The sequence below is a fragment of the Paenibacillus sp. J5 genome (genome assembly GCF_054955055.1).
Window position 1 is genome coordinate 1 of record NZ_JBUEDD010000015.1, and the last position, 57,390, is coordinate 57,390.

Below are 57,390 nucleotides of genomic sequence, written 5' to 3' on the forward strand. Positions count from 1 at the left end.
CACAGGGCTTTTCGCTCGTTGTTCAGTTTTCAAAGAACAAATTGTCTTGCTTTCTTCATCTCCGCATCTCTCAGCGGCGACTTTTATAATATATCACAGTTCGCTATGCTTTGGCAAGCTTTTTTTTAAAATCTTTTTCTTACTCTCTCTTTCAAGCCAGAGCTATAAAAAAGAACTGTGTTTCATTCCACCGCCTCAGAAGCGGCAAGAAATAATATATCACAGTTCTCAATATGAAGTCAACATCTTTTTGAAATTAATAGAGCGTTTATCTTAAGAGCAGTTATAGCTTTATAATTTCCTGAATGTAATACTGTCTTTCTAGCGTTAGATTAATGATGGTTCCATTCACCGATACCCATGGCCGCGTCAGATGATTGCGGTCGGAGAAGACAATCTCGCCTACTCTGCCATCATTCAGCCTCACCACGACACCATTATGGAACTGTGTCACCTTCTCTATGAACACTCGTACCAGAGCAGGATCAAGCCTGCCGAATGATTCCTTCTCGATTTCTTCCAGCACGAGGTAAGGAGATGTAGGCTCTCTGTAGAAGCGTTTCAATGTCATGGCATGGAAAATATCAGCGACGGCAACAATCTTGGCATAGGGATGAATCTTGTCGCCCCCCATCCCTAGTGGGTAGCCACTCCCGTCAACCCGCTCATGATGCTGCAGAGAAGCCAGCTTGACGCCCTCATTAATCGCGGGCACGCCCTTGAGGAGTTGGTAGCCATATACCGTGTGCTGCCTGATCTCCTCCCACTCCTCAGCCGTGAGAGAGGAAGGCTTGTAGAGCAGCTCCCGGTCTACCTTTACATTGCCGATGTCATGGAATAGCCCTGACATGGCCGCTGGAATCCAGTCCCGCTGGGGGAATCCTCCCCATTGAGCCAGAAGATAGCAGCTCAAGGCGGACAGGACACTATTATGAAACAAATAATCTTCTATCTTCATATTAGGCGGACTAAAGGTCAGCACATTATACTCGTCAATGTAGCCAATCAGGGCCTCTAGCTGCTTCCTGATCTCAAGGATCGGAAAAGCTTGCCCAGGGGAGTATTGATGATGCACTTTTTTTAATAATTCGACGCAGCTTGTATACTCGTGATGAAAGCTTGTTGGAGGTGAGGTTGGAGGCGAGAACGACTTTTTCACTGCCGCCTCCTCCTTGACTGCAACTGTTGGCGCGCCTGGTGCCTGATCTGCAGCCCCCTCCCGTTCTTCGATTGTTACCGAAGTGATCATAAAGGCTTGCAAAATCTCCAGCTCTCTAGGCATGATGATTTTCCCTTTATGAAACAATGTCCCCCCCAGCTTGGTTTGAACATCCTCAATCAGCTTATCTCCTACTTTAACTTGATGAAGCAATACTGTCGGCATTTCCTGTTCCCCCTGAACAGCAAGATGATATTGCCTGTCTACGCCTTGCACGGCCGCCAGCTTCAACTCGCCGCCTCTTCTCCTTACTTAACCGGGAATGGGGAAACACCGCCCTCAGGACGGCTGCCGCGAAGCTGGTGCCCGGCGTCAGGGCTGTCAAAGCCCCCCTCAATTACAGGAGAGCTTCGACGCCTGACAACGGTACTGCAGCTTGGCAACCATCCTATTCCTCGGACGGTGTTTCGTTGCTTTCTTCACTAATAGCTTGCTCATCGGCATCGCTGTTTTCTGTATCCTCATTGCGATCTACGCGGGATACGGTAGCCACCATATCATCCTCACGGATATTGATCAGCTTCACGCCCTGCGTATTGCGGCCCATGGTTGAGATGCCGGCGATGCTTGTGCGAATCAGTGTGCCCGATGAGGTCATAATCATCAGATCCTCTTCATTGTTTACCACCTTCAGCCCGACGATCGGGCCATTGCGATCCGTCACATTCATCGTCTTGATCCCCTTGCCGCCGCGAGTCTGGCTGCGGTACTCCTCAACAGGGGTACGCTTGCCATAGCCCTTAGAGGTGACGATCAGCACATCATTGCCTGGGGTAATGACATCCATATCGATTACATAATCGTTCTCATCAAGCTGGATGCCCTTCACACCGGTGGCCGAACGACCCATCGGCCGGACATCCGACTCCGAATATCGGATCGACATGCCCTGTGCGGTTCCCATAATGATCTCCTGCTTGCCATCGGTCAGCTTGACGCTTATCAGGTCATCATCCTCGCGCAGCGAGATAGCGATCAGACCGACCTTGCGGATATTGATATAATCATCAAGCGATGTCTTCTTCACTACCCCTTGACGCGTCCCGAAGAATAGATATTGATCGGAATCGAAAGACTGAACAGGGATAACCGCATTAACCGTCTCCCCCTGTTCAATCTGGATCAGGTTAATGATCGGCGTTCCTCTTGCCGTCCGGCTCAGCTCCGGAATCTCATAAGCCTTCAACCGGTAAACCTTGCCCTTGTCGGTGAAGAACAGCAGGAACTGATGCGTGTTGGATACAAACAGATGCTCTACGAAGTCATCTTCCTTCGTATCCATACCCATTACGCCGCGGCCGCCGCGCTTCTGGCTGCGGTAGGTTGTAACGGGCAGACGCTTCACATATCCCGTATGCGTGATCGAGATGATCACATCCTCCTGCGGGATCAGATCCTCGTCAAGAATCTCATTCTCGCCAACTGCAATCTCGGTGCGTCGCTCATCGCCAAAGCGCTCCTTCACCTCGATCAGCTCTTCGCTAATAATCGCCAGCACAAGCTTCTCATCGGCCAGGATCGCTTCATATTCGGCAATCTTGCGCAGCAGCTCCGCATACTCTGCCTCGATCTTGTCGCGCTCCAGTCCAGTCAGACGCTGCAGACGCATATCCAGAATCGCCTGAGCCTGTTCATAGCTGAGCTCGAATCGATTAATCAGACCCTCACGCGCCTCGTCAGCAGTCTGCGAGGAGCGAATGAGCGCGATCACCTCATCCAGATGATCAAGCGCAATCCGCAAGCCCTCCAGAATGTGTGCGCGGGCACGCGCCTTCTTCAGATCAAACTCTGTCCGTCTACGGATAACCTCAATCTGGTGCTGCAGATAGTGATACAGCACATCCTTCAGATTCAGCAGCTTCGGCTCGCCGTTCACCAGTGCCAGCATATTGAAGCCGAAATTGGACTGCATCTGTGTATGCTTGTAGAGATTGTTCAGCACGATATTAGGATTAACATCCCGCCTAAGCTCGATGACAATCCGCATCCCGTTGCGATCGGATTCATCGCGCAGATCGGTAATGCCGTCAATCTTCTTCTCCCGAACCAGCTCAGCGATCTTCTCCACCAATCTGGCCTTGTTCACTTGGTATGGAATTTCGTGCACGATGATTCGCGCTTTGCCGCCGTTATCCTCAATGCTTGCTCTGGAGCGCATCGTTACCGAGCCACGACCAGTTGTGTACGCCTGACGGATGCCCTCCCGTCCCATAACAATCCCCGCTGTCGGGAAGTCCGGTCCCTTCACAAACTCCATCAGCTCAATCGGCGTAATATCCGGATTGTCTATCAGAGCCTGCACGCCATCGATGATCTCCACCAGGTTATGCGGCGGGATATTGGTCGCCATGCCGACCGCAATACCAGACACGCCGTTGACGAGCAGATTCGGGAACCGGGCAGGCAGCACCGTCGGCTCCTGCTCCTCGCCGTCATAGTTCGGAGCGAAATCGATCGTCTCCTTGTTGATGTCGCGCAGCATCTCCATCGCAATCTTCGATAGCCGCGCCTCTGTATACCGCATCGCAGCCGCCATATCGCCGTCAATGGAACCAAAGTTCCCGTGTCCATCAATCAGCATATAGCGCAGCGAGAAATCCTGCGCCATCCTGACCATAGATTCATAGACGGCTGAATCGCCGTGCGGGTGGTATTTGCCGATGACTTCGCCCACGATTCTGGCGGATTTCTTGTATGGCTTATCCGGTGACATGCCCAGCTCCGACATCGCATACAGGATACGGCGGTGAACCGGCTTCAGCCCGTCTCTGACATCGGGCAGTGCACGGCTGACGATAATGCTCATGGCATAATCCATGAACGATTCTCGCATCTCGACGCCAATATCACGATCTCGTATTTGGGAACGTTGCTCTTCCGCCATGCTTTACCTCCTGACGTATCTAAAAACTACACTATTGTTATTATATTACTTTCACAAACCCAGCACAATTAAACGTTGCAACCTAGCTAGGCACTTGCCGTGGCTTCTGACAGCCACGCTCATACTATAGCAGAAAGTGCGCAGGCTAACGGCCCGAACGTGCGGACACGATGTCAAACATACAACCTCCATTATACCATTCATTCGATGTGATGTGTGCACAAATGATTGAACTTATTTTCATATCTCCTCTTCGAAGGGTGGAAGAATAACATTGGCGATTCAGCGTGTGACAAGCAAATGGGAAAAAACGAATGTTCTCCTACGCAACACAGCCACACAAAGTCTCATTCCGCATACGGCAAAGCTGAATAAGGAACGTCTGGAGGAAATGCTGGGACGCTACGGCATGGTTTACTTGAAGCCCAATCGCGGCACCTTTGGCCAAGGGGTCATTCGGATCGAGAAGCAGGAGGGTCGCTACACCTCCCAGACCGGGACGACGGCACGCACCTATTCCAGTGTGGATGCACTGTATGCTGCACTCAAGCAGTCAACAGGCCGCCGCCTCTATCTCATTCAGCGTGGCATTCACCTGTTGAAACATCGCAATCGGCGCTTCGATTTTCGCGTCATGGTACAGATGAGTCCCAGCGGCAAATGGGAGACGACCGGCATCATTGGACGGCTGGCTCATCCCAAGAAGATCGTCACCAACTATCATAGCGGCGGCACTCCACTGCCATTCGAGCGTCTCATGTCGACACATCTGTCTTCGTCCGGCCAGGCGAGCTATCTAACCAGACTGCGCAAGATGGGCGTGCAGGTTGCACAGCAGCTTCAAAGCGCTTATCCACAGTTGAAGGAGATCGGGATCGATGTTGCAGTAGATACCAAGCTGGAGCCATGGATCTTGGAAGTCAATACGATGCCAGACCCCTACCTGTTCCGCAGGTTGAAGGACCGGAGCGTCTTCCGCAAAGTCTATCGCTATGCTGCTGCCTATGGTCGATTCAAGTCCAAGCGAGCGTCGCGTTAGAGCTGCATCATACTGTTTATAAATTATAAAGCGGCAGCCTCCACGATGATCGTGGAGGCTGCTCGTCTTGCTAGATATCCAGATTCTTAACGGTCTTCGCGTAGGTTTGGATGAAATCACGCCGCGGCTCGACATTGTCGCCCATTAGCGTATCAAACACAACATCCGCCTCAATCGCTTCTTCTATCGTCACCTGCAGCATCGTCCGGCTCTCAGGGTCCATCGTCGTCTCCCACAACTGGGTCGCGTTCATCTCGCCCAAGCCCTTGTACCGCTGAACATTGACCTTGGCGCCTTCGCCAAACTCAGCGATGATCTGGTCGCGCTCGCGCTCGCTCTGCGCATAGCGAACCGTCTTATTGCGCTCAATCTTGAACAGCGGCGGCTGAGCGATGTAGATAAAGCCCGCCTCGATAATTTTGCGCATGTAGCGATAAAAGAAAGTGAGGAGCAGCGTGCGGATATGCGCGCCGTCAACGTCTGCGTCCGTCATAATAATAATCTTGTGATACCGCGCCTTCGCAATATCGAAGTCGTCGCCGATGCCCGTCCCCAGCGCCGTAATAATCGCGCGAATCTCGGCATTGCCTAGAATCCGGTCAAGACGCGCCTTCTCCACATTGAGGATTTTGCCGCGCAGCGGCAAAATCGCCTGAAAATGCCGGTCACGCCCCTGCTTCGCCGACCCGCCCGCCGAATCGCCTTCGACGATATACAGCTCGCTGATCGATGCATCCTTGGATGAGCAGTCCGCTAATTTCCCAGGCAATGAACTGACCTCCAGCGCGCTCTTACGGCGTGTCAGCTCGCGTGCCTTGCGCGCAGCCTCGCGCGCTCTGGCCGCCTGCAGCCCCTTCTCCAGAATCCGCTTGGAGACGGACGGGTTCTCATCGAGGAACTCCTGCAGCTTCTCTGCAAAGAACGATTCAACGATACCGCGCACCTCGCTGTTGCCCAGCTTCGTCTTCGTCTGCCCCTCAAACTGCGGCTCAGGTATCTTGACAGAGATAATCGCTGTCAGGCCTTCACGGACATCATCCCCAGACAGATTGGACGTGTTGTCCTTAATGATACCTGTCTTGCGCGCATAATCGTTAATGATGCGTGTCAGCGCGCTCTTGAAGCCCGACTCATGCGTGCCGCCTTCGTGGGTATTGATATTATTGGCGAAGGAGTGAATATTCTCCGTGTAGCTGTCATTGTACTGCAGCGAGATCTCTACATGGATGTGATCCTTGGAGCCCTCAACATAGATCGGCTGCTCGTGAAGCGCTTCACGAGTACGGTTGAGATACTTAACAAACTCAATAAGCCCGCCGTCATACTTGTAGGATTTGCTTGAGCCTGTCCGTTCATCAAGCAGTGTAATTTCAATGCCTTTGTTCAGAAATGCAAGCTCACGTATGCGGGATTGCAGAATCTCGTATTCGTATACCGTCGTCTCTGTGAAAATCTCCGGGTCCGGCTTGAAGCGGATCTCGGTACCGGTGTCACTCGCTTCTCCGACCACTTTCAGATCATACTGCGCTGCGCCGCGGCGGTATTCCTGCTGGTGGATCAGCCCATCCCGCTTCACCTGGACAATCAGATGCTCCGACAATGCATTCACGACCGATACGCCGACACCGTGCAAGCCCCCGGATACCTTGTAGCCCTCGCCGCCGAACTTGCCGCCGGCATGCAGCACCGTCATAACGACCTCCAGGGTCGACTTTTTCAGCTTGGCATTCTCGCCCACCGGGATACCGCGGCCATTATCGATAACGGTGATGCTGTTGTCTTCATGGATGATGACATCGATCTTCGTACAAAAGCCGGCAAGCGCCTCGTCGATGCTATTGTCTACAACTTCCCATACCAAATGGTGCAGCCCTTTGCCGCTGGTGGAGCCAATATACATCCCCGGCCGTTTGCGAACGGCTTCCAGCCCCTCAAGAACCTGAATCTGGTTCTCATCATACGTATGCTGCTGATTCAAAGACATGCCTGTTTCACTGCTCCTCTCAACTGCTTGCTACTGAATGCTGCGAAGTTCTCCCGGCGCTAATTGGCCACAAAGCTGTGCGCCCGTTTCTTCAACGTCGAGGACGAGATGGGAGAGTAATACACCTTTTGCTTGGTGATGACAATGGATTTGGATTCTTCCTCGCCGATGACCTCCACATCCTTGCGCTTGAGCGCGCCAGCGACGAACTGCTTGGACAGCTTGGAGGACTGCTCAATCGAAATATCAAAGATAGCCACCAGTTCCCTGGCGCGAATGATCTTCTCTCCACCCAAATGAATATACATTGCCACCCGTCCTTTCTCCGCAAGCGTAAACGGACGATCACCCGTGAAGCAGGCGCCGCCGCGTATCGCGTAGACGTTGTTTAAAATTCAAGTCGCCCGTTACCTATCATTCGTAACTATTTATGATCTGCTGCTCACACGATCCACCTGGCCCTTACTCACCTGATAGACGCGCGCATCATGAAGTTTGCTTAGATTGACACTCTCCAGCCCTGTCGTGGTGATGAAGGTCTGCACCTTGGACTGGAAGGTCTCGATGAGCTGCGTCTGGCGGTTCTGATCCAGCTCCGACAGCACATCATCCAGCAGCAGCAATGGGTATTCCCCAATCTCCTCATGAATCAGCTCAATCTCCGCCAATTTGAGCGACAGGGCTGTTGTACGCTGCTGTCCCTGAGAACCGTACACTTGCGCTTCCTTGCCATTAATATAAAAGGCGAGATCGTCCCGGTGCGGGCCGACCAAGGTTACGCCTCTGCGAAGTTCCTGCTCTTTCACCTGAGTTAACTTTATCATAAATTGTTCAAATAAAATAGTTTCATCTTGCTCTGGGTCCACATCCAGCGAGGGACGGTACACAATTCTAAGCTCCTCCGCCCCGGCTGTAATGCCGGCGTGAATCTCTTTTGCCCAGCGTTGCAGTTTATGAATAAAGCTTTGCCTCTTTTTCATCATTTTAACACCAAAATCTGCCAATTGCATATTCCACACATCGAGCAGCTCCTGCTTGATGGAGCTGGGGCTTGCGCTTTTCAGATAATTGTTGCGCTGCACCAGCACCTTGCCATATTGCTGGAGAGAATGCAAATAACCGGGCTGCACCTGGCCGATTTCCATATCCAGAAACCGCCTGCGTATGCCCGGCGTGCCTTTCACAATTTCGAGATCCTCCGGAGCGAACATGACCACATTCAGCGCGCCGATAAAGCCGCTGAGCTTGCGCTGCTCCAGACCATTGACCTTGGCCTTCTTGCCTTGGGCGGAAAATTGGAGATCAAGCTTGACCGTTCCATACCGCTTCTCCACTTCCCCATGAATATGCGCTTGCGGCGCCTCCCAGCCGATCAGTTCCTTGTCTTTGCTTGTCCGATGCGACTTGGTTAGCGCCAGCACGAAGATGGCCTCCAGCAGATTCGTCTTGCCCTGGGCATTTTCCCCTACGAACAGATTAACCTGGCTGTCTGTATTCAGTTCAATTCGGTCATAATTCCGGTAATTCTGCAATGCAATTTGTTTTAACAGCACCTGGAAGCCTCCCACAAGCGTAAACGGCTGACACCGTCCTGAACTGGCAAAGCAACGTTTCGCGTAGAAATAGAAGACCGGTATACCCAAGAAGAGGGTATGGGGGCATATTCGCTTCGCTTATTTACGCCCAACAAGGAAGGCTCCCTTGCCCTCCACCTCAACACGGTCGTCCTTGTAGAGCTTGCGCCCACGGCGGTTGTCAGGCTCTCCGTTGATCAGCACCTTCGCTTCTGCAAGAAACAGCTTGGCCTGTCCGCCTGAATCAATGCAATCCGCGAGCTTGAGGAACTGCCCGAGTGTAATGTATTCCGTCGAAATCTGGATCTCCTTCATCGATACACCTTCCTTCTAACCGGTCGTCCGGTAAGGCAATATGATATGCAGGCTGTGTGCATGATCCGTCGGCTTGATGATGATCGGGCTCATCGCGCCGTTAAAGCCAATAAAGATATTCTCGCTGTCGATAACCTTGAGCGAATCGAGCATATATTTGGAGTTGAACGCCACACGCAGCGGATCGCCGTTGAAGTCCTGCGCATCCAGATGCTCTGTTACCCGCCCAAGCTCTGCTGAGCTGGAGGAAATCTCGATCACCCCGTTATCGAGTGTTTGCAGGCGAACAATATTGGTACGCTCCTCCCTGGACATCAGATAGGCGCGGTCGATGGCATCCGTCAATTTTTTTGTATTCAGGACGAGTTCTGTTTTGAATACCTGCGGAATAATCTTGGAAGTATCCGGGTAGGTTCCCTCCAGCAGCCTGGAATAGAATAGCACATGATCCAGTCTGAACAGCACTTGGTTCTCCGTGACGACGATGTCAACGGGAGTCTGGTTGTCCGGCACCACCTTGGAAAGCTCATTCAGCGTTTTGCTGGAGATGACAATATTCGCAAAACGATAGCCAGGTCTCGTCTCTACATGTGAGCTGCGGCTCGCTAGCCGATGGCGGTCAGTAGCGACAAATTTCAACTGATTGTCCGCCAGGTTCAAGAGCACGCCTGTCAAGGTTGGCGTCTGCTCGCTGGTTGAGGCGGCAAACGAGGTTTGTCGGATCATCGCCTTCAGCAGATCGCCTGGCATCTGGAAGCTCTCGTTCTCTTCGATTGATGGCAGTACCGGGAATTCTTCTGGATCAAGCCCGACCATCTGGATGTCGGAGGAGCCGCTGCGGATTTTGGTCAAGAAGTTATCCCCAACCTCAATTTCGACTTCATCAGACGGCAGCTTCTTCACAATCTCGACAATGAATTTGGCAGGAAGAACGACGCTGCCCGGCTTGTCGATTCTTGCATTCACCTTGTCGCCGTTCTCTGCCTCGATGAAGCTTTGAATCGAAATGTCGGTGTCGCTTGCTGTCAATGTAATGCCCTGATGTGTCACATCCATCTTGATTCCGCCAAGAATCGGGATCGCCGGTCTTGTGGAAGCCGCCTTGGCTACTTGTTGTATGGCATCGTTAAGCTGATCCTTAACAATCATCAGTTTCATGGTTTCACTCCTATAGGAAAAAATCGATTTGGGCAATGCGCGAAAGTTGCTGCAGGTCGTCTCTTGCAAGCCGTAGGCGCAAATTGCGCTTAGCGCGAATATATGAAGTTATTTTAACATATTTTATTAGTAGTCGTAGTAGGGGCGCTGGATATGTGGATAAGTGGTCTAAAAGGTGATCAAGCAAGCTTATCCACATGTGCATACAATGTGTACAGGCTTGCTTGTTGTTCACGTATGATTTTTTACTTTATCCGTCAAATTCTGAACGATCTTATATAATTCCGAGTCCGTCTTCAATTGCTGGGTGATTTTCTCATGCGCATGGATAACCGTTGTGTGATCCCGCCCGCCGAACGCCTCGCCAATCTTAGGCAGCGAATAATCGGTCAGCTCGCGCGCGATATACATGGCGATTTGCCGCGGGAAGGCAACAGCCTTCGTCCGTTTGCGTGCCTTGAAGTCTTCGAGCTTCAAGCCGTAGAATTCGCCTACCTTTTGCTGAATATCGTGAATCGTAATCATCTTCGGCCGGCTGGTCGGGATAATATCCTTGAGCGCTTCGGCGGCCAGATGCGACGATATATCCTCATTGATGAGCGAGGAATAGGCGACGACCCGGATCAGTGCCCCTTCCAGCTCGCGGATGTTGGTATCGATCTGGTTAGCGATGTAGACCATCGCTTCGTTCGGGATGTCTAGATTCTCCGCCTTGGCCTTCTTCCGCAAGATCGCGATCCGCGTCTCCAGATCAGGAGGCTGAATATCTGTAATCAAGCCCCACTCAAAGCGCGAGCGCAGCCGCTCCTCCAGCGTTGGAATCTCCTTGGGAGGTCGGTCACTGGAGATAATGATCTGCTTGCGTTCCTCATGCAGCGCATTGAACGTATGGAAGAACTCCTCCTGTGTCTGTTCCTTGCCCGCCAGAAATTGAATGTCATCAATGAGCAGAATGTCTATGTTGCGGTACTTCATGCGGAAGCTCTCGCCGCGGTTGTCGCGGATCGCATTGATGAATTCATTCGTGAATTTCTCTGATGAAATATAGAGCACGCGGGTGCCGGGGTTATGCTCCAATATATAATGGCCGATGGCATGCATGAGATGCGTTTTTCCCAGACCTACCCCCCCGTAGAGAAACAGCGGGTTATAGGCTTTGGCCGGTGCTTCGGCGACTGCGAGCGAGGCGGCATGGGCAAAGCGGTTGTTCGCACCGATGACGAACGTATCAAAGGTGTACTTCGGATTCAACATATGAGAGAAGGTTTCCTCTTGGACGACCGTTGCCGCTGGAGCAATCGGTGGGTAAGGCGCTGCCGGTTCAGGGGGCTTATTCTCTTCAATTGCAAATTTAATGTCGATCTGTCTACCCAAATATTCAAAAAGAGTCGTTCGCACCAGCTTGGTGTACCTGCTCTCCAGCCATTCCGCCGCAAAAGTTGTCGGAGCCGTAATAATTAGCAGGTCTTCATTGAGAAAAGATGCCTTGGTTGCTTTAAACCAGGTGTCAAAGCTGGGCTTGCTCAATTTGGTTTGGATAATCGACAACACTTGTTGCCATATTTCTTGGGTATGGCTATCCACAGACTGTCACTCCTTATCCAAGTGTTTCCGACTCCAGATTGGCGGCGCCAAGATGAGGAAATGTCGAAAAAACAAAAAAACGTGCAGAATATATCCACAGTATCAAGATCAATGTATGATGAAGTTATCACAAGGGGATGAAAATTGTTCACAATCTTATCCACAGCCTGTTAATAACTATTTGATGTGCATAAGTTCATCCACACAGAAAACAAATCTATCATAGCAAAATAAGCCTTTGATTTCAACGAATTCCTCGATTTTATCCACATATTCAACTGCTTGTGTATAATTGTTATCTACAACACTAGATATTGTTTATATCCTGTGTGGATTCGACAGTTTGGCAGAGATTCGCGAAAAAATTATGCACATGTTACTAATTTTCTTGCGGATTAGCCCGATGTGGACAAAATTTCGTGACAAGTTACAATTATCCACAGCAGACTTGGACATAGATTTGGGCAAGGCTCCAAATGAGAAAGTCGCAGGGCTGTCGAGGTTGACTTTTGAGCGTCGTCGTGGTTTAATCTAAAAAGGTGTTTTTGCGTTTATGGGTGAGGTGTGCTTGTTGACATACAGTACTTCAATCTCATGTGATGCATTGTTGGATGTAGCTTGAATGTTCAAGGAATTGTAATGCATAGATGAAGATGCCGATTCCTTGTGTAAGGAGGTGCGAAAGATGAGACCGACTTTTAGACCGAACGTAAGCAAACGCAAGAAAGTTCACGGCTTCCGCAAGCGGATGAGCACGAAGAACGGACGCAAGGTACTGAGTGCACGCCGCCAAAAAGGCAGAAAAGCGCTGAGCGCTTAGCATGAAGATAAAGACCACATCGGGTGGTCTTTTTTTCAAATCTGGGGGAAGTCAGCCGAAGCTGCCATGAGGACAGGCAATAAGGAAAGGCCGGTGTATACAAGCTCGTGCATAGAAAGCTTCGTCTGCGTAAAAGACAGGATTTTAACCGAATCTATAGAGGCGGAAGATCGTTTGCGAATAGCCAGCTCGTGATCTACTGGTCGCGCAAGCCCGAGGTGGAGCAGTTTCGCATGGGCGTGTCGGTCAGCAAGAAGCTGGGCAATGCCGTCGTGCGCAACCGGATGAGGCGTGTGCTGAAGGAGATCGTGAGGCATAATAAGGATAAGATTGTGCCGCATATCGATTTCATCCTTATTGCGCGCATGCCCTCCGTCTCGATGACCAGCAAGGAGCTGGAGAAGAGTGTGCTCCACCTGCTCCGCAAAGCTAAGCTATTGAAACAGAACACGCCTGCTGCAAGAAGCTAAAGGATGAAGGCTAACGGCTGCTAAAGGAGCGGTTCGGCAAATGGTAGCTGTGCGACATCATATAGGAAGACAAGCCGTAGAGGATGCCGAAGCCGGCCTGGATGCGCTGTTTCCTTGTGTATAAGAATATGGTATAGTTTAACTTGAAATATTTGAGCCGGGGCAGCCTGCGCCTGTATTTTGATACGCAGCGGCATCGGTTGTCCATATGTGGGACAAGCGTTCTAGTTGTAGCGCTGTAGCTGGTCTGCCCGCATGAGCGGGATGACGGTGTGGGCGCGAGCGACAGAAGTTGTGCACGCTTGCGAGAGATGTGTTGCTCTTTAGAGAGGAGTTTTGATGTTGTCCCGATTGTTCAAGAGAAAATGGTTCCTTGTGATTGCGATGGTCATGATGATGGCCTTGCTGGCGGGATGCGCACCGGTGGATCATACCACCTCGACGGAAGATCTGCTGAAGGGCAACTTCTGGGAGCGCAATGTCGTGTATTATTTTGCGACGATGCTCGATAGCTTCGCTGACTGGTTCGGCGGCTCATACGGCCTGTCCATTCTGCTGTTGACCATTATCGTCAGAACGGCAATTCTGCCGCTGACCTTGAAGCAGTACCGCAGCACCAAGGCGATGCAAGCGCTGCAGCCAGAGATGAAGAAGATTAAGGACAAGTACAAGGATAATCCGCAAAAGCAGCAGGAGGAGACGATGAAGCTGTTCCAGCAGCATCAGGTCAATCCGCTGGCGGGCTGTCTGCCGCTCATCGTGCAGATGCCGATTTTTATCGCGCTGTACAACGCCATCTACATGAATCCCGACATCAGGTCGCATACATTCCTGTGGCTGGAGCTGGGGGCGAAGGACCCGTATTATGTTCTGCCGATTATTGCCGCGATAACGACATTTGTTCAATCCAAGATGATGCCGCAGCAGCCTAACAATCCAATGCAGTCGATCCTGTTGATCTTCCCTGTATTGATCTTTGTTATGGCGATCAATTTCCCTGCTGCGCTGCCGCTGTATTGGATTTACAGCAACATCTATACGATTGTACAAAACTACTTCTTGTATGTTCGCTCCTCTGACAAGGGCAAGGAGGTTCCTGCAAAATGAAGAAAATGACTGCATCGGGAAAGACGGTGAACGAGGCTGTACAAAAAGGCTTGACACAATGGCAAGTATCAGAGGATCGTGTTCGCATTACTGTATTGGAGCATCCCACGAAGGGCCTGTTCGGTTGGATCGGAGCCAAGGAAGCGAAGGTGGAACTGGAGCTTATTCCCGATGCGGCGGAGGAGACGGAGCAATTTTTCCTCGACGTTGCCCAGGCGATGGGATTGTCAGTTACAATTGAGCGGCGCCAGACCCGGGAAGGCTGGGTCTACGAGCTATCTGGTGGAGAAGATCTGGGTATGCTGATTGGTCGCCGCGGGCAGACGCTGGATGCATTGCAATACCTGGCTAACATTGTGGCTAACCGTTATTCAGACAGCCATACGCGCATCGTGCTTGATGCAGAGAATTTTCGTGAACGCAGGCGCAAGACACTGGAAGAGCTGGCAGAACGCCTGGCAGCCCGGGTCATCCGGTCGCGCAAGGAGGTTGTGCTGGAGCCGATGTCGCCATCGGAACGCAAGGTGATTCATTCGAAGCTTCAGAATCACGCCAAAGTGAGAACCTTCAGTAAAGGAGATGAGCCATACCGTCGTGTGGTCATCTCCGTGAAATCATAGACGGTAATTTCTCTCAAGCAATGCTTATACAAGGCATTGCTCTTTTTCCTTTCTAGGGACAAGTTTGTTCCATTATGATTATGAATAATGCAGAGGTGCAAAGGATGATACAGGATACCATAGCCGCTATATCGACGGCAGTCGGGGAGGGCGGTATAGCAGTCATACGAGTGAGCGGTCCTCAGGCCGTTCAGGCGGCGCATGCCATATTCCGCAGCCGTACTGACATCCGCAGCGCCGCTTCACATACCGTACATTACGGCCATATAGCCGATCCGCGCAGCGGGGAGACAGTGGAGGAGGTACTGTTGACCGTTATGCGCGGGCCACGCTCCTTCACGGCCGAGGATGTGGTGGAGATCAGTACGCATGGCGGCTACATCTCCGTGAAGAAGGTGCTGGATGTCGTGCTGCAGCAGCCAGATGTGCGTGCGGCGGAGCCGGGTGAATTCACCAAGCGGGCCTTCCTGAACGGACGGATCGATCTGGCACAGGCCGAAGCGGTTATTGATCTGATCCGCTCGAAGTCGGATCGTGCCTTCGCGATCGCGTTGAAGCAGGTGGATGGCAAGCTGTCGCGGCAGATTCGCGGGCTGCGCCAGGAAGTAATTGAACTGCTGGCGCATATAGAGGTGAATATAGATTACCCCGAGCATGATGTGGAGGAGATGACGAGCAGTTATATTCGTGAGCAATGTCATCTCGTGATTGGGCAGCTCGACCAGTTGTTAAAAACAGCAAATGAAGGCAAAATATTAAGAGAAGGCATAACGACAGCGATCGTCGGACGGCCAAATGTGGGTAAATCGTCGCTGCTCAATGCATTGGCTCAAGATAATAAGGCGATTGTGACCGATATTCCTGGCACGACACGCGATGTGATCGAGGAATTTGTCACAGTCGGCGGCATTCCGCTCAAGCTGCTGGATACGGCAGGGATTCGAGAAACGTCGGATATTGTCGAGCAGATGGGTGTTGAACGGTCGCGAAATGCGTTGAAGGATGCCGATCTTATATTGCTGGTGCTCAATCATCATGAGTCGCTTCATGAGGATGAGCGGGAGCTGATGGAGCTGCTGGCTGGACGGCAAGTCATCGTCATTGTGAATAAGACCGATCTGGAAGGGCATCTGGAGATGGAGGAGCTTCAGCAGCGATACCCGCAAGAGGCTATCGTACCGATGTCTGTACTGCAGGAGGAAGGGCTGGAGCAGCTAGAGCAGGCAATCTCGTCGCTATTTTTCAGCGGCAAGCTGGAGTCGGCTGATCTGACGTATGTCAGCAATGCTCGTCATATTGCGCTGCTGAAGCAGTCGAAGCAATCCTTGGAGGATGCGATTGAAGCAACATATCAGGGAATTCCGATCGATATTATACAGATAGATGTAAGAACAGCCTGGGAGCAGCTCGGGGAGATTATCGGCGACTCGGCAGGCGATTCGCTCATTGATCAGATCTTCTCGCAGTTCTGTCTAGGCAAGTAAGAGGTAGGTTACCGAGGTAATGGGTAGTGGGGCTAGATAAGTGTATGAAGTAGCAAGACAAAATGAAGACGTGAAATGAGGGAGAGTACACAATGAGCTATGAAGCGGGCCAATATGACGTTATTGTCATCGGAGCAGGCCATGCAGGCTGTGAAGCGGCACTCGCTGCGGCCCGGATGGGCTGTGAGACGTTGCTGCTGACGATCAATCTGGATATGGTGGCCTTCATGCCATGCAATCCATCAATCGGTGGGCCTGCCAAAGGGCATGTGGTGCGGGAGATTGACGCCTTGGGCGGAGAGATGGGACGCAATATCGATAAGACATTTATTCAGATGAGGATGCTCAATACAGGGAAGGGACCAGCCGTCCACGCGCTGAGGGCGCAGGCGGATAAATTCTTGTATCAGCATACGATGAAGAAAACGATCGAAGAGACGGAGCGGCTGACGCTGCGGCAGGGCATGGTGGAAGAACTGATTGTCGAGGATGGTGTCTGCGTAGGAGCTATCACCAAGACCGGTGCTACCTATCGCTCCAAAACCGTTGTGCTGACAACGGGTACGTATCTGCGTGGCAAGATCATTATGGGCGAGCTGATCTATGAGAGCGGCCCGAACAATCAACAGCCGTCTGTGAAGCTGTCTGAGAGCTTGCGTCAGCTAGGGTTCCAGCTTGCGCGCTTCAAGACAGGGACACCGCCGCGTGTGCACAAGGATTCGATTGACTTCGACAAGACAGAGATTCAGCCGGGAGATGAGAATCCTAAGTTTTTCTCGTATGAGACGGAATACTCCGACAATGAGCAGATCCCATGCTGGCTGACATACACTTCGGAGGATACACATCGGATTATTAATGAAAATCTCCATCGTGCCCCGATGTTTTCTGGAGCGATCGAAGGGACAGGGCCGCGATATTGCCCATCTATAGAAGACAAAATTGTTCGTTTTGCCGATAAGCCGAAGCATCAGATCTTCCTGGAGCCGGAGGGCAGGCACACCTCAGAGTATTATGTGCAGGGTCTGTCAACGAGTATGCCAGAGGATGTGCAACTGCAGATATTGCGCTCTGTCCCAGGGCTGGAGCGAGTGGAGATGATGCGTACCGGCTATGCGATCGAATATGATGCTGTAGTGCCTACACAGCTATGGCCAACGCTGGAGACGAAGGTGGTTCCGGGGCTGTTCACAGCGGGACAAATTAATGGTACCTCAGGGTATGAGGAAGCTGCGGGGCAGGGGATTATTGCCGGTATTAATGCAGCCTGCAAGGTGTTGGGCAAGGAAGCAGTGATTATTGGACGTTCACAAGGCTATATCGGTGTCATGATTGACGACCTCGTGACGAAGGGGACGAATGACCCGTATCGGCTGCTTACTTCTCGTGCGGAATATCGGCTGCTGCTGCGGCATGATAATGCGGATCTGCGCCTGACACCGATTGGTCATGAGATTGGCTTGATTAGCGAAGCCCGATATGAGAAGTTTCTGGCGAAGAAGCACTATGTAGAACGGGAGATCGAACGTCTGAAGGAGACGAAGGTCAAGACGGACAGCGGTATTCAAGAAGTGCTGACTGGGCTGGGCTCGGCGCTGCTACAGCATTCGACCGACGCACTCTCGCTGCTGCGCCGTCCAGAGGTTACTTATGCGCATCTGGAGCCGTTCATTGATGCACCCTCTGAGCTGACAGAGGAGATGAAGGAGCAGGTTGAGATTCAGGTGAAATATGCGGGGTACATCGAGAAGCAGTTGCTCCAGGTGGAGCGTCTGGCGAAGATGGAGAAGAAGCGTATTCCAGCCGATATTGACTATGCAGATGTGAATGGGATTGCTTCCGAAGCGAAGCAGAAGCTATCCGATATTCGTCCAATCTCGATCGGGCAGGCATCGCGCATCTCTGGCGTCACCCCGGCAGACATTTCCATATTGCTGGTCTATCTGGAACACTACAATCGCGTTGTCGCAGCTCGGGGGTAAACATGGGACCAACTTGGTTTGCCGAGCAACTGGCTGCACGCAAGCTGGTGTTAACGGAGAAGCAACTGGAGCAGTTCCAGTTATATTTCAAGCTGCTCGTTGAATGGAATGAGAAGATGAATCTGACGGGGATCACAGAGGAGGAGGCGGTGTATGAGAAGCATTTCTTCGATTCGCTGTCGCTCTCGTTCTTCCTCGATTTCAGTTCGATTCAGTCTATTGCTGATATTGGATCAGGTGCGGGATTTCCTAGCCTGCCTCTCAAGATCGCTTATCCGCATCTGAAGGTAACGATCATCGATTCGCTGAACAAGCGCATACTGTTTCTACAGCATGTCGTGGAGCAGCTAGGGTTAGAGGGGGTTAGTTGTATTCATGGCCGAGCAGAGGATATAGCCAGAATGCCGGAGCATCGCGATCATTATGATCTGGTGACCGCGCGGGCGGTAGCACGACTCGCTGCCTTGAATGAGCTATGCTTGCCATTTGCCAGGAAAAACGGCCAATTTGCTTCGATGAAGGGAGCTTCTCCCGCGGAGGAGATCGCAGAGGCGGGCCGCAGCCTGAAGGAGCTGCGTGCCAAGGTGAAGGAGACCTATGAGATGAAGCTGCCGTTTGAACAATCGGAGCGTCATATTATTTGTATTCGCAAGTTGGATGCAACACCTAAGAAGTACCCTCGTAAGGCAGGGACTCCGATCAAGCTGCCATTAGTTTAAGTGGGCTGATGACAGCCAGCGTAACAACTAGATAGGTTACAAAGGATAAGCTAATGTTTCACGTGAAACATTAGCTTATTTTTATTTTATAGGAAGAACAAGCAGGAAAAATCGATCAGCTTGGCGAAATAATAAAGTTAGTTCATAATAGATACAGACTGTTACAGACTATGCTCGCGCAAAATAATTACTTCCTGCTAGTCGTCCAGATGTAAGATGCTGCCATCGACAATAGAGTGGCTTGTATTGCTAGCTGGCAGTTTGTTTGTGCTTGCGCCCAGGATGCAAGCGAACGAAGGCTGTCGTCGTCATGCCGTTGTGTGAATGAAACTGCAGTAGTAGCAGGCCGTCCTTGCGGATAGCGATCGCTGTTAACGGCGGGGAGTAGCGCAATTTGATAATTGGGTGGTTAGCATTAGTATGAAAGAACAATTCTCGCGTTTGTTCGGCCTGGGGGAAAAAATCGTTCAAGATGAAGTAAAGCAACTGCCGGTCGGCAATATTGACCCCAGTCCTTACCAGCCACGGACTATTTTTGATGATGACAAGATTGATGAGCTATGCCAGACAATCAAAACCCATGGCATTATTCAACCGATTGTTGTTCGCTTGCGTAATCAGAGGTATGAGATTATCGCAGGAGAACGGCGGTTTCGGGCGGTCAAGAAGCTCGGTATGGAGACCATACCGGCGATTATTCGTGATTTCAACGATTCCCAGGCAGCGTCGATTGCTCTAATCGAGAATCTACAGCGTGAGGGACTGACGGCAATTGAGGAAGCGATTGCGTATCAGAAGCTGATTGACCTTCATCAGTTGACACAGGAAAGCCTGGCGCAGCGGCTCGGCAAGAGCCAGTCCACCATTGCTAACAAGATTCGGCTGCTGAATCTAAGCGATGTCGTGAAGACAGCATTGATCGAGCGGAAGATTACCGAACGTCACGCCCGAGCATTGCTTGCTCTGGACACGGAGGAGCTTCAACAGAAGGTGCTTGATGACATTATTACTAAGGAATTGAACGTCAAGCAGACGGAAGCGCGGGTAGCATTCTATAAAGAAACATCGAAAATCAAAAAATCCAAACGTGTATCCTTTACCAAGGATGTTCGCCTGGCAGTTAATACAATTCGCCATTCGATCGAGATGGTGTCCGGCTCCGGTCTGAAAATTAAAACCGATGAAAAGGACAATGATGACCACTATGAAATTGTTATTCGTATCCCGAAGCGTTAAAATAAAACGGTGACCAAAATTCTAGACGGATTCGAGAGGTGAAGCTGTAACGCTCAGTAAAGTGTGTGTCGCTTCTCCTTAGTAGATGAATGGATCGTCTTATGTGTAGTAGACGCCGTCCTGATGATAGGACGGCGATCATCATTTGTAAGTGTGAACGCTAGTTTTATAATATTGAGGTGAACTGGTTTGTCCAAAATAATCGCGATTACGAACCAGAAGGGCGGAGTCGGCAAGACGACAACTTCTGTGAATTTAGGTGCTTCGCTGGCTTCGTTAGGAAGAAAAGTGCTTCTGATCGATATTGATCCGCAGGGCAATACGACGAGCGGGATTGGCATCAACAAGGCTGATGTAGAAAACTGCATTTATGATGTGTTGATTAATGAAATTCATCCACAGGAAGCAATGGTTGAGACCAAGATCCCTGGACTGACCGTTATACCCGCTACAATTCAGCTTGCAGGAGCTGAGATAGAGTTGGTGCCTACAATTTCTCGTGAAGTACGCTTGAAAAAAGCGATCCACCAAGTGAAGGATAAGTTTGATTATGTTCTCATCGATTGTCCTCCATCACTTGGTATCTTAACGATCAATTCTCTAACAGCGGCTGATTCCGTCATCATCCCCATTCAATGTGAATACTATGCGCTGGAAGGGTTGAGCCAGTTATTGAATACGGTTCGCCTTGTGCAGAAGCATCTGAATACTACCTTGCAGATAGAAGGGGTATTGCTTACGATGTTTGACGCGCGGACGAATCTGGGTATTCAGGTGATTGAAGAAGTGAAAAAGTACTTTCAGCAAAAGGTATATCAGACCATTATCCCACGTAATGTCCGTTTGAGTGAGGCTCCATCGCATGGTCAGTCCATCATCACGTATGATCCGAGATCAAAGGGTGCTGAGGTTTATCTTGAATTGGCAAAGGAAGTGATCACATATGAGCAAGCGGCTAGGTAGAGGGCTGGATGCGCTTATTCCGTCGTTATCTGTTAGTGAGGATGATAAGGTAATAGAGGTATCGTTATCTCAACTGCGACCGAACCCGTATCAGCCGCGCAAAACATTTGATGATGACTCGATCAAAGAACTGGCAGAATCGATCAAGCAGCATGGTGTCATTCAGCCAATCATTGTACGTAGTGTGCTCAAAGGCTATGAGATTATTGCAGGGGAGAGACGTTTTCGAGCCTCCAGTCTAATTGGCTCCCAAACGATCCCGGCTGTAGTTCGTTCATTCTCCGACCAGCAAGTGATGGAGATCGCTCTGATCGAAAACTTGCAGCGGGAGGATCTAAATGCTATCGAAATCGCCATTGCGTATCAGGCAATTATGGAGAAATTTGGGTTAACACAAGAAGAGCTATCGCTCAAGGTGGGCAAATCCCGTTCTCACATTGCAAACTTCCTCCGTTTGCTCACATTGCCTGATGAAATCAAAGATGATGTTTCACGTGGAACAATCTCGATGGGACATGCCCGTGCATTGGTAGGGGTGAAGCAAGAAGCTGTTCGTAAGGATCTGGCAAGCAAGATCGTCGAGTTTGAATGGAGTGTCCGGGAGCTGGAGGAAGAGATTCAGAAGCTGGATCAGCCTGGTAAGGAAGAACAGAAGTCGAAGCCGAAGACGAAGAAAAAGGATCCTTATATAGAGCATATCGAGGAATCGTTAAGAGAACGGTTCAAGACGACTGTGAAGGTGAAGCAGCAAAAGGATCGTGGGCGAATCGAGCTCATGTACTATAACAAGCAAGACCTGGAGCGTCTGCTCGAATTGCTTGAACGCATGGCCTAAGAGGTCTGAGTTGCAAGGGATATGGATAGATTTATAGATGGGCAATAGCATGCCGGAAGCCGCTCCTGATGACGTAGGAGAAGGTTCAAGGTGTGCTATTGTTATGAGTGGTTGGTATTCGGAAAATATAAGCAGGGAAGAGCGGCGGTTTACGGGGAACACTAATGATCCCGGATATAGGCGGAGCAAGGGAGCAGTGCTTTGCTTATCGAGAGAGGGGGAGGCAAATGCAAAAAGAGCATGGACGTCAGGATGTTATTTATCTCGATCATGCAGCGACATCATGGCCTAAGCCGCAGCAGGTGCTGGATGCGATGTATGAATGCATGCAGCATGATGCGGCTAATCCCGGACGGGGCAGCCATGCCATGGCTGTAAGAGCTAGTCGAATACTGTTCGATACGCGCAAGGCTCTGGCCAAGTTGTTTCGAATAAACAATCCGAATGATATATCGTTCGCACTCAACACAACAGGGGCCTTGAATCAGGCGATTAAGGGCTTCGTTAAGCCAGGAGATCATGTCATTGCAACAGCGGTCGAGCATAACTCGGTTCGACGGCCGCTGGAATATCTGAGACGGACAATCGGTATTCATATCACATATGTGGAATCAGACGAAATGGGGCATCTGGAGCCGAAAAAGGTGGAGGAGGCAATAAACAGTTCCACGACGTTGATTGTCGCCACACATAGCTCGAATCTGCTGGGCAGCATAATACCCATCGCAGATCTGGGGGAGCTTGCGCGTAAACATGGAGTCAAGCTGTTGGTGGATGCTGCTCAGACCGCTGGAGCGCTTGATATAGACGTTGGAGCGATGGGGGTGGATATGTTAGCCTTTCCTGGGCATAAGGGTCTTCTGGGGCCTCAGGGGACGGGAGGGCTGTATATCCATCCTGAGCTAGAGCTGGAGCCGTTGATCCATGGGGGGACAGGCAGTCAGTCAGAGGCGGTCGAGCAGCCAGTGGTGCGACCTGATCGCTACGAATCGGGTACGCAGAATACGCCGGGGCTTGCAGGGCTGAAGGCCGGGGTGAACTATATACTGCAGGAAGGCGCTGCTCGCATTCACGACCGGGAGTGGCAGTTGACCCAATACATTATGGAACAGCTCCTGCCTGTCGACGGCTTGCGCTTGCTGGGGCCGGCGTTAGGGAAGCCGAGGACGGGTATTGTGTCGTTCGTTGTGGATGGGATCGATCCTTCGGAGATGGGGTTCATCCTGGATCGTCATTATAAGATCGCAGTGCGCACAGGGTTTCATTGCACGCCGTTATCGCATATGCAGGCTGGGACAGAAGGGACAGGCGCGGTCAGGGCCAGTGTAGGCTGCTTCACAACGGAGGATGAAGCGAGGTCGCTGGTTGAGGCTGTAAAGGAAGTCATTCAGCAATACCGCTAACAGATGAGAGCTCGGACGGCTCGGACGGCATGAGGGTGAATTCATATATATAGAGGAGAAATAGGGGTATGGCAGACGGTAGCACAACAATAACAGTGGAAGCATGGGTCATCGCGGCGATGCTTGGCAGCATCGTGCTGCTGTATGTATGGGTGCTGACATTAAGCATTCGATTCGGGAAGCTGCGCAAGCGGTACAGTAAGATGATGGCGGATACGGGGATCGACAATCTGGAGCAATTAATCATGCAATTGCAGCACAATGACCAGCAGCAGCACAGCAAGCTGCAGTTGCAGGAGGAGCAAATGCAGCTTGTCCAGCGTGCTCTGTCGGAGCAGAAGGGCAAGATTGGAATACACAGGTATAATGCATTCACCGGCCAAGGAAGTGATCTAAGCTTCTCGCTGGCCATAGTGAATGACAGTCAGGACGGTGTTGTGCTCAGCGGCATCCACGGTCGTGAGGAGACCTATGTATATGCCAAGCCACTCAAGCAAGGGGAGTCGTCTTATGCACTGTCGCCAGAGGAGAAGAAGGCAATTCAGATCGCAATGGAGCAAGGGCGATAGACGAAGAGCAAGCTACACATCGAGTGCAGGCAGATGCGCTGAAGTAGAGGCTGCAATAGCCTGATATAGGCTGAAGGCAATGATGTCCGACATGCTCATGACTAGATGAAGACGGGTGTTCTGCAGGACGAAATATTCCATAAATCCGCCTACGTTTACGATCCCTGTAATGTGAATATCGCCTACGGGCGGAAGCTGCTTGTTCACTCCGGCGCCAGGACGGACAGGACCCTCGCCAACCTGGATGCAGCCGACGCTTGACACTTGACCAAGACAGGCGTCGATTCCAATGACAAAGGGGGGATGGCTCACTTGGTTAATTCGATGGAGCGTCTCCTCCAGATTCATCGCGTGTACAGGGGATTCCAGTGTGCCATAGACATCAAATTGCTCATGCTGGTGTCTGCTCAGTGAGGTGCCGACAAGCGGTCCAAGAGCATCGCCTGTGGAACGATCGGTGCCGATGCAGACAACAGCAATCCGGCGGTCGGCTGGCTTGAGCAGCAATTTGAGTCGTTGAATAAGCTGGCCGTTGACGTTTGGCTCAGATGACGCTATTTTAAAAGATGAGGAGTTTGAGGCTGCTAGCTTCATAGAATCCCTCCGACAATTTAGTTGATTATAGCTTTGGTAGTATTCAGTATATGGAAATTGCTGAAGTTTTATACGCCTAGCCACTAATTCGGGTGGAGACAGAGGGAGGATGACATGCTGATTGCATTCGATTCTACGCAGCAGGCGTTGCGGGCAGAGATGCTGCTTGAGTACGCAGAGATAGAGATTGATATTTGTCCGACACCCAAAGAAATAACAGCCGGCTGCGCGCTTTCTATCCATTTCCCGGATGATGAGCTCGATCAGGTAACACGGATTATTTCGAGTGAGAACGTTGAGATTCGGGGTATTTTCGTCCAGGCGGAGGAAGGCTACCAAGAAGTGCTGTTAAGTAGCTAGAGCGAAGGAGGGTGGCTGAGGTGGGATGGTTGACAACAGTCTATGATACGATTGCAGCCGAGTTGAGTGATGAGGCGCTCTGGCGGAATGTCACCTGGTCGGCAATCCGTATACTCTTTATTTTACTAGCAGGCAGAATCTTGATTCTCGTGCTTAATCGCTTCATCGACCATCTGGTGTCCAACAAGGAGCTGCGGCGGCTGTCGCATCAGACACGCCGAATTCGAACCATCGCGAAGCTGCTTAAAAATGTCGGCTCGTATACGATTCATTTTGTCAGCGTACTGCTCATCCTCTCCGAATTCAACATTAATCTGGGGCCGTTGCTGGCTGGTGCTGGTGTAATCGGTCTGGCGATCGGCTTCGGAGCACAGAGCCTGGTCAAGGATGTTATTGCCGGTTTTTTTATTGTGGTCGAGGATCAATTTGCGGTGGGCGACGTGATTCAGACCGGGACGATGAAGGGGACGGTAGAGCTGGTCGGGATGCGGTCTACCCGCATTCAGAGCTGGACGGGCGAGGTACATATTATTCCCAATGGCATGATTAATCAGGTGACAAATTACTCCATTCATAACACATTGGCTGTTGTCGATATTTCGGTTCCACTTCAGGCAAATACGGAAGAGACATTGGCGATGATGAACGATATTGTCATGAAGATTGAAGACTCTAACATCATCAAGCCTCCGCAGGTATTAGGTATTCAGTCGATGACAGCATCGGAGATGTCGATACGAGTGATTGCGGAATGCAAGCCCAACACACATGGAAGCGTGTCGCGTGTACTGAACCGTGAGATCAAGCTGGGAATTGATCAGAGGCGCAGCGATAGCCAGATGCTGTAGAATCCAATAGGTGAGTGAAGCAGGGGAGGGAATCAAATGGAGCGCAAGCAATTTCAGCTTGGAGATATTGTACAGATGAAGAAACCGCATCCTTGCGGAACAAATGAGATGGAGATTATCCGCATGGGGATGGATATTCGCATTAAATGTGTAGGCTGCAAGCATAGTGTGTTGATTCCCCGCTTGAAGTTTGAGAAGAATATGAAAAAGGTGCTCCGCAGCAAGGAAGAATCAGATCAAGGCGGCGTTTTGGAGTAAGAGGACTCCGTGCAAAGACCCCGAAAGCTGAAAGCGAATGGAGGCAATCGGTGCTTGCCCCATCCTGTGCGAACGATGCCGGGAGCGCTCTATGGTGCACCAAGACTTGCTATGGTGACATGTAGATGTGAAAAACAGAATGTGCCGAAACGGAACGTCCAGTAGGTGATTGCCTTCACTTCAGTACGGAAGCTGCACTGAAATTTTTCAGATTGATGCTTGTCAAGCGTTACAAGCCGTGGTATAATAATCTTCGTTGCGGAAATGGAAAGGTACCCAAGTGGTCCAAGGGGGCTGACTCGAAATCAGCTAGGCGTCTCACGGCGTGCGTGGGTTCGAATCCCACCCTTTCCGCCACTTTATTGTCTAATATAGCTAAGTCTTCTACTGGTCAAGTAGGGGGCTTTTTTTGTTTTGTGCTGTTTCGTGCATAGTGCTTTCAAATCTGGCCGTTAAGGTCGCGAATGCTCCAATAGCCTGTACGCTAGGGCAAGGGTGCTGCTTCTGCTCGATTGCAATATACAACTTGCCATCGCTAGCCTGATCTGGTATAGTATTGTGGTATGCGAGTCTACTCGCTCCTTGTTCTCTGTGTCAGTTATTACAGAGGGCCGCTAGTCCAAGAGGAGGTGAAACAATATGCGCAAATATGAAGTGATGTACATCATTCGTCCAGACGCTGAGCAGGAAGCTGTACAAGCTCTCGTTGAGAAGTTCGAAGGCATCATCAATAATGGCGGAGAGGTTACAAAGTCCGATCTGATGGGAAAACGCCGCCTTGCGTATGAGATCAACAAGATTCGTGACGGGATCTACGTACTAGTTCATTTCAATGCAACTTCTGAAGTTGTTAATGAGCTTGACCGCGTCATGAAGATTACGGATGAAATCATCCGTTACTTGATCGTCAGAGATGTAGCTTAATCTACGCAAGGATGTTTCTTCGATTGGAGGCATGTACCGATGTTGAACCGTGTTATTCTGATAGGCAGACTCACAAGAGACCCGGAGATGCGTTATACCCCTGCGGGTGTAGCCGTTACCCAATTCACTCTTGCTGTGGATCGGCCGTTCACGTCCAGTCAGGGCGAGCGTGAGGCAGACTTTATCCCGGTGGTGACTTGGCGTCAGTTGGCAGAAACCTGCGCGAATTATCTTCGCAAGGGGCGTCTGACAGCGGTCGAGGGCCGTATCCAGGTTCGTAGCTATGACAACAATGAAGGCAAGCGTGTCTACGTCACTGAGGTGATTGCAGACAATGTGCGCTTCTTGGAGTCTAACCGTGACAACAATGGCTCCCGTGAGGAGTTCAGCGGCGGTGGCGGTAGTGGCGGCGGATATAGCGGTGGAGGTCAAGGCGGAAGCAACTATGGTGGAGGCAATTACAGCGGCGGTGGCCAAGGTGGAGGCAACTCCTCATATGGCGGAGGCCGTCCTGGAAATAATTCCCCATCACGGAATAACAACAACGATCCGTTCTCGGATGACGGTCGCCCGATCGATATATCAGAGGATGATTTGCCATTTTAGATGAAAGGATGACGACGAATGAGCTTTAAGCAAAGAGAAGGCGGCGACGAGCGTCCAGAACGCAAGTTCGGTGGCCGTAAAGGCGGACGTAACAAACGCCGTAAGGTTTGTTTCTTCACCGTAAACAAAATCACTCACATTGACTATAAAGACATCGACTTGCTTCGCAAGTTTATTAGCGAGCGCGGCAAAATCTTGCCTCGTCGCGTAACGGGCACAAGCGCGAAGTACCAGCGCCTGCTGACCGTTGCAATCAAGCGCTCCCGTCAGGTAGCTCTGCTGCCTTACACTACGGAGTAGTCTATTCATCAGCCAAGCGGGGCTATGCCAGCGCTGCGGATGAACCTGAAGAGCAGTCCATTACGGGCTGCTCTTTTTGCTGTTGGTGCGCCCCAGTCCGGTCTATCGGGCACTGCCGCATTGTGTTCAGGCAACGGAACACGTTAAAATAGAAGGGAGAACAAGAATAGGTGATGAACCTACCATAATAGAATGGAGTGTTATGGCGTTATGAATATTGCTTTTTTCTTGCTGCCCAAACAAGAGGTTGTCTGTGTAACAGAGGATGCAACGTTGCGCCAGACGTTGGAGCGTATGGAGTACCATCGCTACACAGCCGTACCGATTCTGACAGAGGAGGGCGGCTATGCAGGCACCGTGACGGAGGGCGATCTCCTCTGGTACATGAAGAACCATCCTGAAATCAGCTTCGAGCAATGTCATAAAGTGAGATTGCTTGATATTCCCAGACGACTTCAGAACAAAGCGGTACAGATCGACGCCAAGATGGAGGATCTGATCTCGCTGGCCAAGGTGCAGAATTTTGTACCTGTTGTGGATGATATGAACCGATTTATCGGAATTGTGCGTAGAAGCGATATTATTGACTACTGCTCGGAGGCGATGATGAAAATTTCGCTCAGGCAGGAGGCATAATAATAGATAGCGACTCCCGTGGTTTATTTATGTGGAGGATAGGTTTATGGTATAATGGGGAGTAAAGCGTGTGTGCAATCAGATGAGAAACAAGAGGTGAACGGTTTGAATACCGGTGTGAAATCGGTGCTGTGGAGCGCTGCAGCCTCTATGCTGCTCGTTCTAATGTCAGTTCCCATGATGAATGTTCTGGTTGTCGCTTTTATGACGGTGCCGTTTGCCATACTGTATACGATGTTGCCTAAGGGGCAGTTCCTCCTGCATGCAGCGGCTTCTATCGCGCTTGGCTATGTGCTCGCCGGGCCGGCTGCGCTGGTGTTCGGCTTGTTCTTCCTGGTGCCAGCCGTGGCAGCCGGACATATGTACCGGCGGCAGGCCAATGCCAGAACAGTGATTACAGTGGTAACGATCGTCATATTAGGCCAGCTACTGCTGGAGCTGTTGCTCTTCTCCTGGGTCATGCAGATCTCTCTAATTGGAGAGCTGGGTAATATCGTGCGTCTGCTGGTGAGTGAGTTTTCCGCTCAGAACCTGCTGCCTCCACAATGGACGGATGAGACAACAACGAGCTTGATTCGTCTGATGACCCAATCCATTCCGCTCGTATTTATCGTCTTTTCGTTTGTTGCTGCTGCCGGAGGCCACTGGATGGCCAGATTGCTACTGCGGCGATCGTATGGGCGCGAGGTGCCAGGTCTGCCCCCTGCGAAAGATTGGATGATGCCGAAATCGCTGGTCATGTACTACTTGGTAGCGCTTATTTTGCAACTTGTAGCGACTGGGGATCATAATTCCTATCTGGATGTTGTACTCTTAAATATGGTTCCTCTTTTGCGGCTGGTATTTGCAATACAGGCGATTGGATTTTTCTTTTTCTTAGCTGACCAGAAGGGGTGGCATAAAGCTATTCCACTACTGCTGGCGGTGCCCGTGATCTTGTTCCCGCCGCTTAGCCTGATCGGGGTGCTCGATGTAGCGTTCCCGATCCGAAAATCGTTCAAAAGAACATAATACAGGGGCGGATTAAGAATGCCGAAGTTTTTGGTAAAGCGTTGGCACGGAATGCACCAGCTAGGAGCATTCGTGATCATGATTGCAATGGCAGCGGCGTTGGCATGGTTTCATTGGGTAGCTGGCGCAGTCGGTCTGCTGCTGGTGTTGGGGGCGGGGATTTTCACGCTCTATGCCGAGCGCGCGTTCCGCAAGGAGCTCAGATCCTATCTGAATACGCTGTCCTACCGAGTGAAAAAAGCGGGCAATGAAGTCATCAGCGAGCTGCCATTCGGAATTATCCTGTATAATGAGGACAAGGTGATCGAATGGCATAATCCATTCGTGGCGGAGATGCTGCAGGGCGATTCCTTCATCGGCGAGCCGCTCAAGGAGGCATTCCCCTCCTGGCAGCCTTCCAAGAGCAAGGAGAGCAAGGAACAGCTTAGCGAGGTTGCTGTCGGGTCCAAGATGTATTCCTTTCACCTGAAGTCTGACGAACGGCTGATCTATATCCGGGATATTACACAGCGCTGGACAATCGAGCGCAAATATGAGGACGAGAAGCTGTCGATTGGAATCGTCATGATGGATAATCTGGAGGAGGTCACTCAGGGGATGGATGAGCAGCAGCGGGCTGCACTGCTATCCAAGGTGACCAGCGAGATTACAGAGTGGGGTCATCGCTATCAGATGCTGCTGAAACGCCTCACCTCTGACCGTTATTTGATTATTACCAATATGGCGACGCTCAAGCAGTTGGAGCAGTCGAGGTTCGTTATTCTCGACCAGGTGCGCGAGATGACCCAGGAGCTGAAGATTCCCATGACGCTCAGCATCGGGTTTGCCGCTGGCTCCTCCAAGGTGAACGAGCTCGGCTCATGGATGCAGACGAGCTTGGATATAGCGCTCGGTCGCGGCGGCGACCAGGCGGCGATCAAGATCGGAGAGAAGCAGATCTTCTACGGAGGGAAGTCGGGAGCGGTTGAGAAGCGGACACGCGTCCGGGCTCGAGTGGTGGCGCATGCGCTGCGCGACATGATTAAGGAGAGCAGCAATGTAGTCATCATGGGTCACAAGATGCCAGATATGGACTCAGTCGGGGCTGCGATCGGCGTGCTCAAGGCGGCACAGTTGTTCGACAAGGAAGCCTATATCGTCATTGAGGGCATTAATCCGGCGATTCAGAAGATGATGGAGATGATCCGGGAGGAGTCGAAGCTGCTCAAATGGTTCATCACGCCGGAGCAGGCGATGACGCTGATTGGCCCGAAGTCGCTGGCTGTAGTCGTCGATACCCACCGGGCGTCCATGGTGAAGGAGCCGAAGCTGCTAGCCATGACGGAACGGATCGTCGTGCTGGATCATCATCGTCGCAGCGAGGAGTTCATTCACAACCCGCTGCTCGTCTATATGGAGCCGTATGCCTCGTCGACATGCGAGCTGATCACCGAGCTGCTGCAGTATATTCACGAGCGAGTATCGCTGGATGTGGCGGAAGCGACTGCACTGCTAGCCGGCATTATAGTGGATACGAAGAGCTTCGCGCTCAGGACGGGGGCGAGAACGTTCGAGGCGGCGTCATTCCTGCGTCGTCATGGAGCGGATTCAACGCTGATCCTGAAGATGCTCCAGGAGGATCTTGAGGAGTATGTGCGCAAGGCAGAGATCATCAAGCATGCTGAAATAATGTATGATCATATTGCGATTGCGGTCACAGAGCCAGGACGGACATATCCTCAACTGTTGATTGCACAGGTGGCAGACACGCTGCTGAACATGAATGATGTGCTCGCCTCATTTGTTATCGGGGAACGCCCGGACGGCACCATCGGCATTAGCGCCCGCTCGCTCGGGAATATGAATGTGCAAGTGGTGATGGAGCGTATGGGCGGAGGCGGACATCTGACAAATGCAGCGGCGCAGCTCGAATGCTCGGTCAAGGAGGCTGCGTGGCGGCTCAAGAAGGTGTTGCAAGAAATTGAGGAGGAAGAGGGGTTATTTGAATGAAGGTCATTTTCCTGCAGGATGTAAAGGGTCAAGGCAAGAAGGGCGAGGTTAAGGAAGTATCGGAGGGCTATGCGCGCAATTTTCTGCTGCCAAAAGGGCTGATCAAGCTGGCTTCGGATGGCAACCTGAAGACGCTGGAGGTACAGAACGCAGCGGAGCAAAAGCGCAAGGAGAAGGAGAAGGAGGATGCCGAGAAGCTGGCAGCTCGTCTGGGCGAGCTCAAGGTCATCGTGAAGACGAAGGCGGGCGAAGGCGGCAGACTGTTCGGCGCGATTACGAGTAAGCAGGTTGCTGAGGCGCTGGCGAGCCAGGCGGGCATCAAGATCGACAAACGCAAGATTGAGCTGGAGGAGCCGATTCGTTCGCTCGGCGTGACCCAAGTGGCAGTCAAGCTGCATCATGAGGTCAAGGCGAAGCTTCATGTGCATACTGTAGAAGAATAAAGAAGTCGGGCAAGGAGCTGGAACCATGAACCCGGATCTAATGTTTGAACGTGTACCACCGCAAAATATGGAAGCCGAGCAGGCCGTGCTCGGCTCTATTTTGCTGCAAAGCGAAGCGTTGATCACCGCGATGGAGCGCATCCGCAGTGAGGATTTCTATAGTACGCCGCATCAGTTGATCTATGAAGCGATGGTGGAGCTGGGGGAGGGCAACCAGCCGATCGATCTGGTGACGCTGACAGCCTATCTGCAGGATCGTCAGCAACTGGAGGAGGTCGGCGGCGTCAGCTATCTGGCGAAGCTGGCAGGCGGGGTGCCGACGGCTGCCAATATCGACTATTATGCCCAGATCGTCGAGGAGAAGTCGATGTACCGGCGGCTGATCCGCACCGCGACGCAGATTGTGACCAATGGCTATGCTGCGACGGACGATATTGGGCTTCTGCTCAGCGAGGCCGAGCAGAAGATTATGGAGATCTCCAACCGGAGGGCGTCCAGCGGCTTTATCTCGATTCGCGATGTGCTGATGGAAGTGTTCGAGCGGGTGGAGCATCTGTACTCCAACAAGGGCGGGGCCACCGGTATCCCGTCCGGCTTCACCGATCTGGATAAGATGACCTCCGGCTTCCAGCGCAATGATCTGATTATCGTTGCTGCCAGGCCGTCGGTAGGGAAGACGGCGTTCGCGCTCAATATTGCCCAGAATGTCGGCGTGCGCGCAAGAGAGACCGTGGCAATCTTCAGTCTGGAGATGTCGGCAGCACAGTTGGTGCAGCGGATGATCTGCGCGGAGTCCAATGTAGATGCGGGACGGATGCGCACCGGGTATCTGGAGGGAGATGACTGGGAGAAGCTGACGATGGCGATCGGCTCGCTCTCAGAGGCAGAAATCTACATCGATGACACCCCCGGCATCACCGTGGCCGATATTCGCGCCAAGTGCCGCCGTCTGAAGAAGGAGAAGGGGCTTGGGATGATTCTGATCGACTATCTGCAGTTGATTCAGGGTCGTGGCAAAGCGGGCGAGAACAGGCAGCAGGAGGTATCGGAAATCTCCAGAACGCTGAAGCAGATTGCCAGGGAGCTGGAAGTACCGGTGATTGCGCTGTCGCAGCTTAGCCGCGGCGTGGAGCAGCGGCAGGACAAGCGTCCGATGATGTCCGACCTGCGGGAGTCTGGCTCGATCGAGCAGGATGCCGACATCGTCGCATTTCTTTACCGGGATGATTACTATGATAAGGAATCGGAGAAAAAAAATATTATTGAGATCATCATAGCCAAGCAGCGGAATGGCCCTGTAGGCACGGTAGAGCTCGCCTTTCTCAAGAACTTCAACAAGTTTGTGTCGCTCGATCGCACCCATCAGGAGCCTGGAGCAGCGTCCTGATTGTTTACGAACAATTCTGGGGACTTTCTTGGAATTGTTCGTTTTTTATTGACATTAAAATTTGAGGCTGATACACTTATAGTGCTGCTTTGCAGAATAATGAATCAGCGAAGCCGTTTACATTGGAAGGCATAAGGGCTTTATTACGGTAGCGTAACGCAGGTGCGCCGTGCAGAAGTGCGGCAGCCGTTACAATAAATACCTAACAAATGGGTTTTATAACTGAATCGGGGGTATGGGAATGTCAACAGTTGTTGTTGTCGGAACGCAGTGGGGAGACGAAGGAAAAGGCAAAATCACGGATTATTTAGCGGATGGCGCCGATGTCGTCGCTCGTTATCAAGGCGGAAACAACGCTGGCCACACCATTCTTATCGGCAACAAAAAATATAAGCTGACGATGATTCCATCCGGAATTTTCAACAACGACAAGACGTGCGTCATCGGCAATGGGATGGTCATTAACCCGGCGGCATTGATCGATGAGATTCAGTACATTCATGATAACGGATTTTCGACAGCCAACCTCAAGATCAGCGACCGTGCGCATGTTATTATGCCGTATCATATGGTGCTGGATGCGCTGGAGGAAGACCGTAAGGGCGACAACAAGATCGGAACAACACGCAAGGGCATCGGTCCCTGCTATATGGATAAGGCGGCTAGAGCGGGCATTCGGATCGCAGACCTGATGGACGCCGAAGAATTCGAGAGCAAGGTGCGCTTGCTTGTCGAGCAGAAAAACCAGGTTATCGAGCAGGTATATGGCGGCGAGCCGGTGGATGCCGAAGCGATCATTCAAGAGTATCTGGGCTACGCGGAGAAGCTTCGTCCTTATGTGACGGACACCTCCGTTGTGCTGAATGATGCGATCGACGAGGGCAAGCATATTCTGTTCGAGGGCGCGCAAGGGGTCATGCTGGACATCGACCAGGGCACCTATCCGTTCGTGACCTCCTCCAACCCGACAGCCGGCGGCGTGTGCATCGGCTCCGGTGTAGGACCATCCAAAATCCAACAGGTCATCGGGGTTGCGAAGGCATACACGACCCGTGTTGGCGATGGCCCGTTCCCGACCGAGCTGCATGATGCGATCGGCGATCAGATCCGCGAGACCGGACATGAGTATGGCACCGTTACAGGACGCCCTCGCCGCGTTGGCTGGTTTGACAGCGTCGTGGTGCGCCATGCGCGCCGTGTAAGCGGCATTACAGGGCTATCTCTGAACTCGCTGGACGTGCTTACGGGACTGGAGACGGTCAAGATCTGCACGGGCTACAAATATCGTGGCGAGATCATTCAGCACTACCCTGCGAGCCTGAAGATGCTGGCAGAGTGCGAGGCCGTGTACGAGGAGCTGCCAGGCTGGAGCGAGGATATATCTGGTGCGAAGAAGCTGGAGGATCTCCCGGAATCGACACAGCGCTATGTACAGCGCGTATCCGAGCTGACAGGCATTCCGATCGCGATCTTCTCCGTAGGCCGTAATCGCGAGCAGACCAACCCGGTTGTGAACATCTATTAATCGTATTCCAATAGAACAGCCTCTCTCACGCATAGTGGAAGACGGCGCTGCAGATGGTTCGCCTGTACACAGGCGAGCTATCCTGGCGGCGCTGTCTGCGGTGCGTGAGCGAGGCTGTTTTTTGCTATGTGCACGGTTGGCCGCATCTGAGATTGCCTATACTGGCTAATAGGTTAGACTGCTCAGCAAGGAACGAAAGCGGGGGCCCGACTGTCTTCATGGGCAGGGGGCTCTCTGCCAGGCGGCTTCAGTTGGTTCATCGGGATGAAAGTTGAAGCGATGAAGCTAATAAAGCGATGAAGCCCTTCGAGCAGTGACGCCAATGGCAGAGGAGGATAGCGGCAATGATGATGAGAATCGTCTGGTGGATCGGCAAATGGGCGTTGGCAGCACTGGTGGTCAGTATGCTATCGGTGTGGACGACAGCTTATATTGTTAATAGCTATGTCGGCAGCTTTATTAAGCAGTACAATCTCCCTGTGGAGCCGCCGAAGCTGGCACTCTCGGGTGTATGGGGCAGTCTGTGGGGTGGCCCCGCGGCAAGCGGCAAGCAGCCGAGTGAGACGGCCGAGGAGGGAGCAGGGGCTGCGAGCAAGGAAGCAGCTAACGGAGGGCGGAGCGGCAGCACAGGGGGGCAGAAGAGCAGCACAGGAGGGCAGAGGAGCGACGCTGGGGGAGCTGACGGGGCTGACGAGACTGTGGAGGACCAAGCGTCAGCAGGAGAGAGTGCCCGGGAAGCTCATTCGGGTGCCGCTGGCGCCACGAATGAAGAGAGCGGCGAGAGCAGCATTGGCACGGAGTCGACTGGTGATGCGACAGCGCAGAGTGCTGGCGAGGAGGAGCCGCCGCTGTCGATCGAGTTCGGAGTGGGCAGTGGAACGAAGGCTAATTCGGGTGCAACGGCAGCGGATGGAGCCAGCAGCAGCCGGGGCGAAGGTGTGCCGGGAGTGGGAGAGCAGGAGCTTGACGGATCGGACCCGCTCGTCCTGTCGGCGGATGAATTAGTGCAGACTAAGGGGCAGATCAGTGCTGAGGATAAGCAGAAGATGTTCGCCATCATAGCCGAGCGTCTGCCGCAGCAGGCATGGCAGACCATCTCTCTATACATGGAGGACGGGCTCACAGAGAGCGAGCTGCAGGACATCCAGCAGATCGTGGCGCAGCACCTAAATGATGAGGAATATCAGTCCTTAATGGAGATTCTAAAAAAATATTAATCTTTCTCTTTCCCTCAAGCGGTTGAACATCCTGTTTGGCGTGTGATAAAGTAGAGCACAGGGTGACAAGAAATGGTGAATTTAACCTATTGATTTTGTCGAAACCTTAGACTTTACTAGATTATGCGTTAAGAAGGAGCAGATCATGGCCGTTTTCAGGGATAAACATCCATTGCGGAAAGTAGGACAATGGTTGCAGACCAGCTTTCGCAAGCTAGGCATGAAGGATATGAAGATCAAGGGGAAGACAGGCAAGGATGGTGCGGAGGGACAGGTATTGACTGTTGCTGGCCGCCGCAAGCCCTATCTGATTGCAGCGGGCGTAATGGCCTTGTTGGCGATCGCGGGCTTTACAACACAGCAATACATTTCCGCTAATACGATAGATTATTATCTTGTATATAGAGATGGCGAGCAGCTTGGAACGATCGACAATCCGCAGCAGGTGGACGAACTGCTCGCAAGCAGGAAGCAGGAGGTTGAGCAGCAGCATCCGGGGCTGCAGATGGTGATGGAGACCGGTACGCTGGATTATGTCCCGCAGAGTGGATTCAAGGCACAGCCTGAGAGCGAGCAGACGCTGCAGAAGCTGGGAGGTCTGCTGGACTTCCATGCAGTCGGCGTCGAGGTACGAGTGGAGGGCAAGCTGATCGGCATCGCCGCAGACCAGGCGGCAGCCGATCGGGTGCTGGAGAAGATACAGGCGCAATATGGTACACAGAGCGCTGGCAAGAGCGGTATGAAGGTGAAGGCGCTTGCCTTCGATGACAGCCAGGCACAGGTGGAGTCGAAGGAAGTGACGAAGGTGGAGTTCGTCGAGGACATCGCTACTGGAGAGATCAGCATCTCGCCTGAGCGCGTCACCGACGAGGAGGAGCTATACAAGCGGCTGACGCAGGGGACGAACAAGCCGACCAAGTATACGGTGCAGGAGGGTGACTGTGTAGGCTGCATCGCCTCCAAGTTCGATATTTCCCGTCAGGTGATCTACCAGAACAACCCGTGGATCGAGGATGATATTATTCGGGTAGGCGATGAGCTCGATCTGACGGTGATTCAGCCTGCGGTGACGGTGCAGACAGAGGAGATCGTCAAGGAGACGGAGAAGGTCGAGCCGCCGATCACGATCCAGAAGAATGATGAGATGCGCGAAGGCGAGTCGAAGGTAGTGACCGAGGGCAAGCCGGGCAAGAAGCTGGTGACGTATAAGCTTGTGAAGCAGAATGGCTACCTGATGAGCGAGGAGGTAACCGGCGAGGAAATTCTGGAGCCGGCTGTGCCGTCGGTTATCATCAAGGGAACCAAGGTGGTTCGTGGCGAGGGCAGCGGCAAGTTCGCGTGGCCAGTGAGCAGCGCCAAGGTATCCAGCTCCTTCGGCAAGCGCTGGGGGCGTCAGCATAAGGGGATCGACATTACCGGCAGCAAATCAATCCTGGCGTCCGATGAGGCGATTGTGGAGTTTGTCGGACAGAAGAATGGATACGGCAATGTGGTGATCCTGAACCATCAGAACGGATTCAAGACCTTGTACGGACATCTGAGCAGCTATACTGTCAGCAAGGGCGACATTGTAGAGAAGGGCGACCAGATCGGCGTCATGGGCAATACAGGGCGTTCAACCGGAACTCATCTCCATTTTGAGATTCTCAAGGAAGGCGATGCACAGAATCCGCTGAGTTATTTATAAGCGTACAGCACTTATATCTGAATATTATCTTCACTGCTGCGATGTGGCAGTGAAGTCCACTTTAACTCTCCCATAGCGTCTGCTGTGGGGGAGTTTTTAGCGTGCGGGGAATACTCCCCTGGGGACGAAGTGCGAGGTAGCTGATAGAACTTTAATTGGGTGTCGGGACGAAGGTATGTTAAAATAAGAGCAAAATGAAGCAGGGACAGGCGGTGAGGTCATGCATGGAAAAATATTGGTTGTAGACGATGAGCAGCCGATTGCAGATATCATCAAATTTAATCTGGAGAAGGAAGGTCATCAGGTCATCTGTGCGTCAGACGGAGGAGCAGCCGTGCAGTTGGCCTTCGAGGAAGAGCCGGATCTGATCCTGCTCGATCTGATGCTGCCGGTCAAGGACGGGATGGATGTATGTCGGGAGATTCGTACCCGTCTGCAGACACCGATTATTATGCTGACAGCCAAGGATACCGAGCTGGACAAGGTGCTGGGGCTGGAGATGGGTGCGGATGACTATGTCACCAAGCCGTTCAGCACACGCGAGCTGCTGGCTCGGGTCAAGGCGCATCTGCGCAGACAGCAGAAGACAGCCGAGCTGGTGGCGGCCGGGGGCGATGCCCAGGAGGATAAGAGCAAGCAGCCGGAACGCCAGGGGCTGGAGCTGTTCAATCTGTTCATTGATACAGACATGTATGTTGTATATAAGGACGATGAGCCGCTGGATTTGACGCATCGCGAGTATGAGCTGGTGCACTATTTGGCGCGCAATTGCGGCAAGGTGATGACCCGTGAGCATCTGCTGCAGGCGGTATGGGGATTCGAATATTTTGGCGATGTGCGCACGGTTGATGTGACGATCCGCAGACTGCGGGAGAAGATCGAGGATGATCCGAGCCGCCCGGAATATATTCTGACGCGCAGAGGCTTGGGATATTTGATGCGTAATCCAAAGTCGGGAGGCTTCGGGTATCGATGAAGGGCACCCGTATCTTCGGTACGATACAGGTCAAGCTGATTATTATCTATGTGCTGCTGATTCTGATCGGCATGCAGTTGATTGGCGTTTATTTCATCAGTACGATGAAGACATCGCTGATGGAGTCGTTCACCAACAACCTGAACGAGCAGGCCAATATTCTAACCAAATTCGTGGAGCAGACGCTGTCGCCGTCGACGCAAAGTCCCAATACGACAGATGAGCAGACGATCGGGGATCTGCGCGATATCGTCAGCACGCTGTTCAGTATTAACGAAGCGGAGATTCAGGTGCTCGATGCGAGCGGCAAGGTGCTAACAACATCGATGCCGTCCCATCAATCCTACGTCGGGCGCAAGAACACGACGCTGGCGGTCAGTCGGGCGCTACAGGGGATACGGGACAATGAAGAGGACATTATTAGCGAGGACAATGTTCGCAAGAAGGTCGTCGCCAAGCCGGCATTCCATGATAGCAAGGTCATCGGTGCGGTCTATATTGTCGCTTCGATGAACGGGCTGTATGAGACGATTAATCGTGTAAATGGCATCTTCATGTCCGGGATGCTGATCGCGCTGGGGCTGACAGGCATCCTGAGCGTCCTGCTGGCACATACGATTACGAACCCGATCAAGGGGCTGACTCGCCATGCGACTGCAGTCGCCGAGGGGCGATTCGATCAGCAGGTGCCTGTGCATGGAGATGATGAGATCGGACAGCTAAGCGAGGCCTTCAATGAGATGACTGCGCGGCTGCAGGAGGCGCTGTCGGCCAATGAAGAGGAGAAGGAGAAGCTGGCATCGATTCTGACGAATATGAGTGATGGGGTCATCGCTACGGACGAGCAGGGCGTCGTTGCCGTGACGAACCGCAGAGCGCGTGAGATGCTCGCGATCGAGCAGGGAGAGGGCAAGCCATTGACAGAGCTGCTGGGGCTGGGTGAAGAACGAATGGCTCAGTTGCGCGGCCCGGCAGAACAGGTGATCATGATTCGCAATGAGGGCCCGGAATATGAGCATGACTATACGATGCGGGTGACGTTCACTCCGATTCATCGGCGTGACAAGACGGCGTCGGGAACGATCGTCGTGCTGCAGGATGTGACCGAGCAGGAGAAGCTGGAGCAATCCAGGCGTGAGTTCGTGGCCAATGTATCGCATGAGCTGCGCACGCCGCTGACGACGATCAAGAGCTATGCCGAGGCGCTGGAGGATGGCGCGTTGCAGGAGCAGGAGCTGGCCGGTCGGTTCGTCGGCGTCATCAGCAACGAGGTGGAGCGGATGATCCGGCTGGTTACAGATCTACTCCATCTGTCGCGACTCGATTCGAACCAGGCGCCGCTGCGCCGTCAAGAGACGGATATTGCCGAGATGCTGGAGGAGGTGGCTGACCGCTTCTCCTTCCAACTGCGGCAGAAGTCCATTCATGCGAATGTGCAGGTGAAGCATCCGGTCACAACGGCCTGGCTGGATCGTGATCAGATTGATCAGGTGCTAGATAATCTGGTGTCCAATGCGATCAAGTATACGATGGACGGCGGTCATATCGAAATCTCTGCCGCTATGGCGGATGCTGATTCCATCTCGATCCGCGTCAAGGATACGGGGATTGGCATTCCTAAGAAGGATCTGAGCCGTATCTTCGACCGTTTCTACCGTGTGGACAAGGCGCGGTCGCGCAATATGGGCGGCACAGGGCTTGGTCTGTCCATTGCCCGGGAAATTATCAAGGCGCACGGGGGCACCATCTCGCTCGACTCTGAATGGAATGAAGGCACGGTCGTTACCTTTACTTTACCTACGATGCAGGAAAGGGGCGGCGTGTCATGATCGAGAAAATCAAGACCGGCGTATTGGCCTTCCTCGTCGTGCTAAGCCTGCTGCAAAGCTACTTTCTTGCTTATAGCTTCCCAAGTCTGGGCACGATCGTCTCCACCGAGCAGGATTATGTGCAGACCGAGAAGATCGGACAGGAGGAGCGCGTAGAGAACCTGATCTTCCCTGAGGACATCGTGCTGCATCTCGGGGGGGATAAGCATACGGTACTGTATCCCGACACCGAATTCTATAACCGTATCCTGGAGAGGCTGCGCGGCCGCGAGTTCAAGAGCTTCGAGCGCAATCTGCGCAATGTGCAGGACTGGGATACCATCCGCAGCCAGGAGGTAGGGCTTGAGCTTCGCTTCGGCTACGGCGTTCCGGTCGAGCTGCTGCAGAAGATGATGAAGCTGGACGGCGATCTGATGTTCCTTAATGATCAGATTGATCGCATCTGGATCTATCGAATGAAGGATCGCGAGGAAGTACGAGTCTACTTCTTCAGTTCAGTGACGAGCATGGTGTATGAATCGATCCGGGCTGACCTGACGATCAGCGATGTCCAGGAGTATGCGGGCTACGGAGAGTATTGGCCGTCTTATGCCACAGCGGATGGCGAGCTGTATCTGCCGCTGCGTCCGCTGGAGGCCATCGAATCGGTCATCCACTATGAGATGTATTCACCAGAGCAGATGCAAAAAAATCTGTTCTTCGATCCGAGCAGTACCCGCACGATCGAGGATCGGAGCGGCACACAGATCTATACGGACGGCAAACGAGGCATGCAGGTGGAGCAGGATGGTCAGTGGATCAAATTCACGGACCCTGTCGCGGCCGCCAGTACGAAGGATGTGCTGAGCAGCAATGTCTACTCGGCGATCTCGTTCATCAATCAGCATGGCGGGTGGGACGGGCTGCATCGATTCGTCAACCCGGAGCCGGAGGACAGCGGGCGGCTGGAGTTCCGCCAATATTATCAATCGCTACCGATCCTGAGCCTGCCGAGCTTCCGCTTCGGGCTGATGGAGCTGGCGGTGCAGCAAGGGATTGTCACGGAATATGAGCGGTCGCTCATGACGATTGCCAGCGGCAAGGCCGAGAAGGTGGTTCGCTACCTGCCAGGGGGCGAGCAGTTGAAGCAACTGGTGTCGGCCTACGATCGACGCGCCGAGGTCGAAGCAGTCTATCCGGCACTGCGGCCTTCACTAACAGGGGGCAAGCAGTTGCGGCTCACTCCGGTGTGGGCAGTGCGGCTGCAGGACGGCACAACGGAGGTACTCGGCGAGGCGCTGCCTGCCGGCACAGTGCTGGAGCAGGAGGCGCCGAACTCGGCTCGGCGCGAGCTGTTAGACGGCGACGCAGCATCCCAGCCGGGGCAGACATCGGATAAGTAGGCATCATTTAGGAACGGGGGTGGGAGGGTCTATGGATTGGGGCAGAGCGAAGAGCGTGCTGATCTTCGCCTTTATTATGCTGAATGTGCTGCTCGGCTACCAGCTATGGCTGGATGTACGCGAGCGGATCGACACCAATATGGATATGACGGACCTGCCTCCGGAGACGCAACGCATTATGCAAGAGAAGAATGTGCGCTTGCTCGGCAAGATTCCATCGGGCACGCCGGTGCTGCCGGATCTGGAGTACAGGTTCGAGCAGGCTCCGGACAGTGTGGAGGAGAAGCTGCTGGAGACGCCGGTTAACAGTAGAATTATCTTCAATGAGAAGGAGCTGCAAGACGAGCTTGGCAGCATCATCCCCTCACTGGATCAATATGCGTTCGATTCCGAGGCCAGCACCTATGGCACGGACGGCTTGTTCGTGCTATACCGGATGGTAGACCATCTGCCGATGTTTGACGCAAGGCTGGAGCTGCGCTACAGCAATCAGAAGATTATGGCCTACAGGCAGTTGACTGTGGAGCAGGTGAAGAATGGCAAGCCGCGTGATCAGGCGGTGCTGTCGGCATCCAAGGCGATCGGTCGATTGATCGAGAAGTATCTGCAGCCTGGATCGGGAATTAAGGATATTCGGCTAGGTTATCACGGGCTGTTCTTTGATACGGATATGCAGGTGGCCTCGCCATCGTGGCGGGTGCTGCTTGAGGATGGGGAAGTGTACTATATTAATGCGATCACCGCTGAGGTGGTCATAGAGAATGAAGCTGCCGGGAAGGCGGAAGACGGCCAGTAGGGAGAGGGAAGGCAAGAGAGGTATGGGATTACGATTTACAGTGCTGGCGAGCGGCTCGACGGGGAATGCAACGATCGTACAGTCGGAGGATGCGATGATTCTGATCGATGCCGGCTTGAGCGCGAGGAAGCTGGAGCAGCTAATGAAGTCGCGGGAGGTTGAGCCGAGCTCGCTCGATGCCATTCTAATTACGCATGAGCATTCGGATCATATCAAGGGATTGGGTGCGATCGCCCGCAAATACGAGCTGCCCATCTATGCGAACGAAGCGACCTGGGAGGAAATGAATAAGCATGTAGGCGAGATTGCAGAGGATAAGCGCAAGGTGCTGCCTACTGGCGGGTCCGTCGAGTTCGGCGGCCCGCTGGGTCGCTTGCGGGCAGAGTCCTACGCGATCTCTCATGATGCAGCAGAGCCGGTCGGCTATTGCCTGTACAATGGGAACAGCAAGCTGAGTCTGGTGACGGACCTTGGCTATATGAGCGACAAAGTCAAGGAGCAGGTTGCCGGATCGGATGTGCTCGTGCTGGAATCTAATCATGATATAGAGATGCTCCGCGTGGGACGTTATCCGTGGAATATTAAGCGGCGGATTCTTGGCGATCTGGGCCATCTGTCCAATGAAGCGGCTGGGGAGGCGCTCTGCGAGCTGATGGCCGATCGGACGCAGCGGGTGTATCTGGCGCATCTGAGCCTCGACCATAATCAGATGGATTTGGCCAAGCTCACGGTGAATAGTATATTAGAGAACCGCGGGTTCTTTTTTAAGCGGGATGAATTCGCAATTAAGGATACCTATCATGATCGCCCTACCGAATGGGACGAAGTGAAGCGGAGATAGTAGCTGTGAGCTCCCGATCAACAATCGCAGCCTTGTCAGCAAGCTCCTCACGCGTCAGGATGCCTTTATCGATGAGCAGTTCTATCATGGAACTGAGCGTAAGAAGTAGCTGATAGTGGTCATCCTTGAGATCGGCGATGGCTCCGACAAGCTGGACGTGCTCTCAGGCGGGAGAGGTGGATCGCGTTGACATTTTTTTATCGCTCCTTTTGTGGGGAAGTAAGGTATAATGGTAGATAGCTGGGATGTGTACAGCTCTAAGCCTATCTATATCTATGCAATCTATTAATAGTGTAGTCGATTCATCCGAAAAACATTCCTGTCGCAGCCATATTTCCCGCTGCAGCAAGTTGCTGTGGCGTGTGACAATGCAGTCGAGGATGCGGGAGAAAAGAACGGCAGCTTAAAATATAGTCTTGATGCGTGCGGCATCGGGAGGGGCGATCGGTGCAATGAGTTTGTTCGACGACGATTTTTTTTCGACGAAGGTATCCCGCAAGGCTCGCTTGGAACAGAGGACATCGATGCCCCGGTTCAGCTCGAAGATTCGCTGGACGCCAGTCCGCATCGCCTTTACGTCTTCCTTGATCAGCGCCCTCGCCGCTGTACTGCTGTTCGGCCTGATGTTTGATACGGGGGCGGCCAGGCATGAGGCAGCAGGATCACTGCAGGCACTCGACCCGTATGAGCGGCCTATTGTTGCAGCGGCCAAGATCGGGCCGGCTGTTGTGAGCATCCTGAATGAGCAGAAGCTGGCTGCCCGTCCGGGCAGCGGTACTGCGAAGGGCGAAGGCGGTGCAAGCGAGGAAAGCGCGGACACAGAGGCCGTCTATCAGACAGCCAGTATGGGCTCCGGTGTCATCTTCCAGAAGGATGACGGGAAGGTTCGCATCATTACGAACTATCATGTTGTAGATGGCGCCGAATCGATCAAGGCGGTGCTGGCAAGCGGGCAGGTGCGGACAGCACGGCTGCTCGGGAAGGATCAGATCACCGATCTGGCGGTGCTGGAGATGGACGGGAAGGGCATCGACACGATCGCTGATATCGGCGATTCGATGGCGCTGCGCGACGGAGAAACCGTCATTGCGATCGGCAACCCGCTGGGACTGGGCGATTCGCTGACGATGGGGATTGTGAGCAAGACGCGGCGTTACATTCCCGTCTCGCTGAACCAGGACGGCATCTATGATTGGGAGCAGGAAGTGATTCAGATTGATGCCTCGATCAATCAGGGCAACAGCGGTGGTGCGTTGATCGACCTGAATGGGCGGCTGATCGGCATTAACAGCATGAAGGTGGCCGATTACGGGGTAGAGGGACTGGGCTTTGCGATACCGATGCATAATGTGTTGCCGATTGTGGAGAGCCTGATCCAGTATGGCAAGGTGAAGCGTCCTTATCTGGGTGTCTACACGCTCGATCTGGAGCAATATTATGCCCAGAAGGCCTATGCTGCCGAGACCAAGGGCAAGGATAGCGATGTGGCGGACAGCGAGGAGCTGAAGCTGCCGAAGGATGTGAAGCGCGGCGTGATCGTGCTGGAGGCTGTCGGGCCGGCGAAGAAGGCGGGGATCAAATTTAATGATGTGATCGTCAGGCTGGATCGGCAAGAGATTGGCAGCATGATGGAGCTGCGCAAGTACCTGTACACAAAAAAACAAATTGGTGATACAATTGAACTGGCCTTTTACCGTGATGGCGAGCTGAACAAGGTGTCGTTCACCCTGGCAGAGCTGGCGGAAGAGGAATAACCAATCAGGGCTGAACAGCCGACAGAGATGGAGCTGCATACCCGACTATGTATTGTATTTGCAAAGAGCATGTTGAATTGGCAATTGACAAGTTTGTAGACGAATTCGAGGATGCGCCGGATGTGGTGGATCTGAAGGAGACCCATTTTGCCAATTGGGACCCTCCGGTTAAGTGCGAGCTGTGCGAGGAGCCTGCAACGTTCCTCGTTGTATAGCAGGAGACGGATTGAGCCCGGAATGCACCAGTAGCGGTGGATGACCGGGCTCTTCTTATATGCCATCTCCGGAGAGATGGACAAGTGTCACGGGCAGTTGCAGCAGCAATCAATAGGTGAGGAGCACGTCATGATGGGAAACGAAGAAAAACCGCAATTTCAACGTAAAATGCAGACCCGGCATATCGTGATGCTGTCGCTGGGCGGCGTCATCGGAACCGGGCTGTTCTTAAGCTCCGGTTATACCATTCAACAGGCAGGGCCGATCGGAACGATCTTATCGTATATGGTCGGCGCGATTGCTGTCTATCTGGTGATGCTCTGTCTGGGGGAGCTGTCGGTTCATATGCCGGAGACGGGGGCATTCCACAGCTATGCTGCAAAATATATTGGTCCGGCAACCGGGTATACGGTGGCCTGGCTATACTGGCTAACCTGGACGGTGGCGCTGGGCTCAGAATTCACGGCAGCGGGGCTGCTTATGCAGCGCTGGTTCCCGGATATTAGTGTGTGGATCTGGAGCGCGCTGTTCGCGGTGCTGATCTTCGTGCTCAATGCGATAACCGTTCGGTTCTTCGCGGAGTCGGAATTCTGGTTCTCGTCAGTCAAGGTGCTGACGATTGTACTGTTTATCCTCATCGGAGCGGGTGCAGTGTTCGGCTTCGTACCGATGGCGGATGGTGCGCCTGCTCCGCTGCTGAGCAATCTGACAAGCGCAGGCTGGTTTCCAAATGGCGCCTTCGCCATTGTCATGACGATGCTGGCGGTAAACTTCGCCTTCTCCGGCACGGAGCTGATCGGTATCGCAGCGGGCGAGGCGGATAACCCGGAGAAGACGATTCCGAAGGCCATCCATACGACGCTATGGCGGCTGGTCATCTTCTTCATCGGTACCATCGTGGTGCTGTCCGCGCTGTTGCCAATGGAGGTGGCGGGGGTAACGGAGAGTCCATTCGTTGCTGTGCTTGATCGGGTCGGTGTGCCGTATGCTGCGGATGTGATGAACTTCGTTATTTTGACGGCCATCTTGTCCGCGGCGAATTCGGGTCTATACGCGTCTGCACGGATGCTGTGGTCACTCGCTGATAAGAAGACGATCCCGCCTATGTTCGGCCGTCTGACCGATAAGGGTATCCCGCTCAATGCGCTTATCTTCAGTATGCTGGGCGGCGGTCTGGCCCTGTTCTCCAGTATCGTAGCGCCGGATACGGTCTATATCGTGCTTGTGTCCATCTCGGGTCTTGCGGTCGTAGTGGTCTGGATGAGCATCAGCGCATCGCAGTTGATGTTCCGCAGGGAGTATGTGAGGAACGGGGGCGCGGTGAAGGACCTCGTATACCGGACACCGCTCTATCCATTGGTGCCGATTGCCTCCTTCCTGCTGTGCCTGGCCTCGCTGGTGGGCATCGCGTTCGACCCGGCGCAGCGCGTGGCGCTGTATTGCGGGGCGCCGTTCATTATATTGTGCTATATCAGCTACCATCTGACGGTGCGGAAGAAGGCGCGTTAAATTTGGCGGCATAGAATCCGAATAAAACAGATCAGGAGAGTGACCGAAATGAACGGTGTTGGGAATCCAATCGAGAAGCTATTGGCAGATTACCCGTTAATGATCCTTGATGGCGCGTTGGCGACGGAGCTGGAGCGGCATGGCTGCAATCTGGATGATCCGCTCTGGTCGGCGCGTGTGCTGCTAGAGCAGCCGGAGATGATCTATAAGGTGCATCTGGCCTATTACCGGGCAGGTGCGGATTGCTCGATTACATCCAGCTACCAGGCGACGGTGGACGGCTTCCTGAAGCGTGGTCTGTCGGAGCAGGAGGCGCTAGCGCTGATCGGGAAGACGGTCGAGCTGGCAAGGCGCGCGCGCGATGATTTCTGGCAGGAGTGGCAGCAGCAGGCGGCAGGAATGGCCGCTATGGCTGCTATGGAGGAAGCGTCGGAAGCAGCGGGAGCTAGGGCGGGCTTAGATGAAGGACAGGGCGTCGATGCGGCCCGCGCATCCCGTCCCCGTCCGCTGGTGGCGGCCTCGGTCGGCCCCTACGGGGCGTACCTGGCGGATGGCTCGGAGTATGTCGGCCACTATGGGGTAACGGATGAGGCGCTGGAGCAGTTCCACCGCCCGCGGCTTGCCGCGCTGATCGCGGCGGGTGCCGATGTGCTGGCGATGGAGACGATTCCTTCGCTGCAGGAGGCGCGCGTGCTGGCTCGGCTGCTGCAGGAGTGGCCTGACGCCTATGCGTGGATGTCGTTCTCGCTGCGCGATGCACAATCGATCAGCGAGGGCACGCCGCTGGCGGAATGCGCGGCGGAGCTGGAGGGCTACCCGCAGATTGCTGCGATCGGCCTGAACTGCGCGCCTGCCGCGATCACGGGTGAGGCCGTGAAGACGCTGCGGGCGAGCACGAGCAAGCCGATCATCGTCTATCCGAACTCGGGTGAGGTCTATGACGCGCAGACGAAGACATGGCATAGCGGCGAGCATGAGGCATGCGGCGGCATCGTGGAGCTGGACGCGCAGGCGTGGTATGAGGCAGGAGCGCGCATCATCGGGGGCTGCTGTAGGACCTCGCCAGAGCATATCGAGGCGATTGCGAGAAGATGGCGCGGCTAGAGCGCTGATGGAAGAATGAGGTTTATGAATGGGCCTGATGGTTCTCTAATTCACGGCTAGGCCAGTCGTTGGCCGAGATTGAAGGGTGATTGCCGAAGACTCACCTCCGTCTCCTGCAATCACCTCTCTGTCCTGAAGGACACAGCTCCTTCAGTAGCCCTCGCTCCAGACTCATCTCTCCTTCATCGATGCCTTGAACGAATCCAGCTTGTGCTGAGTTCGTCGATACCACATGTAGTCGAGCAGATTGGCTGCGCCGACGATGCCCAGCACGATCGCCACGACCGGGAGAAATCCCTCCTGGCTATGCCCCTCGTTGACAGTGATCTGGTTCATGCCGATCAGGAGAATGAACGTCACACTCAAGGCAATCAAGCCGTTAATGAGAAAGTAAGTCCTCATCCGTGCCAAGCGAAGCGGGAGCATCGAGGTGATCCATTCCGTAATCAGCCCGATGATGAAGCCGATGCTGCCGCTCGCCAGCACGGACATGACCTTGTAGGACGGCAGCAGCCCAGGCGGAGCTTGAAGCTGTACCATCACGCCGATAACAATACCGAGAAAGAACGATTTGATCACATTTGTAAAATTAACGGTCTCCATGTCTTCCGCTCCTATAAGTTCAATGTGTGCCGCAGCTTCTTGGCGTACATCTTGGATACCTCCAGCTCGACAGCATGATCCATGCGCAGCACGTAGCGAGAGTTGAACCACGGGATAATCTCCTTGACCTGCAGCAGATTGACGAGCTGAGACTTATTGATGCGGACAAATCCCCGCGATGCCCACAGGCTCTCGTAGTAGTGCAGTGTCTCCTTGACACTGTAGCGGCCTGCTGTCGTGCATGCCTGAATGCCATCCGCACCTGCCTCCAGATACAGCACATCGTGAGGCTCCAGCACCGCGAAGCGATTATTGCTCAGGCCAGTGATGGCGCTCAGGTAATGGGGAGTCGTATGGATGCCCGAGACCAGCAGTTGAACGACATCCATATAGTCCAGCGCCTCAAATACGATGCACAGCTTGTCAATAGGCAGTTCGAAGCCGCGCTCCACCAGTGCAAGCGGACTGTCCGGGCGAATCTCGATCTGATGCTTTGCGAGCTGCGGCTGCAATTTTTCCATTACCTTGTGCGAGCATACGAGTTCAACCATTGTGCGTCTCCTAACCGCTGAGTCTGCGATATTTCATCGACGATCCTTCATTTGACGATCATCCGATTATAGATCATTCTGATCCGAATCAGTTGTTGTATAGCCTGCCGCGCATAGTGCAGCGACCCGAAGTTGGCGATGTAGTACGTCTCCTTGGCTGGATCATACAGGACGTAGGTGCCCGTCGATCCCACTCCCCCATACACATCGGTCATCCCTCTCAGCAGGAAGGACAGCTTGCTAAAATCAAAATACATCATGCCCATTCCATAGTAAATGCTCTGATCGTAGCGCTGGCTGAAATCCGTCATCTGTCGATATACGTCACTGGACACCAGAGCCCCCTGTGTGAACGACTTCATAAATGCGAGCAGGTCATCCATCGTCGTGATGATGCCGCCGCCTGCCCAATCGATCGACAGCGCCTTCTTGCCGTTGAAGTCGATGCCATCCACATAGACCCCGAGCGCATCTGCCTGCACGCCATATGGGTCCTTCACATAGCTATCTTGCATGCCGAGTGGCTTAAACAAGCGTTCCTGCATAATATCCGCATAGCTCCGCTCCTCGATTGCCTCCAGAATCAGTCCCAGCAACACATAGCCCGTATCGGAGTAGTAAAATTGTTCCCCCGGCCGACCCACAGGCTGCTGGCGCTCTCTGGTGAAGGCGACAAGCTGCATAGGTGTAAAAATCTCATCTGGCGCTGCCTTGATACGCTCCAGCATTGTAGAGCCGATGACGACCGGGCCTGCAAAATAATCGTTCACTCCCGAGGTATGCGTCAGCAGATGACGCACGGTCACCTGCCCACAGTAATCGATGCCATCGACGACGAACAGGCCGTCCAGCACTTCTTCACCCAGCCACGTTCGGATGGGATCATCGAAGCCCAGCTTGCCTTCGTCGACCAGCATGCCGTAGATGGTGGCGCATAGCATCTTGCCGATACTGGCAGAGTGGTAGGGACTATTCACGCGCGCTGGTTCAGTGGTGGCGAAATTCTTCGTCCCTGCTGCGAATTGCTCCAGGTAGCCGGTCGAAGGGGAGTAGATGGTGAGCAGCACGCTGGATAGCTCATTGTTGCCGTGAGCAACCTTCGTTAGATGCTCCTGAATGCGAGCTGTGACCGAACCTCTGGATAGGGGTCTGTTCATGTAGGCCAGCAGGCCCGCTGCTGCGCCGAGGAGCAGGAGTAGTGGGAGAACAATGCATTGGATGAGTACCATAGTTAGGTAGCCGCCTTTCCGCTTCATGGTTTGGGAATATCCCATACTCTATACGGTGGAGGGCGGGTCTGCATAGCGTTTGCCCCCAAGCGGTCAAAACGGGCGGTTAAGGCGTCTGTAGAACGGTCTGACAGGCGAGGCGGCGCCGCGGGTAACGCAGGTAGAGAGGAGAGCCGCTTCTATGTTTTTCCTTGCCTGGCTATCGTTATTGTATCATTAGATTCAGAAGAAGGTGAGCCGATTCGGCGGAAAAAAATGGGCGGGCATCTGGCTCACCCCAAGCGAGCGGTTATGGTTCAATTGGCTGTGGTGCGTGTGGTGCGGCATCTGAGAGGAGGGCTGATGTCGCTCGGGCCGCCCGCGTCTGCTGGAGCAGCCGCTCTCTGTTAGTGGTGCGAGAGCGGTCGCTGCTCTTCAAGCAGTCGCTTCAATTCGAGATTGCGATGCTCCAGAAACCTACGCATATACCGCTTCAGTACGAGCTGCTCCGCGATGATGCCGAGTACGCCGAGTGGAGCCTCAAAATAGAGCCGATCAGTCATGAAGGTTCTCCCCCCGCGCTCTGCGAATTCATGGTAGTGTCTCAAGCTCTTGAATGCGCCGCGCTGCATCTCGTCGACGAACAGATAGGGAGGCTCGAATGCAGTAATCTTGGAGGTGAGGCGCTGGCGAACCAACAGGTGGGTCGCTTCAAAGGTAACCGTCTGTCCGGGTCCGATGGGGCCGGTGGTCACGCCGGCAACCGCACGCTCACGTGTATGCGGCCATACGGTGCGGGTGTGCAGATCAATATCCCGCGCATAGTCGAAGCATTTCTGAATCGGGGCGTCGATCTCCATTTCGGTTATGACTGTAATCATCGTTGTATTCCTCCATTTACGCTTTGCTTTCATTTTACAACAGAATGGTGTATCCTTCGATCTTCTATCCTGCGGGCATACGTTGAACAAAGGATACGATGAGCGGATAGGCTTGACTCTGAAGTATACTTCAAGGTTTATACTGGTAATAGGGGAGGTTGGTTACTGTGTGGCAACGAAGACGGGGATAATGGGTGTGTCTTAGCTGGCGCTAGGCGCAAAGGAGGGAATAGGGTGATGGCAAGCATGACGCGCGGGGAACTGGCGAGGCGGACGGGAATCAGCGCGGCGACGATCCGCTATTACGAGGACAGTGGCATTCTGCCTCTGCCGCCACGGGCGGCCAACGGCTACCGCAGGTATGCCGAGCATTATCTGATCCAGATCAAGTTCATTCGCGATGCCCAGGCGCTAGGCTATTCGTTGAAGGAGATCCAAGAGGTGCTGCACCTGCTGGGCAGGGATATGCAGCCGGATACGCTGCGGGGGTTGGTACAGGATAAGATTGTGGAGATTGATGACAAGATTGCGGCGCTGCAAAACATGCAGGAGATGCTGCGCGGCCTGCTGCAGACGTCGGAGGAACGGATTCATGAATATCTGGACGCATTTCGCATGGATGACTCAGAGGGGGGAGCGGCTGATTAGGGGGCAAACAAGCTGTAATGTAATGCAATGCAATGTCAATGAAAGCTAAGTTGTCATGTATTCAAGCGGAATGCCACGTAGAACAGAAAGAAGAGGGGGATGGCAATGCGAGGGGCTGAAATGAATAGAAGGTTTGATTCGACCAAGCTGCCCAGCCGGGAGCAGGTGTGGTCGTGGCAGCGGAGAGTCGACGGGTATGGGCCGAGGCTGACCGGCAATGCGGCACATCGACAGATGATCGACGAGCTGGAAGCAGAATTGAAGCAGATGGGGCTGCAAACGTACAGAGATCGGCATCACTTTACGAAATGGGAGGCCAAGCAATGGAGGCTGTCCGTTCTGGCTGAGGGCGACCGAGAGGAGGAGGTACCTGTCTCGTTCTACTATCCGTATTCGGGGAGCACGCCCGCGGAGGGTATTACTGGCGAGCTGGTGTACTGCGGGAAGGGGCCGGGGCGGTTCCGTGATGCGGCCGGCAAGATTGCGGTTGTCGAGGTGAGCAGCCCCCGTCTGCCGTCCGCGTTATTTTGCAAGCGGCGGGCCTCCGATCCGATACACGAGCGTATCCCGCGCATACTGAGCAATTCGGTCATCAGCTCGGTGCTGCGAGGGCCTAAGCTGGAGCAGGCGGCAGCAGCAGGGGTACTCGGCGTCATCTGCATCTGGCGCGATCTGTCGGAGGCGAATGCGCGGGCGCAATACTTGCCGTTCACGACGGGGCCGCAGCAGTGTCCCGCGTTATGGGTGGGCAAGGAGGCGGGCAGCAGGCTGAAGCAACTGGCGGAGCAAGGCGCGCGTGCGCGGCTGCTGCTGGAGGCAGACAGAGAGGAGCGGGCAGAGAGCGATACACTGTATGCGGTATTGCCTGGAAGGAATGAGCAGGAGACGGTTATTATTAACACGCATACAGATGGCCCGAATGCCTGCGAGGAGAACGGGGCTGTCGGCTTGCTGGCGATGGCCGGGTATTTCTCGTCTCTGCCGCTTGCGGAGCGGGGACGCAGTATGGTGTTTGTATTTGTGACGGGACATTTCCAGATTCCACAGTTCGGCATTCACGGGCAGGCTACCACACGCTGGCTGCATGACCACCCCGAGCTATGGGATGGCAAGGAGGGGCATGCCAGGGCTGTCGCTGGCCTGACGCTCGAGCATCTGGGCTGCCTGGAATGGAAGGATCACCAGGAGGGCGCGAAGGTGGCCTATCGAGCGACAGGCCGATTAGAGATGGAGCTGGTCTATACGGGTAATCCGATGCTGGACGAGCTGTATAGAGAGGCGCTGGAGGGTCGGACGAAGGTCAGGAGCATTACGCTGCGCCCGAAGAGCACGATCTATTTTGGCGAGGGACAACCGTTGTACATGGCGGGCATCCCGACGGTGTCGTTAATACCGGCTCCAGATTATCTGTGCGCGACAGGAGCGGCGGGCGGGCTGGATAAGCTGGATGCGGAGTTCATGTATGAGCAGATTATGACCTTCGTGAAGCTGGCGCTCGCGGTGGACGCCACTCCGGTGGAGAGGCTGGGCAAGACGCAGGCACCGGCGAAGGGGATGATTGGGCTGCTGGTGAAGGAATGAGGCAGACTGGAGAGGAGCTGCGTGCGGCTCCTTCCCAGCACTCAGTGCTTCGCTCTATGACGGTAGCCGATCTACCATTGTTCGCGGAACTTTAGGATAGAGGACGAACAGATCGCTCGGGGCAGTGTGAACGGAGGATTGAGGAGAAGGACAGTTAGAGGAACAATGACAGGGGCGTGGGCAGGAACGGACGGTCAGGATGCCGACTAGAACAGGATAGTAGGATCAGAAGGGTGGTATAGGCTGAGGTCGGGAAGCAATATAGCAGGAGGCTATACACACAAGGGGGTAAAGTGTTGTGCAAGATGGCTGACAACCCTTGACGGGGTGGTATATACTGGGTGAAAAGATGAATGGCTGTGCCGCGTGGCATTGATGGCCCTAGCTCTATACGACCGATCATGGGGAGCTATTTTCTGTGCTGCTTTGGTTCGTGGGATGCTGTGGGGAGAGTGGCAAGACGATTCAACTATTTTCACATTTATAGACTTGGGGGAACGGGGACGACATCATGATGCGGCTTATGGGAAGATGGTACATACTATTGTTGTGCTGCTCCGTGCTGGCGGGGTGCAGTCAGGCTGCGACGTCGACAGGATCAGGCGGAGGGATTCGTCCTGAGATTCGTGAGTTATGCTTGCAGGTTGTACAGGAGATGGACGCCTATGTGTTCGACAAGGAGGAGCTGCGGCGAGCGACTGTTCAGGAGAGCATGGACAAGCTGAAGGAGCTTGTGGAGCCAGATGAGTTCGCGGCGTCAACCGCAAGCCTGACCTATGAGGAGGAGCAAGTGGTTACGAGCACGATGTCCATGACATATGCGGCGGTGGAGGAGCGTTGGGACAGATTTTTTGCCAGCTATGCGGAGTTGAACACGACTTTGGGGCTGGGGCGTCAATGGGTTCATGACGAGGATCAGATCTCAGATTCCATCCTATATGAGACAGGGGTCAAAAGCTGGTACCATCGAGGCTCGCTCAATGATACGGTCGGGGAGTCGCAGGCAGCCATCCGATTGGTGGAGGAGCTGAAGGCGACAGAGCCTGTCGAGGTGCTGGAGGTAGTCCCCAGTCGGGACGATGTTCGGAGAGTGAAGGTAACGTACAGGGAAGCAGATGCTAAGCCGGGTGACGAATATATCGTCATTATGGAGTGGTTGCCTCGTGATGTCTATGAATATGAGATTGTGGAAACGATTCAGAGTGGCGCGCCTGCGCCTCAGCCGGAGCCGGAGCCCGAGGTGAGCTATGTGACCGTAGTCGCCAATGAGGCGAATGTGTGGGAGCAGAGCAACGAGGACAGTGCTGTCGTCGCTGTTGTCTACATGGGCGATAAGATCGAGTGGACAGGCCGCGTGTCACAGGAGGTTATGACAGGCAGGCGGTGGTATGTGGTGAAGCTTGACGATGGGGAGACGGGATATATGGATGGGCAGGATATTGTGGAGGACTAGGAGACGGGGAGTAGGGAACGAGGAGCAAGGGGACGGTAGGGAAACGAGGGGTAGACGGATTATCTGGGCGATAGGAAAATGCTTCCGATCTTACGAAAGCTCTGATACATATAGCAGTTCAGATAGTAGGGTAATGCATGTAGATTGAGTAAAAGGAAATGGCGGGAAAGTGGAGGCGAGGTTGCGATGTTGATTCAGATAGCGGCAGTAGGGAAGTTAAAGGAGAAGTATCTGGTGCTGGGGATTGCCGAGTATGCGAAGCGGCTCGGGCCTTATGTGAAGCTGCAGTTAACGGAGGTGCCGGATGAGAAAGCACCGGAAACGATGAGCGCGGCGGAGGAAGCGCAGGTACGGGATCGCGAGGGCGAGCGACTGCTCGCCCAGATCAAGCCGGAGGCGCATGTGATTGCGCTGGCGATAGATGGCGAGCTGTGGTCGAGCGAGGATCTCGCCGTGCAACTGGATAAGCTGGCCACCTACGGCAAGAGCCACATCACATTCGTGATCGGCGGCAGCAACGGCCTCTCTCCCGCCATCCTGCGCCGCGCGCAGCAGAAGCTCAGCTTCGGCCGCATGACGCTGCCGCACCAACTGATGCGGCTTGTGCTGGTGGAGCAGGTGTACCGGGCGGTGAAGATTAATCGGGGGGAACCGTATCGCCTTTAAGGGTAAAATAGAAAGGGACTCCATTAAGGAATCCCCCGATGTATTGCCCGAATCCAGCATCCACGCTTCAACAGGAGCAACAAAGTCATAAGACTGGTTCGCGTCAAGGCGAGTAAGCAAATTAAAGGAATCGTGGTTGATGCGGTCGATAGTAAAGTCGAAGTGCAGATGGATGGCTGTGACCTGACGTCCCTTGCCTCGTGGTGCTTCTGGAGTGATCTGGATGCTCTCGACCATAAGCCGCAACAGAGCCTTCTGTTCATCTGCATCCACCGCCATCAGCTTGTCCTGTATGTGTATCAGCAGATGATGCAAAGCGTCCGCATCTACTGGCGTAGTGTTGTCCTCCGCAATCTTTGCTTCAATGGCTTCGAGACTCTCCTGAAGCTGTTCATGTTGCGTATGAACTTTCATAAGCTCAGGCTTCAGGATGGGTACAAGATCAGGATCATTCATAAGGTTGTCCTTGAGCTTTTGTAGCTTCCTGCCCACGCTGTTCATCTCATCCAGTATGACCTTCTTCTCTGCCTGTAACGGGGCTTCTGCACCCAAGCGAAGCTTGTTGATGTTGTCAGCCAGTTGCCCAGCGATATCCGGTCTGGAAGCAACACGGACAAGCTCCTCAAGTAACTGCTTCTCGGCTACATCTGCCCGGATACTGTTGGAGCGACACACTGTTTTTCCCTTGTTGTGAAATTGCCCGCATGTATAATAGCGGTAAGATTGACCTTTGGCTCCCTTGGAGCGAGCTGGAACCATTCCATGACCGCATACCGGGCATTTCAGCAGCCCACTGAGAATATAAGGCTGATGAGAGCGAGCGGGCTTATAGGAGCGTTCACCAAGCTTGTTATGGACGTTGTTCCATAACTCCAGCGAAATCAATGGCTCGTGTACGCCATCCACCAGCAGGAAATCCGGGTTCTTCCCCTTGCGACGTTTCTCCGCCCAATCGACGACCTGATTGTACCTGATCTTTCCGATGTACATAGGATTGTTGAGGAGGGTCTTAATGCTGTTTGTACTGAAGGGCTTGCCTGTCTTCGAGCGATATCCTTCTTCATTAAGACGCCGGGTGATGGCCTTGAAGCCCATTCCCTGATCGGCGTAATCAAAGATTTTACGGACGATGATAGCTTCGTTCTCGTTGATGACGAGTGCCTTGTCCACGCTGTTGTAGCCTAGCGTTTTTCCTCCGTTGTAACGTCCTTCCTTGGCCCGTTGTTCCATCCCCATTTTCACACGATCAACGATAGAGTTGCGTTCATGCTCTGCAATGGAAGCGGCTATTTGGTAGATAAGCTTGCCTAACCCGGTAGTTATGTCGATAGGCTCTTTTGGACTTTTAAGAGATACATTGTTGCGTTCGAGAACGTCACTGATTTCAATGGCATCTTTGGCCTTACGGGCTAACCTGTCGAGCTTATACACGACGACGGCGTCAATCTTTTTCCTTTCAATGTCTTTTAACAGACGAACCATCTGCGGACGACCCTTGATACTTTTACCACTCACCCCCTCATCCACATATTCGCCTGCAATGTTCATATTGTGTATCTGAGCGTACCTTCTCATTTCTTCCAGTTGAGCTTCAATACTGTATCCTTCCGTAGCCTGTTCTTCGGTGCTTACCCGTGCGTAT

55 protein-coding genes, 1 tRNA gene and 1 pseudogene (1 of these 57 only partly in view) are annotated in these 57,390 nt (G+C 53.2%); 43 read left to right on the forward strand and 14 right to left on the reverse strand.

Going from position 1 to position 57,390, the window contains the following annotated elements; translation table 11 throughout:
* On the forward strand, positions 1 to 277 hold a 277-nt coding region (locus tag ACY1JZ_RS22985), incomplete at its 5' end, for a hypothetical protein (RefSeq protein ID WP_462631087.1).
* A 6-nt stretch (positions 278 to 283) separates the two neighbouring features.
* Here ACY1JZ_RS22985 and ACY1JZ_RS22990 read toward each other — a convergent pair.
* Positions 284 to 1,384 (reverse strand): HD-GYP domain-containing protein, encoded by a 1,101-nt coding sequence (locus ACY1JZ_RS22990; protein ID WP_462631088.1) that lies wholly within the window; start codon positions 1,382 to 1,384, stop codon positions 284 to 286.
* A 223-nt stretch (positions 1,385 to 1,607) separates the two neighbouring features.
* The gene (gene gyrA / locus ACY1JZ_RS22995; RefSeq protein ID WP_270167040.1) at positions 1,608 to 4,103 is read right to left on the reverse strand and encodes a DNA gyrase subunit A; all 2,496 of its coding nucleotides are present in this window, start codon (positions 4,101 to 4,103) and stop codon (positions 1,608 to 1,610) included.
* Between the two features lie 289 nt (positions 4,104 to 4,392).
* On the opposite strand from gyrA, the gene ACY1JZ_RS23000 reads away from it, so the two are divergent.
* Entirely contained in the window at positions 4,393 to 5,142 is a 750-nt protein-coding gene (locus tag ACY1JZ_RS23000; protein ID WP_462631089.1) for a YheC/YheD family protein, read from the forward strand.
* Positions 5,143 to 5,212: 70 nt separating this feature from the next.
* On the opposite strand, the gene gyrB is transcribed toward ACY1JZ_RS23000, so the two are convergent.
* From gyrB to dnaA, 6 genes are all read right to left on the reverse strand, one after another.
* A complete protein-coding gene (gene gyrB, locus ACY1JZ_RS23005) occupies positions 5,213 to 7,126 on the reverse strand; it encodes a DNA topoisomerase (ATP-hydrolyzing) subunit B (protein WP_462631090.1) in 1,914 nt (637 codons plus the stop codon).
* A 59-nt stretch (positions 7,127 to 7,185) separates the two neighbouring features.
* Positions 7,186 to 7,434: an extracellular matrix regulator RemB gene (remB, locus tag ACY1JZ_RS23010; protein WP_270167037.1), complete on the reverse strand. Its 249-nt coding sequence runs from the start codon at positions 7,432 to 7,434 to the stop codon at positions 7,186 to 7,188.
* A gap of 120 nt (positions 7,435 to 7,554) precedes the next feature.
* A complete protein-coding gene (recF, locus tag ACY1JZ_RS23015; protein WP_270167036.1) occupies positions 7,555 to 8,679 on the reverse strand; it encodes a DNA replication/repair protein RecF in 1,125 nt (374 codons plus the stop codon).
* Between the two features lie 120 nt (positions 8,680 to 8,799).
* Positions 8,800 to 9,015, reverse strand: a complete 216-nt coding sequence (rlbA, locus tag ACY1JZ_RS23020; RefSeq protein WP_270167035.1) for a ribosome maturation protein RlbA — start codon at positions 9,013 to 9,015, stop codon at positions 8,800 to 8,802.
* Positions 9,016 to 9,030: 15 nt separating this feature from the next.
* A complete protein-coding gene (gene dnaN / locus ACY1JZ_RS23025; RefSeq protein WP_270167034.1) occupies positions 9,031 to 10,173 on the reverse strand; it encodes a DNA polymerase III subunit beta in 1,143 nt (380 codons plus the stop codon).
* A gap of 231 nt (positions 10,174 to 10,404) precedes the next feature.
* Positions 10,405 to 11,757: a chromosomal replication initiator protein DnaA gene (gene dnaA / locus ACY1JZ_RS23030; RefSeq protein ID WP_270167032.1), complete on the reverse strand. Its 1,353-nt coding sequence runs from the start codon at positions 11,755 to 11,757 to the stop codon at positions 10,405 to 10,407.
* Positions 11,758 to 12,442: 685 nt separating this feature from the next.
* Here dnaA and rpmH point away from each other — a divergent pair.
* From rpmH to ACY1JZ_RS23090, 12 genes are all read left to right on the forward strand, one after another.
* Complete coding sequence (gene rpmH / locus ACY1JZ_RS23035; RefSeq protein WP_270167030.1) at positions 12,443 to 12,577, forward strand: 50S ribosomal protein L34; 135 nt, start codon at positions 12,443 to 12,445, stop codon at positions 12,575 to 12,577.
* 107 nt (positions 12,578 to 12,684) lie between these two features.
* Positions 12,685 to 13,047, forward strand: a complete 363-nt coding sequence (gene rnpA / locus ACY1JZ_RS23040; protein WP_270167029.1) for a ribonuclease P protein component — start codon at positions 12,685 to 12,687, stop codon at positions 13,045 to 13,047.
* A gap of 339 nt (positions 13,048 to 13,386) precedes the next feature.
* The gene (locus tag ACY1JZ_RS23045; RefSeq protein ID WP_270167028.1) at positions 13,387 to 14,154 is read left to right on the forward strand and encodes a YidC/Oxa1 family membrane protein insertase; all 768 of its coding nucleotides are present in this window, start codon (positions 13,387 to 13,389) and stop codon (positions 14,152 to 14,154) included.
* A complete protein-coding gene (gene jag / locus ACY1JZ_RS23050) occupies positions 14,151 to 14,774 on the forward strand; it encodes an RNA-binding cell elongation regulator Jag/EloR (RefSeq protein ID WP_270167027.1) in 624 nt (207 codons plus the stop codon). The genes ACY1JZ_RS23045 and jag overlap by 4 nt, the downstream gene beginning before the upstream one ends.
* Before the next feature lie 104 nt (positions 14,775 to 14,878).
* Positions 14,879 to 16,258, forward strand: coding sequence for a tRNA uridine-5-carboxymethylaminomethyl(34) synthesis GTPase MnmE (mnmE, locus tag ACY1JZ_RS23055; protein WP_270167026.1), 1,380 nt, complete (start codon positions 14,879 to 14,881; stop codon positions 16,256 to 16,258).
* A gap of 92 nt (positions 16,259 to 16,350) precedes the next feature.
* Positions 16,351 to 18,240: a tRNA uridine-5-carboxymethylaminomethyl(34) synthesis enzyme MnmG gene (gene mnmG, locus ACY1JZ_RS23060; protein WP_270167025.1), complete on the forward strand. Its 1,890-nt coding sequence runs from the start codon at positions 16,351 to 16,353 to the stop codon at positions 18,238 to 18,240.
* 2 nt (positions 18,241 to 18,242) lie between these two features.
* Entirely contained in the window at positions 18,243 to 18,959 is a 717-nt protein-coding gene (rsmG, locus tag ACY1JZ_RS23065; protein WP_270167024.1) for a 16S rRNA (guanine(527)-N(7))-methyltransferase RsmG, read from the forward strand.
* A 420-nt stretch (positions 18,960 to 19,379) separates the two neighbouring features.
* Entirely contained in the window at positions 19,380 to 20,195 is an 816-nt protein-coding gene (gene noc / locus ACY1JZ_RS23070; RefSeq protein ID WP_270167022.1) for a nucleoid occlusion protein, read from the forward strand.
* Between the two features lie 189 nt (positions 20,196 to 20,384).
* A complete protein-coding gene (locus tag ACY1JZ_RS23075; RefSeq protein ID WP_270167020.1) occupies positions 20,385 to 21,158 on the forward strand; it encodes a ParA family protein in 774 nt (257 codons plus the stop codon).
* Positions 21,139 to 21,993 (forward strand): ParB/RepB/Spo0J family partition protein, encoded by an 855-nt coding sequence (locus tag ACY1JZ_RS23080; RefSeq protein ID WP_270167019.1) that lies wholly within the window; start codon positions 21,139 to 21,141, stop codon positions 21,991 to 21,993. The genes ACY1JZ_RS23075 and ACY1JZ_RS23080 overlap by 20 nt, the downstream gene beginning before the upstream one ends.
* A gap of 227 nt (positions 21,994 to 22,220) precedes the next feature.
* Positions 22,221 to 23,396: an aminotransferase class V-fold PLP-dependent enzyme gene (locus ACY1JZ_RS23085; RefSeq protein WP_462631091.1), complete on the forward strand. Its 1,176-nt coding sequence runs from the start codon at positions 22,221 to 22,223 to the stop codon at positions 23,394 to 23,396.
* A gap of 68 nt (positions 23,397 to 23,464) precedes the next feature.
* Positions 23,465 to 23,965, forward strand: coding sequence for a DUF4446 family protein (locus tag ACY1JZ_RS23090; RefSeq protein WP_270167015.1), 501 nt, complete (start codon positions 23,465 to 23,467; stop codon positions 23,963 to 23,965).
* 12 nt (positions 23,966 to 23,977) lie between these two features.
* On the opposite strand, the gene yyaC is transcribed toward ACY1JZ_RS23090, so the two are convergent.
* Positions 23,978 to 24,559: a spore protease YyaC gene (gene yyaC / locus ACY1JZ_RS23095; RefSeq protein ID WP_462631092.1), complete on the reverse strand. Its 582-nt coding sequence runs from the start codon at positions 24,557 to 24,559 to the stop codon at positions 23,978 to 23,980.
* Positions 24,560 to 24,673: 114 nt separating this feature from the next.
* Between yyaC and ACY1JZ_RS23100 the strand changes: the two genes are divergently transcribed.
* From ACY1JZ_RS23100 to mmuM, 24 genes are all read left to right on the forward strand, one after another.
* The gene (locus ACY1JZ_RS23100) at positions 24,674 to 24,919 is read left to right on the forward strand and encodes a putative Se/S carrier protein (protein ID WP_270167012.1); all 246 of its coding nucleotides are present in this window, start codon (positions 24,674 to 24,676) and stop codon (positions 24,917 to 24,919) included.
* A 20-nt stretch (positions 24,920 to 24,939) separates the two neighbouring features.
* The gene (locus ACY1JZ_RS23105; protein WP_462631093.1) at positions 24,940 to 25,767 is read left to right on the forward strand and encodes a mechanosensitive ion channel family protein; all 828 of its coding nucleotides are present in this window, start codon (positions 24,940 to 24,942) and stop codon (positions 25,765 to 25,767) included.
* A 36-nt stretch (positions 25,768 to 25,803) separates the two neighbouring features.
* Positions 25,804 to 26,025, forward strand: coding sequence for a DUF951 domain-containing protein (locus ACY1JZ_RS23110; RefSeq protein WP_462631094.1), 222 nt, complete (start codon positions 25,804 to 25,806; stop codon positions 26,023 to 26,025).
* A 266-nt stretch (positions 26,026 to 26,291) separates the two neighbouring features.
* A tRNA-Ser gene (locus ACY1JZ_RS23115) sits at positions 26,292 to 26,382 on the forward strand.
* A 282-nt stretch (positions 26,383 to 26,664) separates the two neighbouring features.
* The gene (gene rpsF, locus ACY1JZ_RS23120; RefSeq protein WP_270167002.1) at positions 26,665 to 26,949 is read left to right on the forward strand and encodes a 30S ribosomal protein S6; all 285 of its coding nucleotides are present in this window, start codon (positions 26,665 to 26,667) and stop codon (positions 26,947 to 26,949) included.
* Between the two features lie 39 nt (positions 26,950 to 26,988).
* A complete protein-coding gene (locus tag ACY1JZ_RS23125; protein WP_270167000.1) occupies positions 26,989 to 27,555 on the forward strand; it encodes a single-stranded DNA-binding protein in 567 nt (188 codons plus the stop codon).
* 18 nt (positions 27,556 to 27,573) lie between these two features.
* A complete protein-coding gene (gene rpsR / locus ACY1JZ_RS23130; RefSeq protein WP_028563588.1) occupies positions 27,574 to 27,855 on the forward strand; it encodes a 30S ribosomal protein S18 in 282 nt (93 codons plus the stop codon).
* A gap of 210 nt (positions 27,856 to 28,065) precedes the next feature.
* Complete coding sequence (locus tag ACY1JZ_RS23135) at positions 28,066 to 28,491, forward strand: CBS domain-containing protein (RefSeq protein WP_270166996.1); 426 nt, start codon at positions 28,066 to 28,068, stop codon at positions 28,489 to 28,491.
* Between the two features lie 72 nt (positions 28,492 to 28,563).
* Positions 28,564 to 29,502, forward strand: a complete 939-nt coding sequence (locus ACY1JZ_RS23140; RefSeq protein WP_462631095.1) for a DUF2232 domain-containing protein — start codon at positions 28,564 to 28,566, stop codon at positions 29,500 to 29,502.
* Positions 29,503 to 29,520: 18 nt separating this feature from the next.
* Positions 29,521 to 31,491, forward strand: coding sequence for a DHH family phosphoesterase (locus ACY1JZ_RS23145; RefSeq protein ID WP_462631096.1), 1,971 nt, complete (start codon positions 29,521 to 29,523; stop codon positions 31,489 to 31,491).
* Positions 31,488 to 31,934 carry a 50S ribosomal protein L9 gene (gene rplI, locus ACY1JZ_RS23150; RefSeq protein ID WP_270166990.1) on the forward strand — a complete coding sequence of 149 codons (447 nt, stop codon included), beginning with the start codon at positions 31,488 to 31,490 and terminating at the stop codon, positions 31,932 to 31,934. The genes ACY1JZ_RS23145 and rplI overlap by 4 nt, the downstream gene beginning before the upstream one ends.
* Positions 31,935 to 31,959: 25 nt before the next feature.
* On the forward strand, positions 31,960 to 33,321 hold the full coding sequence (dnaB, locus tag ACY1JZ_RS23155) for a replicative DNA helicase (RefSeq protein WP_270166988.1): 1,362 nt from the start codon (positions 31,960 to 31,962) through the stop codon (positions 33,319 to 33,321).
* A 241-nt stretch (positions 33,322 to 33,562) separates the two neighbouring features.
* Positions 33,563 to 34,846, forward strand: coding sequence for an adenylosuccinate synthase (locus ACY1JZ_RS23160; protein ID WP_270166986.1), 1,284 nt, complete (start codon positions 33,563 to 33,565; stop codon positions 34,844 to 34,846).
* A 344-nt stretch (positions 34,847 to 35,190) separates the two neighbouring features.
* Positions 35,191 to 36,063 (forward strand): ICP22 family protein, encoded by an 873-nt coding sequence (locus ACY1JZ_RS23165; RefSeq protein WP_462631097.1) that lies wholly within the window; start codon positions 35,191 to 35,193, stop codon positions 36,061 to 36,063.
* A gap of 172 nt (positions 36,064 to 36,235) precedes the next feature.
* Entirely contained in the window at positions 36,236 to 37,750 is a 1,515-nt protein-coding gene (locus ACY1JZ_RS23170) for a peptidoglycan DD-metalloendopeptidase family protein (protein WP_462631098.1), read from the forward strand.
* 220 nt (positions 37,751 to 37,970) lie between these two features.
* Positions 37,971 to 38,726 carry a response regulator YycF gene (gene yycF / locus ACY1JZ_RS23175; protein WP_462631099.1) on the forward strand — a complete coding sequence of 252 codons (756 nt, stop codon included), beginning with the start codon at positions 37,971 to 37,973 and terminating at the stop codon, positions 38,724 to 38,726.
* Positions 38,723 to 40,555, forward strand: coding sequence for a cell wall metabolism sensor histidine kinase WalK (gene walK, locus ACY1JZ_RS23180; protein WP_462631100.1), 1,833 nt, complete (start codon positions 38,723 to 38,725; stop codon positions 40,553 to 40,555). Before yycF ends, walK begins: the two co-directional genes overlap by 4 nt.
* A complete protein-coding gene (locus ACY1JZ_RS23185) occupies positions 40,552 to 41,937 on the forward strand; it encodes a YycH family regulatory protein (protein WP_462631101.1) in 1,386 nt (461 codons plus the stop codon). Before walK ends, ACY1JZ_RS23185 begins: the two co-directional genes overlap by 4 nt.
* Before the next feature lie 31 nt (positions 41,938 to 41,968).
* Positions 41,969 to 42,733: a two-component system regulatory protein YycI gene (yycI, locus tag ACY1JZ_RS23190; RefSeq protein WP_462631102.1), complete on the forward strand. Its 765-nt coding sequence runs from the start codon at positions 41,969 to 41,971 to the stop codon at positions 42,731 to 42,733.
* Between the two features lie 22 nt (positions 42,734 to 42,755).
* Positions 42,756 to 43,574: an MBL fold metallo-hydrolase gene (locus ACY1JZ_RS23195; protein ID WP_270166972.1), complete on the forward strand. Its 819-nt coding sequence runs from the start codon at positions 42,756 to 42,758 to the stop codon at positions 43,572 to 43,574.
* 452 nt (positions 43,575 to 44,026) lie between these two features.
* A complete protein-coding gene (locus ACY1JZ_RS23200; RefSeq protein WP_462631103.1) occupies positions 44,027 to 45,328 on the forward strand; it encodes a S1C family serine protease in 1,302 nt (433 codons plus the stop codon).
* 47 nt (positions 45,329 to 45,375) lie between these two features.
* Positions 45,376 to 45,543, forward strand: a complete 168-nt coding sequence (locus ACY1JZ_RS23205) for a CxxH/CxxC protein (protein WP_270166966.1) — start codon at positions 45,376 to 45,378, stop codon at positions 45,541 to 45,543.
* A 133-nt stretch (positions 45,544 to 45,676) separates the two neighbouring features.
* A complete protein-coding gene (gene mmuP, locus ACY1JZ_RS23210) occupies positions 45,677 to 47,053 on the forward strand; it encodes an S-methylmethionine permease (protein WP_462631104.1) in 1,377 nt (458 codons plus the stop codon).
* A gap of 48 nt (positions 47,054 to 47,101) precedes the next feature.
* The gene (gene mmuM, locus ACY1JZ_RS23215; protein WP_462631105.1) at positions 47,102 to 48,157 is read left to right on the forward strand and encodes a homocysteine S-methyltransferase; all 1,056 of its coding nucleotides are present in this window, start codon (positions 47,102 to 47,104) and stop codon (positions 48,155 to 48,157) included.
* Positions 48,158 to 48,328: 171 nt separating this feature from the next.
* On the opposite strand, the gene ACY1JZ_RS23220 is transcribed toward mmuM, so the two are convergent.
* Genes ACY1JZ_RS23220 through ACY1JZ_RS23230 form a run of 3 tightly spaced genes read right to left on the reverse strand, consistent with a single transcriptional unit; the run spans position 48,329 to position 50,540 of the window.
* Entirely contained in the window at positions 48,329 to 48,760 is a 432-nt protein-coding gene (locus ACY1JZ_RS23220) for a hypothetical protein (protein WP_270166961.1), read from the reverse strand.
* Between the two features lie 11 nt (positions 48,761 to 48,771).
* Complete coding sequence (locus tag ACY1JZ_RS23225; protein ID WP_270166960.1) at positions 48,772 to 49,311, reverse strand: LytTR family DNA-binding domain-containing protein; 540 nt, start codon at positions 49,309 to 49,311, stop codon at positions 48,772 to 48,774.
* Between the two features lie 47 nt (positions 49,312 to 49,358).
* A complete protein-coding gene (locus ACY1JZ_RS23230) occupies positions 49,359 to 50,540 on the reverse strand; it encodes a serine hydrolase domain-containing protein (protein ID WP_462631106.1) in 1,182 nt (393 codons plus the stop codon).
* Positions 50,541 to 50,795: 255 nt separating this feature from the next.
* On the opposite strand from ACY1JZ_RS23230, the gene ACY1JZ_RS23235 reads away from it, so the two are divergent.
* The gene (locus ACY1JZ_RS23235) at positions 50,796 to 50,930 is read left to right on the forward strand and encodes a hypothetical protein (protein WP_462631107.1); all 135 of its coding nucleotides are present in this window, start codon (positions 50,796 to 50,798) and stop codon (positions 50,928 to 50,930) included.
* Here ACY1JZ_RS23235 and ACY1JZ_RS23240 read toward each other — a convergent pair.
* A complete protein-coding gene (locus ACY1JZ_RS23240) occupies positions 50,927 to 51,400 on the reverse strand; it encodes an SRPBCC family protein (RefSeq protein ID WP_462631108.1) in 474 nt (157 codons plus the stop codon). The two genes, ACY1JZ_RS23235 and ACY1JZ_RS23240, sit on opposite strands and share 4 nt — an antisense overlap.
* Positions 51,401 to 51,637: 237 nt before the next feature.
* Here ACY1JZ_RS23240 and ACY1JZ_RS23245 point away from each other — a divergent pair, with 237 nt between their 5' ends.
* From ACY1JZ_RS23245 to rlmH, 4 genes are all read left to right on the forward strand, one after another.
* Positions 51,638 to 52,048 carry a MerR family transcriptional regulator gene (locus tag ACY1JZ_RS23245; protein WP_270166956.1) on the forward strand — a complete coding sequence of 137 codons (411 nt, stop codon included), beginning with the start codon at positions 51,638 to 51,640 and terminating at the stop codon, positions 52,046 to 52,048.
* Between the two features lie 120 nt (positions 52,049 to 52,168).
* The gene (locus ACY1JZ_RS23250; RefSeq protein ID WP_462631109.1) at positions 52,169 to 53,629 is read left to right on the forward strand and encodes a hypothetical protein; all 1,461 of its coding nucleotides are present in this window, start codon (positions 52,169 to 52,171) and stop codon (positions 53,627 to 53,629) included.
* A gap of 511 nt (positions 53,630 to 54,140) precedes the next feature.
* Positions 54,141 to 55,082 (forward strand): SH3 domain-containing protein, encoded by a 942-nt coding sequence (locus ACY1JZ_RS23255; RefSeq protein ID WP_462631110.1) that lies wholly within the window; start codon positions 54,141 to 54,143, stop codon positions 55,080 to 55,082.
* A 186-nt stretch (positions 55,083 to 55,268) separates the two neighbouring features.
* Positions 55,269 to 55,748, forward strand: a complete 480-nt coding sequence (gene rlmH / locus ACY1JZ_RS23260) for a 23S rRNA (pseudouridine(1915)-N(3))-methyltransferase RlmH (protein WP_462631111.1) — start codon at positions 55,269 to 55,271, stop codon at positions 55,746 to 55,748.
* A 627-nt stretch (positions 55,749 to 56,375) separates the two neighbouring features.
* Here the strand turns inward: rlmH and ACY1JZ_RS23265 are convergent.
* Positions 56,376 to 57,390: pseudogene (locus ACY1JZ_RS23265) on the reverse strand (recombinase family protein) (its annotated part continues 44 nt past the right edge of the window); the annotation flags it as partial.

Excerpts from the sequence above, each read along its gene's own strand:
- ACY1JZ_RS22990 (WP_462631088.1), bottom strand. The coding sequence starts at position 1,384 with ATGCCGACAGTATTGCTTCATCAAGTTAAAGTAGGAGATAAGCTGATT.
- gyrA (WP_270167040.1), bottom strand. The coding sequence starts at position 4,103 with ATGGCGGAAGAGCAACGTTCCCAAATACGAGATCGTGATATTGGCGTC.
- gyrB (WP_462631090.1), bottom strand. The coding sequence starts at position 7,126 with ATGTCTTTGAATCAGCAGCATACGTATGATGAGAACCAGATTCAGGTT.
- remB (WP_270167037.1), bottom strand. The coding sequence starts at position 7,434 with ATGTATATTCATTTGGGTGGAGAGAAGATCATTCGCGCCAGGGAACTG.
- rlbA (WP_270167035.1), bottom strand. The coding sequence starts at position 9,015 with ATGAAGGAGATCCAGATTTCGACGGAATACATTACACTCGGGCAGTTC.
- dnaN (WP_270167034.1), bottom strand. The coding sequence starts at position 10,173 with ATGAAACTGATGATTGTTAAGGATCAGCTTAACGATGCCATACAACAA.
- rpmH (WP_270167030.1), top strand. The coding sequence starts at position 12,443 with ATGAGACCGACTTTTAGACCGAACGTAAGCAAACGCAAGAAAGTTCAC.
- ACY1JZ_RS23045 (WP_270167028.1), top strand. The coding sequence starts at position 13,387 with ATGTTGTCCCGATTGTTCAAGAGAAAATGGTTCCTTGTGATTGCGATG.
- jag (WP_270167027.1), top strand. The coding sequence starts at position 14,151 with ATGAAGAAAATGACTGCATCGGGAAAGACGGTGAACGAGGCTGTACAA.
- mnmE (WP_270167026.1), top strand. The coding sequence starts at position 14,879 with ATGATACAGGATACCATAGCCGCTATATCGACGGCAGTCGGGGAGGGC.
- mnmG (WP_270167025.1), top strand. The coding sequence starts at position 16,351 with ATGAGCTATGAAGCGGGCCAATATGACGTTATTGTCATCGGAGCAGGC.
- rsmG (WP_270167024.1), top strand. The coding sequence starts at position 18,243 with ATGGGACCAACTTGGTTTGCCGAGCAACTGGCTGCACGCAAGCTGGTG.
- noc (WP_270167022.1), top strand. The coding sequence starts at position 19,380 with ATGAAAGAACAATTCTCGCGTTTGTTCGGCCTGGGGGAAAAAATCGTT.
- ACY1JZ_RS23080 (WP_270167019.1), top strand. The coding sequence starts at position 21,139 with ATGAGCAAGCGGCTAGGTAGAGGGCTGGATGCGCTTATTCCGTCGTTA.
- ACY1JZ_RS23085 (WP_462631091.1), top strand. The coding sequence starts at position 22,221 with ATGCAAAAAGAGCATGGACGTCAGGATGTTATTTATCTCGATCATGCA.
- ACY1JZ_RS23090 (WP_270167015.1), top strand. The coding sequence starts at position 23,465 with ATGGCAGACGGTAGCACAACAATAACAGTGGAAGCATGGGTCATCGCG.
- yyaC (WP_462631092.1), bottom strand. The coding sequence starts at position 24,559 with ATGAAGCTAGCAGCCTCAAACTCCTCATCTTTTAAAATAGCGTCATCT.
- ACY1JZ_RS23100 (WP_270167012.1), top strand. The coding sequence starts at position 24,674 with ATGCTGATTGCATTCGATTCTACGCAGCAGGCGTTGCGGGCAGAGATG.
- ACY1JZ_RS23110 (WP_462631094.1), top strand. The coding sequence starts at position 25,804 with ATGGAGCGCAAGCAATTTCAGCTTGGAGATATTGTACAGATGAAGAAA.
- rpsF (WP_270167002.1), top strand. The coding sequence starts at position 26,665 with ATGCGCAAATATGAAGTGATGTACATCATTCGTCCAGACGCTGAGCAG.
- ACY1JZ_RS23125 (WP_270167000.1), top strand. The coding sequence starts at position 26,989 with ATGTTGAACCGTGTTATTCTGATAGGCAGACTCACAAGAGACCCGGAG.
- rpsR (WP_028563588.1), top strand. The coding sequence starts at position 27,574 with ATGAGCTTTAAGCAAAGAGAAGGCGGCGACGAGCGTCCAGAACGCAAG.
- ACY1JZ_RS23135 (WP_270166996.1), top strand. The coding sequence starts at position 28,066 with ATGAATATTGCTTTTTTCTTGCTGCCCAAACAAGAGGTTGTCTGTGTA.
- ACY1JZ_RS23145 (WP_462631096.1), top strand. The coding sequence starts at position 29,521 with ATGCCGAAGTTTTTGGTAAAGCGTTGGCACGGAATGCACCAGCTAGGA.
- rplI (WP_270166990.1), top strand. The coding sequence starts at position 31,488 with ATGAAGGTCATTTTCCTGCAGGATGTAAAGGGTCAAGGCAAGAAGGGC.
- dnaB (WP_270166988.1), top strand. The coding sequence starts at position 31,960 with ATGAACCCGGATCTAATGTTTGAACGTGTACCACCGCAAAATATGGAA.
- ACY1JZ_RS23160 (WP_270166986.1), top strand. The coding sequence starts at position 33,563 with ATGTCAACAGTTGTTGTTGTCGGAACGCAGTGGGGAGACGAAGGAAAA.
- ACY1JZ_RS23165 (WP_462631097.1), top strand. The coding sequence starts at position 35,191 with ATGATGATGAGAATCGTCTGGTGGATCGGCAAATGGGCGTTGGCAGCA.
- yycF (WP_462631099.1), top strand. The coding sequence starts at position 37,971 with ATGCATGGAAAAATATTGGTTGTAGACGATGAGCAGCCGATTGCAGAT.
- walK (WP_462631100.1), top strand. The coding sequence starts at position 38,723 with ATGAAGGGCACCCGTATCTTCGGTACGATACAGGTCAAGCTGATTATT.
- ACY1JZ_RS23185 (WP_462631101.1), top strand. The coding sequence starts at position 40,552 with ATGATCGAGAAAATCAAGACCGGCGTATTGGCCTTCCTCGTCGTGCTA.
- yycI (WP_462631102.1), top strand. The coding sequence starts at position 41,969 with ATGGATTGGGGCAGAGCGAAGAGCGTGCTGATCTTCGCCTTTATTATG.
- ACY1JZ_RS23195 (WP_270166972.1), top strand. The coding sequence starts at position 42,756 with ATGGGATTACGATTTACAGTGCTGGCGAGCGGCTCGACGGGGAATGCA.
- ACY1JZ_RS23200 (WP_462631103.1), top strand. The coding sequence starts at position 44,027 with ATGAGTTTGTTCGACGACGATTTTTTTTCGACGAAGGTATCCCGCAAG.
- ACY1JZ_RS23205 (WP_270166966.1), top strand. The coding sequence starts at position 45,376 with ATGTATTGTATTTGCAAAGAGCATGTTGAATTGGCAATTGACAAGTTT.
- mmuP (WP_462631104.1), top strand. The coding sequence starts at position 45,677 with ATGGGAAACGAAGAAAAACCGCAATTTCAACGTAAAATGCAGACCCGG.
- mmuM (WP_462631105.1), top strand. The coding sequence starts at position 47,102 with ATGAACGGTGTTGGGAATCCAATCGAGAAGCTATTGGCAGATTACCCG.
- ACY1JZ_RS23220 (WP_270166961.1), bottom strand. The coding sequence starts at position 48,760 with ATGGAGACCGTTAATTTTACAAATGTGATCAAATCGTTCTTTCTCGGT.
- ACY1JZ_RS23225 (WP_270166960.1), bottom strand. The coding sequence starts at position 49,311 with ATGGTTGAACTCGTATGCTCGCACAAGGTAATGGAAAAATTGCAGCCG.
- ACY1JZ_RS23230 (WP_462631106.1), bottom strand. The coding sequence starts at position 50,540 with ATGGTACTCATCCAATGCATTGTTCTCCCACTACTCCTGCTCCTCGGC.
- ACY1JZ_RS23235 (WP_462631107.1), top strand. The coding sequence starts at position 50,796 with ATGGGCGGGCATCTGGCTCACCCCAAGCGAGCGGTTATGGTTCAATTG.
- ACY1JZ_RS23240 (WP_462631108.1), bottom strand. The coding sequence starts at position 51,400 with ATGATTACAGTCATAACCGAAATGGAGATCGACGCCCCGATTCAGAAA.
- ACY1JZ_RS23245 (WP_270166956.1), top strand. The coding sequence starts at position 51,638 with ATGGCAAGCATGACGCGCGGGGAACTGGCGAGGCGGACGGGAATCAGC.
- ACY1JZ_RS23250 (WP_462631109.1), top strand. The coding sequence starts at position 52,169 with ATGAATAGAAGGTTTGATTCGACCAAGCTGCCCAGCCGGGAGCAGGTG.
- ACY1JZ_RS23255 (WP_462631110.1), top strand. The coding sequence starts at position 54,141 with ATGATGCGGCTTATGGGAAGATGGTACATACTATTGTTGTGCTGCTCC.
- rlmH (WP_462631111.1), top strand. The coding sequence starts at position 55,269 with ATGTTGATTCAGATAGCGGCAGTAGGGAAGTTAAAGGAGAAGTATCTG.